General features: G+C 64.3%; 46 protein-coding genes (1 of these 46 running past the window's edge). 24 read left to right on the top strand and 22 right to left on the bottom strand.

What is annotated here, in order from left to right; genetic code table 11:
- On the bottom strand, positions 1-1321 hold the 5' portion of the coding sequence (lptD, locus tag BLT40_RS08555; RefSeq protein ID WP_090352665.1) for an LPS-assembly protein LptD. The gene continues 1223 nt to the left of window position 1, outside the view; 1321 of the gene's 2544 nt are visible here — the first part of the coding sequence; the start codon lies at positions 1319-1321; the stop codon falls past the left edge of the window.
- Positions 1322-1481: 160 nt separating this feature from the next.
- Positions 1482-2042 (bottom strand): cob(I)yrinic acid a,c-diamide adenosyltransferase, encoded by a 561-nt coding sequence (locus BLT40_RS08550; protein ID WP_090352664.1) that lies wholly within the window; start codon positions 2040-2042, stop codon positions 1482-1484.
- Positions 2043-2151: 109 nt separating this feature from the next.
- Here BLT40_RS08550 and ubiH point away from each other — a divergent pair, with 109 nt between their 5' ends.
- From ubiH to BLT40_RS08535, 3 genes are all read left to right on the top strand, one after another.
- Entirely contained in the window at positions 2152-3339 is a 1188-nt protein-coding gene (gene ubiH, locus BLT40_RS08545) for a 2-octaprenyl-6-methoxyphenyl hydroxylase (RefSeq protein WP_343123896.1), read from the top strand.
- The gene (locus tag BLT40_RS08540; protein WP_255363978.1) at positions 3336-4547 is read left to right on the top strand and encodes a UbiH/UbiF/VisC/COQ6 family ubiquinone biosynthesis hydroxylase; all 1212 of its coding nucleotides are present in this window, start codon (positions 3336-3338) and stop codon (positions 4545-4547) included. Before ubiH ends, BLT40_RS08540 begins: the two co-directional genes overlap by 4 nt.
- A 62-nt stretch (positions 4548-4609) precedes the next feature.
- Positions 4610-5407, top strand: coding sequence for a dienelactone hydrolase family protein (locus tag BLT40_RS08535; RefSeq protein WP_090352662.1), 798 nt, complete (start codon positions 4610-4612; stop codon positions 5405-5407).
- A 4-nt stretch (positions 5408-5411) separates the two neighbouring features.
- On the opposite strand, the gene BLT40_RS08530 is transcribed toward BLT40_RS08535, so the two are convergent.
- Positions 5412-6410, bottom strand: a complete 999-nt coding sequence (locus BLT40_RS08530; RefSeq protein WP_090352661.1) for a polyprenyl synthetase family protein — start codon at positions 6408-6410, stop codon at positions 5412-5414.
- Between the two features lie 130 nt (positions 6411-6540).
- Here BLT40_RS08530 and BLT40_RS08525 point away from each other — a divergent pair, with 130 nt between their 5' ends.
- From BLT40_RS08525 to ssb, 6 genes are all read left to right on the top strand, one after another.
- Positions 6541-7737: an MFS transporter gene (locus tag BLT40_RS08525; RefSeq protein ID WP_090352660.1), complete on the top strand. Its 1197-nt coding sequence runs from the start codon at positions 6541-6543 to the stop codon at positions 7735-7737.
- 206 nt (positions 7738-7943) lie between these two features.
- On the top strand, positions 7944-8498 hold the full coding sequence (locus BLT40_RS08520) for a fimbrial protein (protein WP_090352659.1): 555 nt from the start codon (positions 7944-7946) through the stop codon (positions 8496-8498).
- A gap of 75 nt (positions 8499-8573) precedes the next feature.
- Entirely contained in the window at positions 8574-9311 is a 738-nt protein-coding gene (locus tag BLT40_RS08515; protein WP_090352658.1) for a fimbrial biogenesis chaperone, read from the top strand.
- 105 nt (positions 9312-9416) lie between these two features.
- The gene (locus BLT40_RS08510) at positions 9417-11774 is read left to right on the top strand and encodes a fimbria/pilus outer membrane usher protein (RefSeq protein WP_176809130.1); all 2358 of its coding nucleotides are present in this window, start codon (positions 9417-9419) and stop codon (positions 11772-11774) included.
- Complete coding sequence (locus BLT40_RS08505; RefSeq protein WP_090352656.1) at positions 11771-12286, top strand: fimbrial protein; 516 nt, start codon at positions 11771-11773, stop codon at positions 12284-12286. Before BLT40_RS08510 ends, BLT40_RS08505 begins: the two co-directional genes overlap by 4 nt.
- Positions 12287-12470: 184 nt before the next feature.
- Entirely contained in the window at positions 12471-13085 is a 615-nt protein-coding gene (gene ssb / locus BLT40_RS08500) for a single-stranded DNA-binding protein (protein WP_079520512.1), read from the top strand.
- Positions 13086-13956: 871 nt separating this feature from the next.
- On the opposite strand, the gene BLT40_RS08495 is transcribed toward ssb, so the two are convergent.
- The gene (locus tag BLT40_RS08495) at positions 13957-15390 is read right to left on the bottom strand and encodes a phospholipase D family protein (RefSeq protein ID WP_079520513.1); all 1434 of its coding nucleotides are present in this window, start codon (positions 15388-15390) and stop codon (positions 13957-13959) included.
- A 531-nt stretch (positions 15391-15921) separates the two neighbouring features.
- Here BLT40_RS08495 and BLT40_RS08490 point away from each other — a divergent pair.
- Entirely contained in the window at positions 15922-16923 is a 1002-nt protein-coding gene (locus tag BLT40_RS08490) for a helix-turn-helix transcriptional regulator (RefSeq protein WP_139382638.1), read from the top strand.
- Positions 16924-17005: 82 nt separating this feature from the next.
- On the opposite strand, the gene BLT40_RS08485 is transcribed toward BLT40_RS08490, so the two are convergent.
- The 6 genes from BLT40_RS08485 to BLT40_RS08460 all read right to left on the bottom strand — a co-directional run bounded on the left by BLT40_RS08485 (position 17006) and on the right by BLT40_RS08460 (position 23446).
- The gene (locus tag BLT40_RS08485; RefSeq protein ID WP_090352655.1) at positions 17006-18553 is read right to left on the bottom strand and encodes a GTPase; all 1548 of its coding nucleotides are present in this window, start codon (positions 18551-18553) and stop codon (positions 17006-17008) included.
- Positions 18550-20298 carry a GTPase gene (locus tag BLT40_RS08480; protein WP_079520516.1) on the bottom strand — a complete coding sequence of 583 codons (1749 nt, stop codon included), beginning with the start codon at positions 20296-20298 and terminating at the stop codon, positions 18550-18552. The genes BLT40_RS08485 and BLT40_RS08480 overlap by 4 nt, the downstream gene beginning before the upstream one ends.
- The gene (locus tag BLT40_RS08475; RefSeq protein ID WP_079520517.1) at positions 20295-20684 is read right to left on the bottom strand and encodes a hypothetical protein; all 390 of its coding nucleotides are present in this window, start codon (positions 20682-20684) and stop codon (positions 20295-20297) included. The genes BLT40_RS08480 and BLT40_RS08475 overlap by 4 nt, the downstream gene beginning before the upstream one ends.
- Before the next feature lie 3 nt (positions 20685-20687).
- Positions 20688-21506 (bottom strand): GTPase, encoded by an 819-nt coding sequence (locus BLT40_RS08470; protein WP_079520518.1) that lies wholly within the window; start codon positions 21504-21506, stop codon positions 20688-20690.
- Positions 21507-21514: 8 nt separating this feature from the next.
- Complete coding sequence (locus BLT40_RS08465; protein ID WP_079520519.1) at positions 21515-21706, bottom strand: hypothetical protein; 192 nt, start codon at positions 21704-21706, stop codon at positions 21515-21517.
- 606 nt (positions 21707-22312) lie between these two features.
- Complete coding sequence (locus tag BLT40_RS08460) at positions 22313-23446, bottom strand: aminotransferase class I/II-fold pyridoxal phosphate-dependent enzyme (RefSeq protein WP_079520521.1); 1134 nt, start codon at positions 23444-23446, stop codon at positions 22313-22315.
- 145 nt (positions 23447-23591) lie between these two features.
- Between BLT40_RS08460 and BLT40_RS08455 the strand changes: the two genes are divergently transcribed.
- On the top strand, positions 23592-24470 hold the full coding sequence (locus BLT40_RS08455) for an EamA family transporter (protein ID WP_079520553.1): 879 nt from the start codon (positions 23592-23594) through the stop codon (positions 24468-24470).
- 55 nt (positions 24471-24525) lie between these two features.
- Here BLT40_RS08455 and BLT40_RS08450 read toward each other — a convergent pair whose 3' ends face one another.
- The gene (locus BLT40_RS08450; protein ID WP_090352654.1) at positions 24526-27525 is read right to left on the bottom strand and encodes an autotransporter family protein; all 3000 of its coding nucleotides are present in this window, start codon (positions 27523-27525) and stop codon (positions 24526-24528) included.
- 314 nt (positions 27526-27839) lie between these two features.
- Between BLT40_RS08450 and BLT40_RS08445 the strand changes: the two genes are divergently transcribed.
- The 4 genes from BLT40_RS08445 (at position 27840) to ligD (ending at position 32086) form a co-directional block, all read left to right on the top strand.
- On the top strand, positions 27840-28073 hold the full coding sequence (locus BLT40_RS08445; RefSeq protein WP_043695729.1) for a hypothetical protein: 234 nt from the start codon (positions 27840-27842) through the stop codon (positions 28071-28073).
- 178 nt (positions 28074-28251) lie between these two features.
- Positions 28252-30162: a CocE/NonD family hydrolase gene (locus BLT40_RS08440; protein ID WP_090352653.1), complete on the top strand. Its 1911-nt coding sequence runs from the start codon at positions 28252-28254 to the stop codon at positions 30160-30162.
- Positions 30163-30246: 84 nt separating this feature from the next.
- Positions 30247-31200: a non-homologous end joining protein Ku gene (locus tag BLT40_RS08435; RefSeq protein ID WP_079520524.1), complete on the top strand. Its 954-nt coding sequence runs from the start codon at positions 30247-30249 to the stop codon at positions 31198-31200.
- Between the two features lie 4 nt (positions 31201-31204).
- The gene (gene ligD, locus BLT40_RS08430; RefSeq protein ID WP_254857209.1) at positions 31205-32086 is read left to right on the top strand and encodes a non-homologous end-joining DNA ligase; all 882 of its coding nucleotides are present in this window, start codon (positions 31205-31207) and stop codon (positions 32084-32086) included.
- A 48-nt stretch (positions 32087-32134) separates the two neighbouring features.
- Here the strand turns inward: ligD and BLT40_RS08425 are convergent, their stop codons facing one another.
- The 4 genes from BLT40_RS08425 to BLT40_RS08410 all read right to left on the bottom strand — a co-directional run bounded on the left by BLT40_RS08425 (position 32135) and on the right by BLT40_RS08410 (position 36807).
- Positions 32135-33352, bottom strand: a complete 1218-nt coding sequence (locus BLT40_RS08425) for an AGE family epimerase/isomerase (protein ID WP_090352652.1) — start codon at positions 33350-33352, stop codon at positions 32135-32137.
- The gene (locus BLT40_RS08420; protein ID WP_090352651.1) at positions 33349-34329 is read right to left on the bottom strand and encodes a carbohydrate kinase family protein; all 981 of its coding nucleotides are present in this window, start codon (positions 34327-34329) and stop codon (positions 33349-33351) included. The genes BLT40_RS08425 and BLT40_RS08420 overlap by 4 nt, the downstream gene beginning before the upstream one ends.
- A gap of 76 nt (positions 34330-34405) precedes the next feature.
- Complete coding sequence (gene fucP, locus BLT40_RS08415; RefSeq protein ID WP_239709178.1) at positions 34406-35641, bottom strand: L-fucose:H+ symporter permease; 1236 nt, start codon at positions 35639-35641, stop codon at positions 34406-34408.
- A 116-nt stretch (positions 35642-35757) separates the two neighbouring features.
- On the bottom strand, positions 35758-36807 hold the full coding sequence (locus tag BLT40_RS08410) for a LacI family DNA-binding transcriptional regulator (protein ID WP_036110551.1): 1050 nt from the start codon (positions 36805-36807) through the stop codon (positions 35758-35760).
- Positions 36808-36952: 145 nt separating this feature from the next.
- Between BLT40_RS08410 and BLT40_RS08405 the strand changes: the two genes are divergently transcribed.
- The 5 genes from BLT40_RS08405 (at position 36953) to BLT40_RS08385 (ending at position 43849) form a co-directional block, all read left to right on the top strand.
- Positions 36953-39301: a GH92 family glycosyl hydrolase gene (locus BLT40_RS08405; protein WP_079520529.1), complete on the top strand. Its 2349-nt coding sequence runs from the start codon at positions 36953-36955 to the stop codon at positions 39299-39301.
- Between the two features lie 234 nt (positions 39302-39535).
- Positions 39536-41332 carry an ATP-binding protein gene (locus BLT40_RS08400; RefSeq protein WP_090352650.1) on the top strand — a complete coding sequence of 599 codons (1797 nt, stop codon included), beginning with the start codon at positions 39536-39538 and terminating at the stop codon, positions 41330-41332.
- Positions 41329-41775: a response regulator gene (locus tag BLT40_RS08395; protein WP_036110558.1), complete on the top strand. Its 447-nt coding sequence runs from the start codon at positions 41329-41331 to the stop codon at positions 41773-41775. Before BLT40_RS08400 ends, BLT40_RS08395 begins: the two co-directional genes overlap by 4 nt.
- A gap of 27 nt (positions 41776-41802) precedes the next feature.
- Positions 41803-43365, top strand: a complete 1563-nt coding sequence (locus BLT40_RS08390) for an ATP-binding response regulator (protein ID WP_090352649.1) — start codon at positions 41803-41805, stop codon at positions 43363-43365.
- A 76-nt stretch (positions 43366-43441) separates the two neighbouring features.
- Complete coding sequence (locus tag BLT40_RS08385) at positions 43442-43849, top strand: hypothetical protein (protein ID WP_143025855.1); 408 nt, start codon at positions 43442-43444, stop codon at positions 43847-43849.
- 7 nt (positions 43850-43856) lie between these two features.
- Here BLT40_RS08385 and BLT40_RS08380 read toward each other — a convergent pair whose 3' ends face one another.
- The gene (locus BLT40_RS08380; RefSeq protein ID WP_090352647.1) at positions 43857-45263 is read right to left on the bottom strand and encodes a sigma-54-dependent transcriptional regulator; all 1407 of its coding nucleotides are present in this window, start codon (positions 45261-45263) and stop codon (positions 43857-43859) included.
- A 67-nt stretch (positions 45264-45330) separates the two neighbouring features.
- Complete coding sequence (locus tag BLT40_RS08375) at positions 45331-46953, bottom strand: sensor histidine kinase (RefSeq protein ID WP_090352646.1); 1623 nt, start codon at positions 46951-46953, stop codon at positions 45331-45333.
- A gap of 294 nt (positions 46954-47247) precedes the next feature.
- On the opposite strand from BLT40_RS08375, the gene sucC reads away from it, so the two are divergent.
- On the top strand, positions 47248-48408 hold the full coding sequence (sucC, locus tag BLT40_RS08370) for an ADP-forming succinate--CoA ligase subunit beta (protein ID WP_036110570.1): 1161 nt from the start codon (positions 47248-47250) through the stop codon (positions 48406-48408).
- 13 nt (positions 48409-48421) lie between these two features.
- Entirely contained in the window at positions 48422-49294 is an 873-nt protein-coding gene (sucD, locus tag BLT40_RS08365; RefSeq protein ID WP_036110573.1) for a succinate--CoA ligase subunit alpha, read from the top strand.
- A 177-nt stretch (positions 49295-49471) separates the two neighbouring features.
- Here the strand turns inward: sucD and BLT40_RS08360 are convergent, their stop codons facing one another.
- The 5 genes from BLT40_RS08360 to BLT40_RS08340 all read right to left on the bottom strand — a co-directional run bounded on the left by BLT40_RS08360 (position 49472) and on the right by BLT40_RS08340 (position 54973).
- Positions 49472-50170, bottom strand: a complete 699-nt coding sequence (locus BLT40_RS08360) for a zinc metalloprotease (protein ID WP_090352645.1) — start codon at positions 50168-50170, stop codon at positions 49472-49474.
- A 377-nt stretch (positions 50171-50547) separates the two neighbouring features.
- The gene (locus tag BLT40_RS08355; protein WP_090353825.1) at positions 50548-51303 is read right to left on the bottom strand and encodes a L,D-transpeptidase family protein; all 756 of its coding nucleotides are present in this window, start codon (positions 51301-51303) and stop codon (positions 50548-50550) included.
- Between the two features lie 12 nt (positions 51304-51315).
- Positions 51316-52407 (bottom strand): dipeptide epimerase, encoded by a 1092-nt coding sequence (locus tag BLT40_RS08350; RefSeq protein WP_090352644.1) that lies wholly within the window; start codon positions 52405-52407, stop codon positions 51316-51318.
- 9 nt (positions 52408-52416) lie between these two features.
- Complete coding sequence (locus BLT40_RS08345; protein WP_090352643.1) at positions 52417-53811, bottom strand: SH3 domain-containing protein; 1395 nt, start codon at positions 53809-53811, stop codon at positions 52417-52419.
- A gap of 13 nt (positions 53812-53824) precedes the next feature.
- On the bottom strand, positions 53825-54973 hold the full coding sequence (locus BLT40_RS08340; protein WP_090352642.1) for a DUF819 family protein: 1149 nt from the start codon (positions 54971-54973) through the stop codon (positions 53825-53827).
- Between the two features lie 69 nt (positions 54974-55042).
- Here BLT40_RS08340 and BLT40_RS08335 point away from each other — a divergent pair, with 69 nt between their 5' ends.
- Positions 55043-55756, top strand: coding sequence for a M15 family metallopeptidase (locus BLT40_RS08335; RefSeq protein WP_090352641.1), 714 nt, complete (start codon positions 55043-55045; stop codon positions 55754-55756).
- Positions 55757-55816: 60 nt separating this feature from the next.
- On the top strand, positions 55817-57433 hold the full coding sequence (locus BLT40_RS08330; RefSeq protein WP_090352640.1) for an NAD+ synthase: 1617 nt from the start codon (positions 55817-55819) through the stop codon (positions 57431-57433).
- The last annotated feature ends 238 nt before the right edge of the window (positions 57434-57671 follow it).

The following is a 57671-nucleotide window of genomic DNA, read 5'->3' as shown; positions in this document are numbered from 1 at the left end:
AGGGCACCACGTAGTTGGGCAGCCCGGCGTCCACGTTCTGGTAGTCGTCCGCGCCGATGGACGCGCTCCAGTATTTGCCGCCCTTGGATACATAGGCGCTCGAACTCAGGATGCCGACCGCCGACTGGTACAGGTCGTTGCTGAAGTCGCGGAAATACTGGTTATCCGACGCACGGTTGATGTTGACGCCGAGATTGAACCCGTCGCCCAGATTGGTCGAGTTCACGATCTTGACGAGGTAGCGCTGCTTCGAACCGTCACGGTCGCTGGTGCCGCTCTCGTCCTGATCCGGACCCTTGTCGTGGGCCATGTACTGGATGTCGAACGTGCCGTTCGAGCGCGGGAGCAGATAGCGGAACTCGGTGCCCAGCATGAAGCCGCGGTCGCTGTAGTAGCCCGGCGTGATGGTCGCATCGTAGTTCGGTGCGATGTTCCAGTAGTAAGGCGTGTTCAGGAACAGGCCCGAACGGCTCGACGAACCGAACGTCGGGTAAAGGAAGCCGCTCTTCCGGCGGTCGTCCAGCGGGAAGGTGAAGTACGGCAGGTACATGAACGGGACGTTCTTGAAGCGCATGGTCGCGCTCCGTGCCTCGCCGACGCCGGTTTCCTTGTTGAGATTGATCGTCTTGGCGCGGAATTCCCACATGCGGGCGCCCACGTCGCAGGTGGAATAGGACGCCATGTGGAAGCGGCCGTGCTGCGGATCGAGAATCTTCGCGTGGTCGGCCACGCCGTTGCCGCGCGACTGCAGCAGCTGATAACGGACATTGTAGGCGTCGCCGTCGTTCGGCGTAGTGGTGCCGGTCATGCGGTCGGCGGAGACCAGCATGCCGGCCTCCTGGTACTTCACGTTGCCCTTGGCGTCGTATGCCGTCGAGTCGGCGTTGTACGTGACGTCGTTGGCGCGCAGCACCTGATCGGCGCGCTCGAGGCGCACGCCGCCGGTCATGTGGTACTGGTCCGGTTCCGGGCTCTCGACCTTGACGCCGCTGGTGTTGCCGTCGTCGATGCCCGAGTGGACGTCGGTCACGGCGGTGTCGCGCAGCGAGCTGTCCTTCGTTATGCCGGGCTCGTAGAAGTCGAGCATCGCGTTCGGCCGACACAGCGCGTAGCTGATGGGGCGCGGCGGGCAGATGAAGGAGCCGAGGGGACAGGTTTCCGCCGGGACGGGCGCGGCGGTAGCGGCCGTGGTGACCGGCGCGACGACGGCCTGGGTTTCACCCTGGACCGGCGCACTCTGCGCCTGCGCTTGCCAGGCGGGGGCCGAGACGATCAGGGCGACAGCGGTCGCCAGCAGGCGGCGTTTAGGCAGGATGCTCATGCGTGACGTCACGGGCTCGGTCTTATCCGGTTTGCGAAAGGCCGCCAACTTAGCAGAATCCCCAACCCCGCGGCACGATGGCACGTCACCCATGAGCATGAACCCCTCGGGAGGCGCGACGTGAATCGCCGCACCGGCACCGCGAGCTTACACCGCGGACTCAGCCGCGCGGGCGGCGTTCGTGCTGCCAGAGTACTTCGCCGTGCCCGCTGCGCCTCGCCAGGACACGTGCCAGCACGAAGAGCAGGTCGGACAGGCGGTTCAGGTAGCGCTGCGCCTCGGGACGGATGGCTTCTTCGCGGGCGAGGGCGACCACCTCGCGCTCGGCACGCCGGCAGACGGTCCGGGCCACGTGGCAGGTCGCCGCCGCCATCCCTCCGCCGGGCAGGATGAAGTCCTTCAGCGCCGGCAGGTCGGCGTTGAAGCCGTCCAGAACGGCCTCGAGCCGGTCGATGTCCGTGGCCTGGATCATGGCCATGCCGGGGATGCACAGCTCACCGCCCAGGTCGAAGAGCTCGTGCTGGATCTGGACCAGTGCCTCGCGAACGTCATCATCGACGCCCTCGGATGCCAGCGTGACGCCCAGTGCGCTGTTGAGTTCGTCCACGGTGCCGTAGGCGGCTACCCGCAGTGAGTCCTTGCCGGTACGGCTGCCATCGCCGAGGCCGGTGCTGCCGTCGTCGCCGGTGCGGGTGTAGATCTTGGAGAGTCGATTGCCCATCCGGTCATTCTAGCGAGGGCCGTCGTCACTGTGGCAGGCGGCCGCAACGGCGGCGCATTCACGTGGCGGCGTTATGATTCCGCCCATGAGTCCCTCTCCCGAACCTATCGTGATCGTCGGCGGCGGCCTGGTCGGCGCCAGTCTTGCCATTGCCCTTGATGCCGCCGGGCTGCCCGCCGTCCTCATCGAGGCGGCCGCACCGACGGTCGGGCAGCAGCCGAGTTACGACGAGCGCAATCTTGCCTTGGCCAGAGCCACCGTCAACGGCCTCCGGGCGATCGGCGTGTGGGATTTTGCCGAGGACCGGGCCACACCCATCACGCATATTCATACGAGCCGCGCCGGCGACTTCGGCAGTGTCCGCATGAACGCGTCCGAGGAAGGCGTGGACGCGCTGGGCTGGACGCTTCCGGCCCGTGAACTGGGCGCGGCGCTCCTGCGTCGCCTCGATCGATGCCAGCACCTTACCCGCCTGGCGCCCGCGCGGGTCGAGGGCATCCACGCGGATGACCGGGGCTGGGCGGTCGACGTGGTCACGGACGCTGGCGTGCGATCGCTGCACACGTCGCTGCTGGTCGGCGCCGACGGCACGCACTCGGGAGTCCGGCGCCAGCTCGGCATCGGAACCCGCGAGCACGACTACGCGCAGGCGCTCTTCGTGACCACCATGACGCCGGAGCGCGATCCGCGTGGCCGCGCCTTCGAGCGCTTTACCGACGATGGTCCCGTCGCGGTGCTGCCGCTCACGGACCGCCGGGTCGGCGTCGTGCTGACCGTTGCCGCGGACCGGGTCGACGAAGTGGCCGCCATGGACGATCGGGCGTTTGCAGCCCTGGCGCAGGAGCGCTTCGGCTGGCGGCTTGGCCGGTTGACCCGACCGGGTAAACGTTCGCCGTATCCGATTCGCCGCGTCGCGGCCGAAGCGCTCACCTCGAACCGCGCCGTGCTGGTGGGCAATGCCGCCCAGACGGTGCATCCGATCGGCGCGCAGGGCTTCAACCTTGGTTTACGCGATGCGCTGACGCTTGCCGAACTCGCAGCGGGTGCTACCGATCCTGGCGCTCCGTCACTGCTTGCCGAATACGCCGCGCGGCGCGCCACCGACCGTGAGGGAACCATGGCGATGAGCCACGGCCTCGTCCGCCTCGCGTGCCTCGACCAGCCGTTTCTCGGCCCGTTGCGCTCACTGGCGATGCTGGCGCTCGACCGCGTGCCGCCCCTCCGCCACGCCCTCAGCCGCCGAGGCATGGGTTTTCGCGCCAACGCGCCGTTCGCGGTCCGGGAGAAAACCCCGTGAGCGATAGCTGGAGCGCAACCTCCTCCCGTCGTCGCGGCGGTCCGCTGGACGTCGCCGTGGTCGGCGGCGGCATGGTGGGTGCCGCCGCCGCATTGAGTCTGGCGAAGGCGGGCTTCTCGGTGGCTCTCGTCGACGCACGGGAGCCCGCCGCCTGGAACGCATCGGACGAAGTCGACCTGCGCGTTGTCGGTCTTGCGCCGTCTTCGGTCGTCCTGCTGGACCGCCTCGGGGTGTGGGGCGCCATCCGCGACGCACGCGCCTGCGGCTACGAGCGCATGCTGGTCTGGGACGCAGAGAACGGTGCCACGGTGGATTTCGACGCCGCCGACGAAGGTCGCGATGTACTCGGCTACATCGTCGAAAACAATCTCGTGCAAGCCATGCTCTGGGATGCGCTGGACGACGCGGGTGTTCGTCGCATCGTTCCCGCGCAGGTCGTGGGTTATGGCGAACGCGACGATCGCGCCCAGCTGGAACTCGCCGACGGTCAGTTCATCTCGGCGCGCATCGTCGTGGCCGCCGACGGTGCGGATTCCCCGTTGCGTGCCATGGTTGGTATCGGTACGCATGGTCGCGACTACGCGCAGCGCGGCGTCGTGGCGCATGTCCAGACCGCGCGCCCGCACGAACGTACGGCCTGGCAGCGTTTCCTCCCGTCCGGGCCGTTGGCGTTCCTGCCGCTGGCCGACGGCCGCTGTTCGATCGTATGGACCCTGCCCGAACCGGAAGCCGCGCGCATCATGGCGCTGGACGACGACGCTTTCCGCGACGCGCTGGGCGTGGCCAGCGACTTCCGTCTCGGACCCGTGCTTTCCGTCAGCCGTCGCGCCGCATTTCCCTTGCGGCTGAAGCTGGCCGATCGTTACGCGTCCGGGCGGTTGGTGTTACTGGGCGATGCGGCCCATGCGGTTCATCCCCTGGCCGGGCAGGGCGTAAACCTGGGCTTGCGCGATGTGGCCGAGTTGCGCGACACGCTGGTCGCCGCACGGGACGCGGGCCGCGATATCGCGGCTCCGCATGTGCTTCGCCGCTACGCAAGGCGACGCAACAGCGCCGACGGGCTGGACGCGTGGTCGTTCGACGCGCTCGGGCGTATCTATGCGTGGCAGGCGGGGCCGCTGGTCGCGGCGCGCGGCCTGGGCGTCCGGCTCGTGAACGGACTGGTGCCGCTCAAACGTAAACTCGCCAGGCACGCCGCGGGACTTTGACCGGTCTGGCGGCGCGCCCGTCGCGAGGCCTATCCTTGGGCACTTTCCAGGGAGTCACGCCGATGCGCCGTTCACTGCTTGCCTTGTCCTTGCTGGTCCTCGGTCACGTGGGAGCCGCCTCCGCGGCGATGGTGGCCAAGCCGGTCCAGTGGACCGACCACGGTGTGACCTATAAAAGCTTTCTGGTCTACGACGATGCGGTGACCTCAAGACGGCCGGGCCTGGTCATGGTGCCGAACTGGTATGGGGTCAACGATATGGCGGTGGCCAAGGCCAAGGACATCGCCGGCAAGGACTACGTCATCCTCCTCACCGATATGTACGGTGGCGACACGCGTCCGACGTCCGAAGCGGAAGCTGGCGCGGCGGTGAAGCCGCTTTACGCCGATCGCAAGATCATGCGGCAGCGCGTGGTGCGCGCACTGGACGAACTGAAGGCGCAGGAGAAGAACGCGCCCATCGATCCGTCACGGCTGGCCGCCATCGGCTTCTGTTTCGGTGGATCGGCGGTGCTGGACCTGGCTCGCACGGGCGCCGATGTCGCCGCTGTCGTGAGCTTCCACGGCCTGTTGTCCACGGACGATCCGAAGCTCGGTGCGCAGATCCATGCTCACGTGCTGGCTCTCAATGGCGCGGATGACGCCAACGTGCCTCCGGAGCAGCGCGCGGCGTTCGAGGCCGAAATGCGCGATGGCAAGGTCGACTGGGCTTCCACGGATTTCGGTGGCGCCGTGCACTGCTTCACCGAGAAGGAAGCCACCACGCCGACCGGCAATTGCCGGTATGACGACAAGGTGGCCAAGCGCGCCTACGCCGCGATGCGGGCGTGGCTCAGCGAGTCGTTCGCCGCGAAGAAGTAACGCCTCAGAAGCGGCGTTCGACCGAGTAATCGGCGAGCGCCGCGAGGGCGTCACGGTACGGCGAAGCGGGAAGTGCCGACAGCGCGTCGCGTGCTGCCGTCGCGTGCCCCACGGCTTTCTCATGCGTGCGCTCGATCGCTCCGGAGTCGCGAATCGCCGCGATGATCAGGTCGAGCGAATCCAGGCCGCCACGCTCGATGACATGCCGCAGGGATTTCAGCTGGTCTTCGTCGGCCACCTGCATCGCGTAGATCAGCGGGAGGGTGGGCTTGCCTTCGGCAAGATCGTCGCCGATGTTTTTACCCAGCGTCTCCGCATCGGACACGTAGTCGAGCAGGTCATCGGCGATCTGGAAGGCATAACCCAGCTCCATACCGTAGCGACGGAGCGCCGCGACCTGCGTATCGGGCAACCCGCCCAGCACGCCACCCAGTTCGGTCGCCGCGGCGAAAAGAACGGCCGTCTTCCGCTCGATCACGGCGAGATAGGCGGCTTCATCCACGTCCGCATTGCCGATGTTGAGCAGTTGCAGCACTTCGCCTTCGGCGATCGTGTTGGTCGTGTCGGCGAGGATGCGCATGATCCGCATATCGTCGAGCTCGACCATCAGCTGAAAGGAGCGCGAGTAAAGAAAATCGCCCACGAGTACGCTGGCCGCGTTGCCCCACAGTGCGTTGGCCGTCTTGCGGCCGCGACGCATGTCGGACTCGTCCACCACATCGTCGTGCAGCAGTGTCGACGTATGGATGAACTCCACGATGGCCGCCAGCTTGGCGTGATCCTGTCCGTCATAACCGGCCGTGCGAGCCGCGAGCACGTGCAGCATCGGACGGAGCCGCTTGCCGCCACCCGCGATGATGTGATCGGCGATCGCATTGATCAACACGACATCCGACGAGAGCCGGTGCCGGATCAGCGAATCGACTTCTTTCATGTCGGCGGCGGCGAGCGTACGGACGCCAGCGAAGTCGAGGGAGGTCGGGCGGGCGGCTATGGAGTCCATCTCTACAGGTCGTGTGCGGCAAAACAGCCCACAGTATAGGGGCTCACCCGTGGTTACGCCGTGGATTTGGCCGGTGTCCGTATAATCCGCTTCCGATGACATCAATCGGCCTCGCGCCCGGAAACCCTTGGTGAGCAAACTCAGTTCCCTGGAACGGCGCACCGCGCTGACCCTGGCAGCGGTGATCAGCCTGCGTCTGTTCGGGCTGTTCCTCATCCTTCCCGTATTTTCCGTCTACGCGCGAGCCATGCCGGGTGCCACGCCCTGGCTGATCGGCCTGGCCCTGGGTGTCTACGGGATCGGCCAGATGTGCCTGCAGATTCCCCTGGGACTGCTGTCCGACCGGATCGGCCGCAAGCCGGTCATCACGCTGGGGTTGCTCGTCTTCGCTCTGGGCGGAGTGGTCGCCGCGTTTTCCCACACCCTGACCGGCATCGTCGCCGGACGTGCGTTGCAGGGTATGGGTGCCGTTGCTGGCGCTGGCACCGCGCTGGCCGCGGATCTGACGAGCGAGGCCCATCGAAGCAAGGTCATGGGCATCATCGGCGTATCGATAGGGGGTTCGTTTCTTCTGGCGCTCATTCTGGGGCCGCCGCTCGAAGCCGTGGCGGGTCTTCCCGGCCTGTTCGGTTTCACCTCCCTGCTTGCGGTCGCGGCTATCGCCATGCTCTGGTGGCGCGTGCCCACGCCGACCCGTCATGGTGCCCCGGCCGCCGCGTCGTGGCGCGAGCTGGCCTCGATGTTTCTCGACCGTCGCATGCTCGTGTTGAATGGGTCGGTGTTTTTTCTGCACGCGTTGCTGACCGCCTCATTCGTCGGCCTGCCCATTCTTCTTACCGACGTCATGCGTATTCCGGTGGCGCGCCACTGGATGCTGTATCTGCCGGTGATGACGATCGCCGCACTCGGCATGGGCGCGATGCTACCCCGGATGAAGGACATGCGGCACGCGTCTCACGTCGTGGTCGGATGTGTCTGCGTGCTCGGGCTGGCGCTGGCGGGCATGGCGCTCGCCGAAACGCACGTCATCGTCCTCGGTGCGGCCGCCGCGCTCTTTTTCGGCGCCTTCAACCTGCTTGAGGCCGCCCTGCCGAGTCTCGTCTCCCGTCTGGCGCCAGCCACCCTCCGCGGCGCGGCGATGGGGGCCTATTCCAGCTCGCAATTCTTCGGCGCCTTTGTCGGCGGTGCCATGGGTGGGCTCGCGCTGGGTCACCTTGGCCTTCGCGGTGTATTTGGCTGCGCGGCCGCCATGACCCTGCCGTGGCTGCCGCTGGTCGTTCGCGGGACGCGGCGTATGGCTGCCGGCGGCGTAGCCTCGGCGGCTTGAATGCGGCGGGGTTGAAGGACTCGCCGACACGGATGTCGGCGTAGCTCGTCGCTCGTGTCATGGGTGCCTGCATGTATCGCGGCGTCTGTAGTCGTTATTTCAGAATTTGCGTATCGATCGCCTCCAGGTCCTCGACCAGACTTCGTGTGCGCGCCGTCCCGCACGTTTTCCGGTGCGCGTCCTTTCCCATTGAAGAGGCCGTCGCCATGTATAAGAAAGTTCTCTCACCAGTGTTCATCGCGTCGGCTCTCGCCGTCTCGTCGTCCGCTGCACTCGCGGCAAACGACGGTTCCATCGAGATCACCGGTCGTATCGTCGCCACCACATGCAACGTCGAAGGACAGGCGCCGGGTGGCGGGGCCGTCAAGAAATCCGTCGGACTCGACGGCATCTCCGTGGCAAAACTGGCGGCACCGGGAGACGTGGCGGGCGACAAGGGCTTCCTGATCGTCGTAGGCGGCAACGACGACTGCGCCGACGGACTGAAAGCGAAAATCCGTTTCGATCCATCCAGTCCCGCGATGGATCGCACGGCGGGTCGATTGAACATCGACACGGCGGCCGATGCCGCGAAGAACGTTCAGATCGAAATCGCCAACGGTGACGGAACGCCGATTCATTTGTTTACGGGCGAGTCCAGGCCGGTGGTCATCGAGGGACACCGCGCAACGATCGAATTGCTTGCGCGCTACTACAGCCTTGGCGGTGCGACGCAGGGCACGGCGAATTCTCGTGTCGGATTTCAGGTCGTCTACGACTGACCCGAACCCCGCGTGGCGAATCACGACGACCGGCCCCGTCTGTCCGGTCGTATCTCTCATGCAAAAGGAACGAGCATGCTGAAGCAAATGGCATGGACCGCGGGCGTCGTCATGGCTTTGATGGCGAGCCCGGCCAAGCCGGCAATCGTCATCGGCGCGACGCGTGTCGTCTTTCCCGCCGCGCAGCGGGACGTCGCTGTCCGCCTGCAGAATAAGGGGGAAGAGCCGGCGCTGGTGCAGGTGTGGATCGACGACGGCGATGAAGCTTCGTCGCCGCAGACCGCGCGTGGCCCCTTTGTCATCACGCCGCCGGTCTTTCGGATCGACCCGGGTCACGGGCATGCCGTGCGTATTGTTCATGTGGGCGATACGACGCCTGTCGACAAAGAAAAGCTCTATTGGTTGAACGTGCTCGAGATTCCTCCGAAAGTGGACAAGACGGAGAGTTCGAACGTTCTCCAGTTCGCTTTTCGACATCGCCTCAAACTGTTCCATCGACCGGAAGGACTGCCGTCGACGGTCGATCAGGCGCCCGCGAAGCTCGTCTGGTCGCTGGTTCGTGGCGATGGCCCCGCGTCGTTGCGTGTTGCCAATCCTTCGCCTTATGTCGTGTCGTTCAACGCCATCGGGCTGGGTCCGTCGGATGCACCGGGCGCGCCGACGGTGCCTCTCGGGGGTGGCATGGTCATGCCGGGTGGATCGTTGATCATCCCTGTTCCATCGCCCACGGGTTCTGAACTCACGCACGTCTCTTACGCCGTCATCAACGATTATGGCGCCGTCGTCCCCGGGACGGCGAAGCTGGCCCCATGATCCGGGAGAGGATTCATGGACGGATCCAGCGCGATAGGGCTCCGGTGTGGCGCTCTCCCCGCTCGGTGGGTGAGCGCGTGCATGGTGGGCGTGGCCGGGATGTTCATGAGTTGCATGGTGTGTGCGCAGGACGCACGATCCGTTCAGTTCGACGCGGGTTTTCTTCCGGATGGTCTCGCCATGGGACTTGACCTCTCCCGTTATGCCCATGGAAATCCCGTCCTGCCCGGCGTCTACGACGTCGACATCTGGATGAACGACGAGTGGCAGGTACGCCGCGCCGTACGCTTTGTCGAGCGTTACACGGGCAACGATGCTTCGCCATGCCTGAGTCGGGCAGAGCTCGAAAGTTTCGGCCTCGTCAGGAAAGAACGGTCGTTTGCGGAGGACGACTGCGCGCCTCTGAGCGAACGTATTCCGCAAAGCTCCTCGCGGCTCGACGTCGCCGAGCAGCGCCTCGACATTGAAGTTCCGCAGGCGTGGCTGGTACGTCGTCCCCGCGGCGTCGCGCCTCGCGAGCAATGGAAGGACGGCGTGACAGCCGCGCTGCTGGCGTGGCGCGCCAATTTTCATCAAAGCGCGTTACGGCATCGGTCCTCGCGCTCCCTGTTCCTCACCGGCGATGCGGGGTTGAATCTGGGCCGCTACCGGTTTCGGCACGCCGGATCATGGTCGCAGGGCGAATACCGGCAGGGACACACGTTCGTCGAACGAGCTGTCGACCGACTCCAGGCACGCTGGAGAGCGGGGGACGTCATCCTGGGGGACGATCTGCTGGAGCCGGTCCTCGTTCGCGGCGTGAGGCTTGCCAGTGACGTGCGTATGCGTCCCGACGCGGGTGATGGCTATGCGCCTCAGGTACGCGGCGTCGCGGCGACCCATGCGAGGGTGACGGTTAGCCAGGGAGGTCGTTTGCTCAGGGAGCTGTCCGTTCCGCCGGGTGCCTTCGTCATCGACGATCTCGGCGTGGCGGGCCGGGGAGGGGATCTCTCCGTCGAGATCGCCGAAGCCGACGGTCGCCGCATTCGTTACAGGGTGCCTTACTTTTCGCTCCCGCTTTTGATGCGTGAAGGCGCTACCCGCTACTCGATGGGCGTGGGCCGATGGCGTGGCGGTTCGTTCCGCCAGCCGTGGCTGCTCGAAGCCGCCTGGCGTCGCGGTGTGCGTCACGGCTGGACCGTACAGGCAGCACAGCGTGTGATCGGAAGCGACACGTGGCTGGTGGGTGGCGCGGCGGTCGACACGCTGGTCGGCGCGTTCTCGGCCGATGTGACTCACGCGCTGGCCCGGGGTGCGGGACCGGTTGGAACGCTCTGGCGGCTGCGTTACGGACATCGGTCGGACCGTGGCGGCGTGCTCTCAGCCACCGTGTCAGGTGGGGCGCAGCGAATGGCAGCGGGAGCGATGAACGCCGATCGCTCACGCGCGCGACAGCGAAGAGCGGATATCTCATATCAACACATGTTAGACGAAGCCGGCGGCTCATTCGGCCTCGCGTTCGGCTACACGCACCTGCCGGACAGCGGAGGCGGGGAGTGGGATCAGGCCTTGTCATGGAGCCACGTCAAGGGCGCGGCCGTTGTGGACGTTTCTTTACGTCGTTCGTTAAGAACGGCATCGCGTTCGTCTGACCGCGCCTCGGAAAACACCGCACAGGTAACGATCTCCCTTCCCCTAGATGGTGAGCGTTCGCGCGTGGCGTCGCAGGCGGCATTGCGCATGGGGCCGGACGGCAAGCAACTGCGAGCCGGCCTGCTCGGCAGCGCGGGTAGCGAGGGTGCGTGGGGATATGCCGCATCGGCTGCGACACATGCCGGTGGTCCACGGCTGGACGCATCGGTTTCCCGTTCCTCCGGTGGTGGCGATCTCAGCGTCGCGGTGGAGCGGTCCCGTGTGGGAAGGGCGGCGTCAATGTCCGCCTCGGGCGGTATCGTGGCTCATGCGGGCGGGATCACGCTTGCACCGTTTCTGGGTAACGCCTCCGGACTGGTTCAGGCGCGCCACGCGCGCGGCGCCCGCCTGGCATCCGCCACATCCGTTCACGTCGACAGGCGCGGATACGCCATCGTGCCGAGCCTCGCCCCTTACCGGTGGAACAGTGTGGACATCGATCCCACGGGTCTGCCGCTCGGGGTCTCACTGGCGTCGACTCACGCGCGCGTGGTGCCCACGGCAGGCGCGGTGGTCGTTATCCCATTCGAGACGGATGAGCACGCGACGATTCTTCTCACCGGCCGTCGCAGCGATGGGGCACCGTTGCCGTTCGGTGCGGAGGTGGTCGACGACCAAGGGCGCTCGATCGGGGTGATCGGGCAGGGCGGTCGGTCGTTCCTTCGCTCGGACGGCGGTACGCCCACCTTGAGAGTGCGGTGGTCCGATCAGGCGGGAGGCGTCTGCGAGTTGCGGCCGACGCTGGCAGGCGAACGGGCCGGACTGAAACATTACGAAGGAGTATGCAGATGACGATCAGGATCGCCTCCCTGACAAAGGGCGGTATGGCCGCGTTGCTCATGGCCTTGACCCCGGAAGGGACGCGGGCGGACGACCGTCTCGATTTCGAGGTCACCGGAGCCGTGGTGGCTTCTTGCGGTCTTGCGGATCAACGGATCCGGATCGACCTCGGAAGCGTCGCCTACGGAGACCTGGGACGGGTCGGTGCGGCTAGCCCATGGCGTCGCGCAGCATTTTCAGGCGTCGACTGCGTCGGTGCGACGCGCGCCGCCGTGACGCTGCGCGCTCGTCCGTATCCGCCCGACCCCCGGCTGCTCCAGCCTGACGGTACGGCGCGTGGTGTTGCGATCGAGATGCGGACCGGATCGGGGGAGCCCATCGTTCCCGATGGAAAGACGCCTGTCGGCTTCTCCTGGCCGGGTGGCGCCCCGCAGCTCGCTTTCGAGGCAAGGTACGTGAGAACAGGCAATCTTGGCGCCGGGGATGCGACGGCCACCGCGGTGGTCGAGATCACCTGGGAATGAGACTGGGACGACAGCGCGCTCCGGCGGCGGCCGGCGCATCGGGGTTTGCGGTGATGGCGGCCATCGCCCAAACTACACGGTCCGACCCCGCCAGCCCGCGCTTGCCGCAGGCTCGCTATGATGGGCGGGAGCGACGACGATCCGCCGGATCGGGCGTCCAACGACACGAATACGAGGGAAATCCATGGCACGCGGTATCAACAAGGTCATCATTGTCGGCAACCTCGGCGCGGATCCCGAGACCCGTTACACCGGTAGCGGTACGGCGATCACCAGCCTGCGTCTCGCCACGTCGGAAGCCTGGACCGACAAGCAGTCGGGCGAAAAGCAGGAGCGCACCGAATGGCACCGTGTGAAGTTGTTCGGCAAGCTGGCCGAAATCGCCGGTGAGTACCTGAAGAAGGGGCGTCAGGTATATATCGAGGGTTCGCTTCGCACCGACAAGTACACCGATAAGGACGGCATCGAGCGCTACTCCACGGACATCATTGCCAACGAGATGCAGATGCTCGGCGGCCAGGGTGGCGGTGAAGGCGGTGGCGGTTTCAGCGGCGGCCAGGGCGGCGGCGCACGTCAGCAGGCGCCTCGCAGCGGCGGTGGCGGCCAGAGCGGCGGTGGCAACTGGGGTGGCGGTAGCGGTGGTGGCGGTCAGCAGCGTGGGGGCGGCAACTACGGTGGCGGTCAATCGCAGCGTGGTGGCGGCGACGACTACGGCCAGCCCCGTGGTGGCAACGCGCCTCCGCAGCGTTCCGCACCGCCGGTCAACGAAGGCTTCGACGACGACGACATCCCGTTCTAGGACATGCCTTAGACCGTTTTTGTACGGTTTTGACTTACAAGCCCCCGATTCGTCGGGGGTTTTTCTTTTTTAAGACCGGACAATTTCGCACTGAACTCATCTCCGAGTCTTCGCCTAAGCTGCATCTTGAGAAGTGTTGCGAGCCATTGATTGGAGTACGGAGATGCTACTGAGATACCGAACTCGAGGTTTCATCATGGAAGATGGTGAAAGGTACCGAGTCCTTGTTGATCCCCGCTCGGATATCCCCCTCTTCTACCCGAACCTGCTTGTAACGGCACAGGTGCGTAATCGATCATTGTCAGTGGCGACCATGGACGCTGTGTGTGCTGCCCTAAATGTACTCCTCACCCACTGCAGCACGTGTGGTATCGATTTGGAGGACCGAATCAGGGGTCGGCGCTTCCTGAGCCCCGCCGAGTTGGATGCGATCAGAGACATATGCCAGAAACGGTTTGGTAAGCATGACAGCGCGGTGGTAGTGCCTCTTCGGCATAGCAGAGCAAACCAGCGGGTCAGACGGGAAGCGAGTACGTCCGCCTGACTCATATGGCCAACTATCTACGCTGGCTGTCCCACACCCTGCTGGGTTCAGCATTGGATGAGTCCGCCGCATGCCGCCTACGCAAAACAGTTACAGTAATTCTGGACTCAAGATCGGACCGCTACTGAAGGCGGGGGGACGTCGAAAGTGCCACCGGAGAGACTTGGGATCGTTGCGTTGGAACGTGCGTTTCGACATGGACCTGATGCCCGACGTCACCCTGGCCGTGCGGCTCAGCGAAGACAACACGGGTGCTCGCGACTACTACCTGGTACCGCGTCGACATGGCAACACGGCCGCGGCATCTTGGATTCGAGAATTCACCGTTCATCGACGGATATCAGAGTACTTCGGCGATCGCTTTAGAAACGCACGCGTAGCACGATCGTGAATCTCAGGAAGATCACGCATAAGATCCGCAAGGGGCAGGGTGAGTAACGTTCGGTCAGGATTTTTGGGGGTGGGCTCCGACTTGCCGAACCGACGAGATTCCCGGGCGCTCATGTAGGTCAGGACCTGGCATTCCCGTCCCGGCTTGTCTGCCAGAATCCGGAAGAGACAAACGACGGCGCTAAGCCGCTTATCCGCGGCGGTCTCATAACCGGTACGTATCTCCGGGCGCTGCATGCGAATCCATCGGGCGGATTGACCATCCGGGGTCACCAGATGCCGGCATGCCTCGAGCAGGGTGGCATTTGCGGGGTCGAGTTCGTCGTCGCCCTCATGCACATTGCTCTTGCCAGCGTCGGGTGTGCCGAAGCGCGCCTCCAGTACGTCATCAAGCGAAATCACGAACGACGAATCATTTTTTTTTAACTGCTTGTCACCCCAGACCTTCGGCATGGTATTCATGAATTCCGTGAACGCCTTCGCCTCGACGCCCGAGAAACGCATGTCCCCTAGGTGGCGCACGATCTCCAGCACATCCATGGCCTCGCCGCCTTGAACGGAATGCCCGTCCTTGATCCACGTGCGCGCGCCGCGACAATCGAATCGCTTTGCCTTGCTCATCCAATGCACGTCGATGAACTGAGCGTGCTTGTGACGATGAATATCGTTACCCCAGTTGTGGTAATAATCCAGCCCGCTTCTTACCTTTGCCTTGTCAGAGCTATCCGCCGATTCATCGGCACGTTCTTTTCGATCTTGTTGGGCGCGAGCGTTCTCGGCTTTCGTAGGGAATCGCCCCCACACGATGACGTGAATCTGCCGGTCCCGGAATCCGAGCCAATTATCTTTGGTGATGACAAAGGCATCGTTAGCCGCCCGAAGCTTTGGGCGCATTTTGCGGCGTAGAGCCCAGGCTTCCCGGGCGTTCTTGATGTCCAAGGGCGTGATGGTGCTCGCCTCGCTGTCCCATAGACTGGTGAACCAGGTCCGCAGGCGCTTCAGCTCAGCTTTGTCAGTGACGATGTAACCCGCCTCCTGCCAATAGGCGAGCTCGCCATCCTCAAGGCCAAGGCCGTTCGCAGAAAAATTGGCCGATCCGACGATGGCAACGTCCTTGCCGATAACGACCTTGGCGTGGAGGTTGTCCAGCTTCTTGACTGAGACCCTTGGGCTCTCCCCGAGCTTCTCGATCACGTCGGGGTTTGTGCCGCCGCTACCCAGGTTGCAGATAATCCGACGTGCGGAGCCAGCCTTGCTTACGGCTTTTGCCTCGGCACCCGTTCCCCAGAAAGCGATGGCAACGTCAAGCGGCTGCTCGGTTGCGAATAGTTCCTTTACGCGCGTGGAATATGCGTCCCCCGACACGAACATAATGATCTCCCTGTTTGGCGGAATGAAATCACACTCGTCAGGTCACGACAATCCCCTGCTGAGCAGGCCTAACGACCTACCCGGCGGCGTGGCATGAGTAGTTCCACAAGGCGTTCAATCTCCGTCGCTTCGCGGCGGAACAGGTTCTCGCTGGTGCAGGCGGGGCAGTGGGCGAATGACGTAATGCCATGGATCAAGGCATCCCCTGCAGGTGGCGTTGTCTTTCGCCAGTCGCAGTTCAGGTATTCGAATGTCCAACTAGGTGGCTTACCCCACATGGTTGCAGACCAGGCCGGCGAGGAAGGAGCCGTGATACCGAGAGGAGTCAGAAATGCTGGCTAACGCTCGCGGCACGCGCGAATAATTGATCACGGCAATACTCCGATATGCAAGTAAATTGAGGCATCCGGCCAGGTTGCTGCATGCCTCAGGATTCGGAAGCCTCCTATCCCATTCTCGGTAGCGGTGCGACATACTACGTCGCACATCGATGCATCATGGAGAGCGTCGATAGCTGCAGGGGGCGGAAACGTGAGTGCTTCAACCAATGAAACGATCTGGCGGCAATGGACGCTGTTGCGTGCCATGCCGCGCGCGCCACGACAGAAGACCGTTGCTGAGCTGAGTGCGGATCTGGCCAAGGAGGGTATCGAGGTCAGCCGGCGTACGGTCGAGCGCGATTTGCAGAATCTCTCAGCCAGGTTTCCTCTCGTTGCTGATGACTCCAGCAAGCCGTTCGGCTGGTCGTGGATGCGAGACGCGAATATCGAATTCACGCCGCGCCTGAGTATTCCGCAAGGGATTGCGCTGCTGCTTGCGCAGGTACATCTGCGGCCGCTGCTCCCCGATAGCCTGATGCGTGAGCTGATGCCGATTTTTTACCTGGCTCGGCAAGAGATGGCCCATGGTGCCTGGAATGACTGGCATCGGCGTACCGCCGTTGTCCCGACGGCCATGGCGCTCCTGCCGCCGGTGATTGACCGCCACGTCCTGAATGATGTTCACGAGGCTCTGGCGATGCGTCGCCAGCTGGTTGCTGAGTATCGGTCCAAGGGTGCGAGGGAGTCGCGCGAAGTCACGATTCATCCTCTCGGCCTCGTCGTTCGCGGATCGGTCCAGTACCTGGTGTGTACGTTGTTCGACTACGACAATATCCGCCAGCTGGCATTGCACCGCCTGTCCCGTACACGCAGGTCTCACGAGCAGGCCTCCGTGCCCGAGGGATTCGACTTCCAGGCCTATGCCAAGTCAGCCGCCAAGTACGAATCGCAGGGCTTAATCAAGCTCGTTGCGCGCTTCTCGGCGGGCGCGGCTGAGCATCTGCGGGAGACGCCCCTGTCGTCGGACCAGCAGGTTGTTGCTGCCGAAGGAGGGGAGCACGTCGATGTTTCTGCCACGGTCGAGCTGGATCAAACGCTCCGCTGGTGGCTCAAGGCGTTCGGCAGCAACGTGGCGGTGATTGAGCCGCAGGCGCTGCGTGACGAAATGCGGCGGGATGCTATGGCGTCCGTGGAACACTATGGCGGCGCGTGAGCCCTCAGTCCCCTGGCCCCGGTGTTCGGACGAATCGTGCGAGGAGGGAGCGACTAGGCTCCCTCCCCGACACGAGCGAACGTCAGATTGCCAGGTCCTGCACGCGTGCCGTAAGGGCCGCCCAGGCCAGTCTGTCGGTGTTGAGCGAACTTTCGCCTTCCCGCAGCGCGTCCAGCCTGGCGTCCACGGGCTCCACAAGCTGGTTGAAGTAATCCTTCAGCTGGGAATCGATGCCCTCGACGATGTCTGTCTGAATCTGCGTGCAGATGGAGGTGACGCGTTGCTCGTGCGCGAGCGCCTGTCCAAGCAGCACCTTGTTCTCATTGGCCTCGTCATAATGGGCCACGCCGGCCTCCGCCGCGGCAAGGCCCAACTGGAGCCACGGAGCCGCCTTCCCGGCGAGCTTTTCAAGGGTCTTCTCGTGGCGCCCCTTCAAACCGAAGAGCTTCAGCTTCCGCGCGAGAAGCAGGAGTTTGGTGATGTTCTCGGCATTGGCACCGCTTTTGGCGGTGTTGATGGCAGCGTCACGACCGGCACGACCCAGCTTCGAGTCATCGACTTGAGCGCTTTCACCGATGTCGATCTCTCCGACGCCAAGCCGCGCTGAGAGACCAGCGAGTACGCCGTGCTCTGCCTCGTCCTGAAGCCACTTCTCGACGGACTGGATAACCTCGCCTGAGACGACGGTCACCTGCGCAATCGCGGCCTGGGAGTCGCCGAGGGCGAGCGCCTTGCTCAGGGCGGCCCTGCGCAAATTGATCTCATGCCGGGTCTTGCTCATCGCGGTCTGCCGGAGGTACCTAGTAGCCCGGACCAGATCCGCCCTGGCCTGAACAGCGTCATCAGTCTCGGCATCGGGTAGCTCGACGTGGTCTATGGCCGCCTTGACGGGCTGCATCAATGCCCTGGTCACGTTCGCCTTGAGCGACGCCAGACGTTCCTGCACTCCCTCGTGGCGCTTTAGCCAGGCGTTGAACTGTTCGATGAACTGATCAAATCCTGCGCGCTCCTGAAGAAGCGCTTTGCCGTCCAGCCGGGCCCGGAGTGCGCTCCGGGCATTGAGGATGGCTACGGGAATCTGGGCAAGGGCCTCGACGCCGTACGCCGGCGTGCGCGCCGCCGCATACGTGAGCAGGGTGGCACCGAGCCGCTCCCGGGTGTGTTCGACGTAATCAGGGTCGCTGTCAGGGACATTGAGCACGATAAACACGGGATGCCCGGCATCGAGAAGCTCGAAGATACGCCGAAGCACGTCGTCAGCGTCTTGATCCTCCTGGCGGAGCACGAAAAGAACCAGGTCGGTCTCCTTGAGCCTGGCCAGGCTCACTTCCTCGTGCTCGATCGGGGCGTTCACCCCTGGCGTATCCAGAAGAACGTTGCCTTCCCAATCGTAGGCGTGCACGTTGTCCGTGGTAGGGATGTCACCGACCGTGGCGGCTTCTTCCGCCAGAAGGGTATTGATGAGGGTGCTCTTGCCGGCGTTGTACGCGCCGTAGAGCATGACCTTGACCCGGTCGTCCCGGACCTGCTGCTCGAGCGTGGAAAGGGTGGCATCAATCCCTGGGACGTAACGGGACGCCAGTGGTGCAGCATCGCTAAGCAGCTGCTCGCAGGCAACAAACGGGGTCATGCTTGCAATCCTTCCTTCATGGCGATCAGTTTGGCTTCGTATGTTGCGACGACCGCATTGAACTGGTCAGCGCCGTCGGTGATGAGCTTGATCGACGCCTTGAGGCGGTCGATTGCCCCGCGGGCGCCGATCTCGATAGATGACTTGAGTCGCGCCTGCAGTTGCACCTGAAGGTTGGAATAGCTCACGCCAACGCTTTGCTTGATGACTTCGCTGTCAGGGATGAATTCGGCACCCTTGGTGCCGATCATGCCACCCACGATACCGCCTGCTACGCCAGCCAGGATCGCGAGGCCGCCGGTAGCGATGGTGAGCCCAGCAAGTGCAGCACCACCGGCTGCTGTCGCCGCTCCAACCAAGGCTTTGTATGCAGCATTCTTCTTTCGATTTACGTCAATGGTGTCGTCTTCGAACCGAAGGTCCTCATCGGCCACAATGCGCCCCAAAGAATCATCGATGGTGACGAGAAATTCCTTTGCTACACGCTGCACTTCCACCTGTAATGAGGCGTTGAGCGCGTCGGAAAGTTCGCTACATACAGCGGTCACGTTTTGCCGGCCCTTATGCTTCTCAAGAAGCTGGGATAGTGTGGCCTCGCACTCCGTCTGCACCGCCTGCACGATGTGGGTTAAGCGTTCGTCGCAGCGTGATGCGGCGTTCTTCCCCATGGCATGCATGCGCTGGAAATGCTCGCCAAGATCGCCGCGCAGGGAGCGCAATATCTTCTCTTCCAGATGGCGGATCATGAGCTGTGGCACGCGCTTGCGCTTTTTGCTGACCGATTGGCTCACGATGTCATTCAGCTTGTCGAACAGCCGGTCAAGCCCGGCTTCTTCCATTGTGTGGGAGTTTCCGTTCCCTTTCCTGGCCATATAAACTGATACCGAGACCGGACGATCGGCGACTCGCGCGCAGGTGCTGATCGCCTCAAGCTTTTGCGCCGTACGAGCTTGGACATCGGTCTCTTGCAGGTCGCGGTTCGATTTTGACTTATTAATCAATACATTAACGATCTTGCCGTCCTCCTCGTCTTCCTCGTAGACATCGCTCTTGCTGATGACGGGGAGGAGCAGCGTTCCAGCCGAAAGCTCTGCAGCGAGGTCGTCCAGCTCCTGAACCTGGCCCGGCGACGTCGAGCTGGTGAGCCAGATGACCGCATCCGCGCTGTTGGTGAAGCGCCGGGTGAGGTCGCCATTTTCCTTCGTTACCGACAGCAAGCCAGGCGTGTCCAGGATCACCAGGCGGTTGCCCAGATAAGCGCCCTGGATGCGCGCCGTCGTTTCAGTCGCGCCCTCGGCGAAGAACTCGTCCATGTCGACGGGCCGCCCCTGGTCTACGTGGAAGCGCTCGGCTCGGTGACCGCGCGCCTCAAAGCGCTCCGCAAGGAAGTTGCAGAACGAGCTCTTTCCGGCGTTGACCTTACCGAACACGAGGACGACGCACCGGTCGCCAAACTGGCGTGCGAGCTCCTCCGCGGGGCCATTGTCATCCCACTGGTCGGCCCATGCAGTCAGGCAAGCCGAGGTGGCCTGGTGCATGGAGGTGACCAGTTTGCCGAACGCTCCGCGCTGCTTGAGGTTCTCCACCGGCGGCCGTATGGCATCGAGATCGCGGCAGAGCCCCAGGCGCCATGCTTGCAGCTTGTCGACATAGCCTGCCATGTTGTCCGTGATGAACTGGTAGCGATCGAGGGCATCGAAGAAGCGGCCTTCGCTTGAATCGTTGACGTAAGGGAGGGCCTTCATGGCGCGTCCGGATGGGTTGATTGGGTTTCAAGCATCTTGGCAAGGTCACCGCGGAGCCGGTTGACCGATGCAATGGCGCGACGCTTCTTATCAATGGCCGCGCGGCGCTTCTTCATGGCCTGCGTCTCGCCGAAGAAGTAAGCGCACCGGCCTATCAGCTGGTGTCGATTCACCGGATCACTCAGGCTGCTGTGGGTGACCAGTGAGAGGACGGTTGTCTTCACATGGTCGTCGTAGGGTATGCCGTTGGTATCCAGGCATTTCCGGACAACATCGCACGCCTGATTCTGCAGTTGAAAGGTACGTGCCCGGTGCGCCTTGTCGGTATCCACCGAGGCCGGCGTCGAACCAAAGACCGTGTCGTAGAGATCCGAGAGAAGGCCCATCGCTCAGTTGCTCCGCATCATGGAGATGGCCGTATCGACGGCGCGTTGCATGTTCTGCAGGAAGGACGTCTCGACGTCGCCGGCATCAGCGACCATCTCATCCCGCTTCTTGCGAAGGGCGCGCCCTTTCTTCTTGAGCGCTTGATCCAGGCGGTCCGCCAGCGTTGCTGCCTCGACCCGTCGTGCCGACTTCACGCCCTCTACAGCTCTCTCGATGACGCGCTGAAGCGCCGGAATGCCGCTGTGATCAACGAGGAGGTTCTTCTGCTCCATACGACCTTTCTGATGGCGCGTGGATGAGACCAGCGTGTGGGGGTATCCCTCGACCTGCCCCGTAATCGTGTCGCAAACCTTGGTCAGCACCGCGCCGTCGGGTACCTGATCGGCCTGGGACAGCACCAGGAGGGTTTTCCGTCCGGTTGCCTTGTCGTCAGCCCAGTATTCCCTGAACAGGCGCAGCTCCTCGGCGTCGAGTTCGCCTTCCTTCACCGAATGCACGAAGAGACGAATGTCGCCGCGGAAGTCAGCGGCAAGGGCCGCCTTCTGGTCATCGCTGCCAGTCACGTCGGCGTCGAGCCCTGGTGCGTCCAGCCACTGGGCCGTTTCGGTGCCATGGGGCTGGAGCTCGACAGTTGTCCGGACGTCGGCCACCGCGAAGATTTCACTTCCAATCAGCTCGTTGAGTAGCGAGCTCTTCCCATGGTTGTATTTGCCGACCACGGTCACTACCGGCGGTGCGCCAGACTGAAGCAAAGCCATGAGGCGATCAATCTCATGTGCATGCTTGGGCAGATGTTTCCGAAGGCGGCTCTCGACGCTCATGCCAATCCTTAGAAGTGCGTATCTGCAGATGGGACGGCGGCGTGGGCCGGGATAGTCACCACGAAGGTACCCGCGTTACCCGCGATATATTCGTCGGCAAGTTCTTGCGCCCTAACCACGCCAGCGACGCCGTCGACGGACTGCTCATTGGTCCATTCGAAAGCGCTACCCATCTCACTTTTGGTGACTTCGGATTCCATTGCAAAGCCCCTGTGATTTGTCTGGACGTTGAATCTGCCGGGCCATTTGGCTGGCAGGTAAATAAAAAGGGTTGGAGAGCTTCAGATGGCCGGCATCGTGCACGCTACCGCGAGCCTGTAGCGGCGACGAACATTCGTCGCGCGACGCTTTTACGTCACGCAAGGCGAGTGTGTTAGGCGTTGGTACTGGGTTGATTGATCGGCAAGCGTAAGATTCCCTTCATCATGTTCACCATGGCCCGATGCGATCGCGCGTTGCGCGCGGAGAGCGGGCCGCCCCTGTGGCTAAGTATTCGTCAAGCCGCGGAGCTTTGGCAATATGGCATTTGTCAAAGTACCGCTTCGTCTTTGGCGAGGTACTTGGCGAGGCCGAACAGTGCGAAGCCGTATACGACCGTGGTGCCGATGATCTTGAACATGTGTCAGTTCCTCAAAGGTTAAAGACGCCGCAACGCATGGGTATACGGCCAGGCCATATAGTCGGTGAGAGTGCGACAAGCTGTGTCGCACGAAGGGCAGATAGCGGCAGGCTTTCCGCGCCAGGTGGCACGACGTCAAGACGACCAGGACGGATCCGGTCATCGACCAGCTCCTGAAATAGATCTGTCAGCTCGTTCGCCGGAGGTATTTGGATAGCTCCGTCAGGGCATCGCCTGTTTCGTTGCGACCAAATCCGATACGGAAACGGTCGGCAGGCGTCGCGGTCAGCGTGGACTGGTAGTTGGAGGCGGGAAGCAACAGGATTCCCGCTTCTTCGACCAGGCGCCTCGCAAAGACTTCGACGCCTTCCGGACCGAGGTAGCGCGGAAAGGCGATGCAACCTCCGTCCGGGCGGCGCCATTCGAATCGCTCGCTCCACTCGCCGAAGAAGGCGTCGACACGTTCGAGATTACGGTCGAGAAGCTGTCGCTGCCGATCTAGGATGGTGTCGCGGGCTTTCAGGGCGATCAACGCAAGTTGTTCCGAAGGCCCCGAGTTGCAGATCGATGTGTAGTGCTTGTATCGCTCCATGCGTTGCAGGAGTTCGTGGTCGGCACAGGCGATCCAGCCAATGCGCAACCCCGGCAGTCCGTATGCCTTGGACATGACGCCGATCGAGATCGCACGCTCGTAGACATCGGTGGCCTGCGGCAAGTGCACGGTGCCTGTCGCTCCCAAAGGCCGGTTGACCTCGTCGCTGAGCAGCCAGATGCCGTGCTTGCGGCAGAGTCCGATCAGTGCGTCGAAACGATCCCGCTCGAGAATCTTGCCCGTGGGGTTGTGCGGGAAATTGATGGCGATCAGCCGCGTGTTCGGTCGTACGGCCGCTCTTATCTCATCGATGTCGAGCGACCAGTGATCGTCGGGACGGAGCGCGACGCCGGTGACGTCGCAGATCGCCGCAGGGATGGTTTCCGCCGACTGGTAATTGGGCGTGACCACGATGGCGTGATCGGTGGGCTCGAGCAGTACGCGCATGGCGATGTAGAGCGCTTCCTCACCTCCGGCAAAGCAGAGAATGTCTGCCGCGTGCCTGCCCTCGTAAGTCGACGCGATAGCTTCACGAAGTTCAGGGGCGCCGTACGTCTGCGTGTAGCTCAGCGGCAGGGAATCGAACGCGGCACGATCACGGTCATCGGCCAGGTCGAGTAGTGCCGATACGGTGAGGCTTTGCGCATCGGAAGCCGCGAGGTTGTAGCGCACCGAGAACTCCCAGCGGGAAAAGTAGGTCTCCAGCTGGAAATCGGGAAGGGTGGTCATCAGTCGGTCCTGGAAGCGTGGCGGATACGAGCGGGTCTGAGTGGACTATATGTCCATACGAGATTATCAGTCTAGTGTCCGCCTGTTCATCGCCGTCCGGACGGCGCCCATGGAATGCGCGCCAATGCCTCGCTACAGTGGCGCCATGACTCCCCGCCAAACCTCTCTCTGGCTGCCGGCCCTGGCCGTGCTCGGCTCGGTGACCTCGTTGTGCATCGGCACGTCGTTCGCGAAACGATTGTTCCCTCTCATCGGCGCCGAGGGCACGTCGGCGCTCCGGGTCGGTTTTTCCGCGATCGTTCTCGTGCTGTTCTGGCGACCCTGGCGCTGGCCGCTCAGTCGGCGTGACGCCGGCTTTGTGATCCGCTACGGGTTGACGCTGGGCGTCATGAATCTGCTCTTCTATCTGGCGTTACGAACCATTCCGTTCGGCATCGCCGTTGCCATCGAGTTCAGCGGGCCCCTGGCCGTGGCGATGCTCGCTTCGCGAAGGGCGATCGACTTCGTCTGGCTCGCCTTCGCCGTCATTGGGCTGGGCATGCTGTTACCGCTGGCCGGTCAGCATACGGTCGATCCCACGGGCGTAGCGCTCGCGCTCGGTGCGGCCGTTTGCTGGGCGCTCTATATCCTTTTCGGTAAGCAGGCCGGCCATTTGCATGCGGGTCATTCGGTCTCGCTGGGTCTGGTGGCGGCCAGTCTGGTCGTGGTGCCTTACGGTGTCGCCCATGCGGGATCCACCCTGCTGCACCCCGCGATTCTGCTCGCGGGACTGGGTGTGGCCATCGTGTCGAGCGCGATCCCGATGTCGCTGGAGATGATGGCTCTGAAGCGGCTTCCCAGTGAGACGTTCGGCATCATGGTCAGCCTTGAGCCAGCGGTAGCTTCGCTATGGGCCATGTTGCTGCTCGGCGAACTGCTTACCGTTTCGCAGTGGAGCGCGATCGGTTTTATCGTCGTGGCCTCCATAGGAAGCACGGTAACGGCAAAGCGCGGCGTTGCTTCATCGCCTGAGGTCGTCGGCTGACAGCGGACGCCGCACCGGTCATCCCGGGTCGCCGACGGCGACCCGGGATCTGCGTTTACCAGGCGCGACGAATGCCCAGGCTGCCGGTGACACGGCGGTACCCATGCGTGCCGAAGCGCGTTTCGACGTCGGACCACGCGCGCCACCCGTTGGCGCGCAGCAAGGTCAGACCCAGCTTCAGCGCGTAGGCATTGCGCGGCACGCCTGCGTTGAAGGTATCCGTCCCGATTTGCGTCGCATCCAGGCGGCCGAGGCGACGCAGCCAGCTGGCCGAGAAGTAGGGCGATGCCGTATGGCCGCCGGGCGTATGCCAGCGTGCAGCACCGCGCAGGCCGAGGCGCCCCGTGGCACCACTCGCGTGCAGCGGAGTGACGCGTGTCCCATTGGCTTCGGTGAGCGAGCCGCCACGAAGCCTTGTCGCGAGGACCTGCGCCTGCGGTTCGAGATAGACGTCCGTGTCGCGGTTGAGTGCCAGGCGCCAGCGACGACCGGCCTCGAGGCTGGCGCTAAGGGCGCCACTCCCGTAGCGCTCATCCGCCAGGGCATCGCCTTCAAGACGCTGGTTGAAATGAGCGTACTGGGCCCACCCGCGCACGTACGTACCATCGTCCAGACGTACGCCGCCGTAAAGACCGGCGGCCGTCCCGCGTACGCGCCCCTTCGCCGAGTAATGTGTCAGCGCGGACGTGGCACGCGTGTCCGCGCTCCCGGCCGCGGTCATGACGCCCAGGTAGCCTTCGGAAGAGGAATCGCTGCGAAGCAGATCGGCACCGAGGGTCAGCTCGCTGGTCGACGCGGTCGTCGTGAGTTCGTCGCCGATGTCGAACGCGGTATGGCGCCGGTCGAATCGTGCCCACACGCTTTGCCTGACGCCTTCGCGCTCGTCGTCCTCGCCGCCGCCGGGTCCGCCCTGGAACATTTCCAGCGCCGCCGTCTGGTTGGCGCGGTAGGTACCGACCTCGGGGCGCAACACCGGGGGTGGCGGGACCGGCGGATCGACAACGGCCGGGACGTCCGGATTGTCCGTCACGGGATCGGTGTCCGGGTCGCCCGGGTCGACGACCGGGTCGACAACCGGATCGACGACGGGATCGGTGATCGACGATCGCAGATACCAGCCGCCGTCGGCTGGATTACTCAACGAGCCCTTGTGGAGAAAATATTCGTAAGGACCGGCCACCGCGCGCCCCAGTAACGCGAAGACGCCTTCCGAGCGACCGTCGACGCGGACGAGCTGGATACCGTCGTGCGTCACATCGCCCTGGCTGCCCAGGGTGTCGACGGCGATGCCGCTGGTGCCGGATGTGTTGCCCAGCACATGGATGCGATCGGCGGGCGACGAGTCATCGCCGAGGCGCGCGCGCATGCGAAAGACGCCGTCCTTTCCGTCGTAGTCCCCCGAAATGGTCAGGGTGGCGAATGCATCGGGGCGCTCAGGCGCGAAGGTCACGATGCCCGCCTGGTTGCTCAGGCGGTCGACCCGGCTGTCTGCGGTCACGTTCCATGCGCCGCCCGACTGGAGGGAGAGATCGCGCACGATGGAAGTCGCACCCGTCCAGCGAGCGCCGGAGGTGATGTCCAGCGAGAGCTTGGTGTTATCGGGAACGGCGTCACCGTCGGCGGGGATGCGGCGGATAACGCCGTCCGCGGTTGCCGCGTTCTGAAGCGTGACAGTGATGGGCTGCTCCGAGTCGGGACTCAGGTCGACGAACACGCCATTGCCACCCCTGATGACCGTACCGTCGAAACGAAGACGCCTGGAGTCGCTCAGGCTGAGTGCCGAGGCCTTGTCGCTGATGAGCGAGCCTCCCTTCATATCGAGTGCGCCCCCACTCACGACCCGGGCGCCGAAGGCACCTGCGCCGTGAGTGACGATGTTCGTGTTCCGGGCCCGTATGTCCGCATCGTTAACGACGAGGCCGTAGGCGCCGTCTCCCTGGGTTTCGATGGATGAGCCCGTGACGTCGATACGGCCATCCTTTCGTGCGACCGCACCATGTGCCTTCGTTCCTGTCGTAACGATCTTCGTATCTACGGCATCGAGACCTGGCGACGCGTTGAAGTCGCCACCCTGAACGTTGAGACCGAACGCGGACTCGCCTGCCGTCGTGATGGAAACGCTGTCGAGGCCCACGGACGATGCGCGGTTATCGACGCCGATCGCGTTTTTTCCGGTGGTCGTCACGTTCGTCCGCGCGGCTACGATACGCTGGCCGTCGAGAACGTAGAGGCCATCCGCGTCGTCGCCCTGGGTATGCCATTCGCCGCCCTGGATCGTAATCTGGCCATGCAGTGTGTTTGCATCGAGCGCATGCGCCCACTTGCCGCCTGTGCTGATGTTAACGTCGGTCAGCGATGCCGTCGCGCCCAGCATCACGTGCACGCCCGTGCTGTCGTCTCCGTCGGTGCGGAGCGTCGTTGCAGTCGCCTGGAGCGCGGATGCCGTCGCTCCGTCGGGCGTCGAGCCGTCTACATACAGGGCATGAGCGGTCTTACCCCGGGTCGTGATGGTCGTCCCTTTGACCGACACGTTGCCTCCTTCGATGCCGCGGATGCCGATCGCCGTGTCACCGCCGGTCGTGATGCTGCCTCCGGTCAGGACGCCGCCGGCGTTTCCCTCGAAGGCCGCGCCCAGGGCGCCGGCTCCCTCGGTGACGATCGTCGTGCCCGTGAGCGTGACGTTCGCGGCGATGCCGGTATCTCTCGCACGGATGCCGTATGCCAGGTTTCCCCGCGTATGCAGGGTGCCGCCTTCGATCGTCACCTCGCTCCGGTTATCGGTGACGAAGACGGCGTGCGACTGAAAGCCGAACGTGTCGAACGTGGCATGGCCGACATGGGCGGCGCCCTTTTTTTCCACCTGCAGCACGTAGGAAGAGGCAGTGCGCGTTTCATACGTGCCGTCGGGGACGTCCAGGTTCTTGTCGGCTCCGGCAAGAAACAGCGGCGTTTCGGCGCCCGCCACGGGGGGCAGGAAGGCGGCTACGAGGGCGGTAAGGTAGCGGCGTCGCAAGGGGGAGCGACGGCGCGGTTGGGGGATGTGGGGGGTACTCATGAAGCGTCTCTCCTTGTCTGGCCGTCGGCAGGGCGCCGACGGCAACTTCCGAATGACAGAGTAGGGACTGGCTTCCGAGGGGGGAACGCGATTATTCTGAAAATGTCTGCGAGCACGTCTAGCGCTGCGCCGCCGGACATCCACGCTTCACTATCGTCGTTGCATTCTAGCCGAGCCTGTTTTCGGACCGGTTCGTCGAGGACGCGAGTGTTATCCGCCTGCTGGTGCGGCAAAATTCGTGGGGTACTGCCGCTTCGTGGCGGAATTCCATCGTCGTATCTGCCTATGTATTACAAAATGAGGAGCAAAGAATCATGAAGGTCATTTCCCTTACCGCCCTGGCGTTTGTCGCCGTCGCCGCCCTGTCGGGCTGCAACAAGTCGGAAGACGCTGCTGCCCCGGCTGACGCCCCGGCTGCCGCTGCCACCGCCCCGGCTGCCGCTCCGGCTGCTACCCCGGCTGAGGCTCCGGCCGCCGCCACCACGGCTGCTCCGGCTGCCGCCGGCACCGCTGCTCCCGCTCCGGCTTCGACCGCTCCGGCTCAGTAAGTCGCCGCGCCGCTCCTGCCCTGTTGGGCGGGACGGGAAGAACGCCGCTCTCCGGAGCGGCGTTTTTTTTGCGCAAAGGCCGTGCCACGCGGGCGGGAGCTGAGAAAGGTCGTAGCCCTTCCATTCAGGATGCGGCACGCTAGGGCGGTTCCTCCGTCCCACAGCCACAGGAATCCCGATGACGTCCCGTTCCGTTCTGCTTCCCATGCTGGCGCTTTCCTTCGCCGTCGCCTCGTCCCTCGCCACGGCGCAGACCGCGCCCATGACGCCGGATATCCCGGCTAAGTTCGATAGCCCCCTGGCGGCCAACGACTACATCAAGCGTGTCGTCGAGATTCCGATGCGCGACGGCGTGAAGCTTCACACCGTCATCGTGATTCCCAGGAACGCGAAGCACGCGCCGATCCTGCTGACCCGTACCCCCTACAACGCCGACGGGCGCGCCCAGCGCACGGACGCCCATACGATGCGCGACCTGCTGCCCGAGGGCGACGAGGTCTTCGTCGACGCCGGATATATCCGCGTTTTCCAGGACATCCGTGGCAAGTATGGCTCCGAGGGCGACTACGTCATGACGCGTCCGCTTCGTGGGCCGCTCAATTCGTCCGAGGTCGATCACTCGACCGATGCTTACGATACGATCGACTGGCTGACGAAAAATTTGCCCGAGTCCAACGGCAAGGTCGGCATGATCGGTTCGTCGTACGAGGGCTTTACGGTAGTCATGGCCCTGGTCAATCCGCATCCGGCACTCAAGGTGGCGGCGCCTGAAAGTCCGATGGTGGACGGCTGGATGGGCGACGACTGGTTCCATTACGGTGCTTTCCGCCAGACCAATTTCGACTACATCGCCGGCCAGAATTCGAAGCGCGGCAAGGGTGACGCCGTGACGCATGCAGGCTACGACGACTACACGAATTTCCTCACGGCCGGCTCGGCAGGTGATTACGCCCGGGCCGCCGGCCTCGATCAGCTGCCCTACTGGCGCAAGCTGAGCGAGCACCCCGCCTATGACGCCTACTGGCAGGGTCAGGCGCTGGACAAGGAAATGGCCCGTCAGCCGCTCAAGGTACCCGTCATGTGGCTGCAGGGCCTGTGGGACCAGGAAGACATGTGGGGCGCCATCCACAGTTACGAAGCCGTGGAGCCGAAGGACAAGGGCAACGACAAGAACTTCCTCGTCATGGGTCCGTGGCGGCACAGTCAGGTGAACTACAACGCCTCGTCGCTGGGCGCGCTCAACTGGGACGGCGACACCGCGCTGCAGTTCCGCCGCGACGTGCTCCTGCCGTTCTTCAACCAGTACCTGGTCGACGGCGCGCCCAGGGCGAAGACGCCCCCGGTGCTGATCTACAACACCGGCGAAAACCACTGGGACCGCTTCCCGTCATGGCCGCAGGGTAAAACGACGCGCCCCCTGTATCTTGGCGCCAACGGAAAGTTGTCGTTTACGGCCCCCGTGGACGGCGCGCCGAAGTATGACGAGTACGTTTCCGATCCCGCCAAGCCGGTGCCCTACGTACCGCGCCCGGTGCATTTTGCCGATCGCCAGTCATGGACGACCTGGCTGGTCCAGGATCAGCGGTTTGCCGATGGACGCCCGGATGTCGTGACCTACATGACCGAGCCGCTGACGGCTCCCCTGCGCGTTGCGGGCGCTCCGCAGGTGAATCTCTACGCCTCGACGAGCGGCACGGACAGCGACTGGGTGGTCAAGCTGATCGACGTCTATCCCGAAACGAACGCCTCGACGCCCGCCATGGGGGGCTACGAGCTCTCGGTGTCGATGGACATCCTGCGCGGACGGTATCGCGAGGGGTTCAGCGAGGCGAAGCCGCTGACGCCTGACACACCGCTCGAATACCGCTTCGGACTGCCGACGGTGAACCACACATTCCTGCCGGGGCACCGCGTCATGGTTCAGGTGCAGTCCTCCTGGTTCCCGCTGTACGACCGCAACCCGCAGACCTTCGTGCCGAACATCTTCTTTGCCAGGCCGTCCGACTACCGGAAGGCGACGCAGCAGATCTGGCACGCGCCGGGTACGGCCAGTGCGATCGAACTGCCGGTGATCGACGCCGGCAAGTAAAAGCGGGGTGCAGGGGCGCCTTTGGCGTTCCCTGCACGTCGGCGGCGCGATGCTCGGGCCTCCCGTTGCCCGAGGATCGCCCGTATGGCCCGCCCCATCTGGACCGGTACATTGTCGTTCGGTCTGCTCAACGTGCCGATCCGCCTGATGTCGGGCGAGCGCCGCAACGACATCCACTTCCGTATGCTCGATCAGCGCAGCAACACACCGGTTCGCTACGAGCGCGTCAACGCCGATACCGGCGAAGAGGTGCCCTGGAAGGACATCGTCAAGGCGTTCGAATACCAGAAGGGCAGTTATGTCGTGCTCGAAGAGGACGACATCAAGAATGCGGCCAGCGACGCGCATGAGACGGTGGAAATCGACGCATTTGTCGACGCCGCCTCCATCGCGCCTTCGTACTTCGAAAAGCCGTACATCCTGCTTCCGGCCAAAAAGGCTGAAAAAGGTTATGTCCTGCTCCGCGAAACCCTGAAGAAGACCGGCAAGATCGGTATCGCGCGCGTCGTCATCCGCACGAAGGAGTACCTCGCGGCGGTGATGCCGCAGGGCGATGGTCTGGTTCTCAACATCCTCCGTTATCAGTCCGAAATCGTCGATATGAACGATTACGAGCTGCCCGACAAGGGCGCGTCGTCATACCGCATATCGCCACGCGAAATCGAGATGGCGTCGGATCTCATCCAGTCGATGTCGGCCGAATGGTCGCCGGGCGACTACCGGGACGAGTTCCGCGACAAGTTGCGCAAGACGATCGAGAAGCGTCTGAAAACCAAGGGCGTCACGACCACGGTGGACGATGAAGACGACCGGACACCGGAGAACGCCACCACCAACGTCGTCGACTTCATGGCCCTGCTCAAGAAAAGCCTGGGCGCAAAGACGCGCACGCCTGCGAAGAAAGAGGCGGTCGGCTCGGCTCCCGTGAAAAAAACAGCCATGAAGAAAACCGCCGCGAAAAAAACGGCAGCGAAAAAAGCACCGGCGAAGAAGACCGCGGCGCGCAAGACGCCTGCCAAGCGCCGCCGGGCGGGCTGACGTCGTGGACCCGCTCATCGTCGACGGCGTCGCCATCACGCACCCCGACCGCGAGGTGTTCGGCAAAGGCGGACCCACCAAGGGTGATGTGGCCGCTTACTACGAAGCGGTGGCGGAACACATGCTCCCCGAGTTGCATGGACGGCCGTTGTCGGTCGTGCGGTGTCCCCGCGGAACGACGGGCGCGTGCTTCTTTCAGAAGCACCACGCGGATGCGCTGGGTAAGCATGTCAAAGCGGTAAAGCTGAAAGAGAAGGACGGAGGCGCCGCGGAATATCTGTACGTTGAGGACGTCGAAGGCGTTCTCGAACTCATCCAGATGAACACACTGGAGTTTCACCCGTGGGGTGCACGCGTCGACGATCCGGATCGGCCCGATCGTCTCATCTTCGATATCGATCCTGCCGCGGGCGTCGAGTGGAAGGCCGTGGTCGCATGCGCCCGGGCCATCCGTGAGCGACTGGCGGCCGCGGGCCTCGAATCGTTTGTGCGCACATCGGGAGGCAAGGGTCTGCACGTGGTCGCGCCGTTCGATCGCGGCCCGTCGTGGGAGGTGTTGAAGGTCTTCTGCGAAGGCGTTGCGCGCGACATGGTGGACGCTGCCCCGACACGGTATATCGCGGAAGCGAGCAAGGCGAAGCGAGAAGGGCTGATCTTTATCGACTGGCTCCGCAACACGCGGGGTGCGACCAGCGTCACCGGATGGTCGCTGCGTGCACGTGCGGGGGCGCCGGTCGCCATGCCGGTGCGCTGGGAGGAGATAGCGCGGTTGAAGACGGGCGCTGCATTCGACCTGACGAAAGCGTCGAAACGGGCGAGGTCACTGGCGGCGGACCCGTGGGATGGGATCGGGACGCTGAAGCAGTCGCTGCCGTCGAAGCGTTGAAGGGATGCGGGCGGGGCTCGCCCGCATCCGTGGTTCGCACAGGCCCTGTTACCTCTGCATACGACGCAGGGAGGCCATGATTTCGTAGCACGCGCCCATCGTGTGGTAGTCGGTCTTGCCGGCGGGGCTCTTTTCGTCGTCGTACTTCTCGTTGTTGCGCTTGAGAATGCGATACCACGCGCCATACGTGTGATCGACGAAGTGCTCCCAGCTGTAAGCCCAGATCTTTTCGTAAGCCTCGTCGTACTTCTTCTCACCCGTGGTCTCGAACAGGAGCTGCGCGGCACCGAGCGATTCGGCCTGCACCCAGAAATACTTGTCGTCGTCGCAGACGTCGCCCTCGGGCGAGAACCCGTAAGCGATGCCGCCGTACTCACCGTCCCAGGCCTTGGCCAGCGCCTCGTCGAACAGATGCTTCGCGGTCGGCACCAGCCACGGCTTATGCTTCGGCGTGCCCTTGGTGTAACGCTCGAGCATGAGCAGCAGCTTGGCCCATTCGGTCTGGTGACCCGGCTGGAAACCCCAGGGGCGGAACAGATGCTTGGGATTGTCGAGGTTGTATTCCCAGTGGATCGTCCAGTCGCTGTGGTAGTGCTCCCAGACCAGCTTCTGCGGCGTGAGGCCTGCCTGGCGCTGGGTCATGTTCTCGGCCAGCAGCAGCGCGCGGTCGAGGTAGCGGTCGTCCTTCGTGGCTTCCCACGCGGCGATCATGGCCTCGGTCATGTGCATGTTCGCGTTCTGGCCGCGGTAGCCGGTGAAGTTCCAGTCCTTGTCGGCCTCGTCGCGGTACAGACCGTACGTCGGCTCGAAGTAACGCTTCTCGAGCAGATCCCAGATCTCGCCCTGCCACGCCTTCGCTTCGTCGAAACCGACTTTGACGCCGCAGGAATAGGCCAGCAGCATGAAGGCCAGGCCGTAGCAGTGGTTCATCTGGTCGTCGCGCTTGCCGTCGGCGATGGTCCAGGCGTAACCGCCGGTTCCCGGATTCAGATGCACCTCGCGCAGGTACTTCAACCCGTGCATGGTGAGTTCCTTGTCCTCGGGCTTGCTGAACTCGAGGTAGGCCATCGCGTGGTTGAACACGAAGCGCGTGCTGGAGACGAGGTGGCGGTGAGTCTTATCGTAAACCGAGCCATCGTCCTTGAAGTACTGGAAGAAGCCGCCCGCGGGGTCGACTTCGTTCGGCTTATAGAACGCCATGGTCTTTGCGACATGGTCGCGGAGGACATCGACGTTGTGAAAATCGGGGAGGGGGACAGTCGTCATGCGTGCTTCTCCATGAAGGCCTTCACTTCGGCCTGGTCGGGAATGGCGGTGAACGAGCCCTTGCGGGTGGCGGTAATCGCGCCGCAGGCGGCGGCGAAACGGACGAGGTCGACCAGGCGTGCTTCGTCCGCGATCAGTGCGTCGAAGCTTGCCGGTGTGACCTTTTCGTGGTCGAGACGCGCGAGGAGGCCGCCGACAAACGCATCGCCGGCGGCGGTCGTGTCCACGGCTTCGACCGCGTAGCCCTTCAGTTCGCCCTTTGCCTCACGGGTGAACCAGCGCATCGGTTCGCCGCCGTCGGTGACGAGCAGCAGGCGTGCCTTGCCGAGCCAGAGTCGCTCGAGCACGGCGTCGTCGGAGCCGGCGCCCGCGTGGATGAACGCGAACTCTTCCGCACTGAGCTTGATCACGTCGGCTTCGTTCAGCGTTTCCCAGAGGCGCGGCAGCGGCGCTTCGTCCTTTGGCCACAGGGCGGGTCGCAGATTCATGTCGAAGCTGACCAGCGCGCCGGCCGTCCGGGCGCGACGCATGCCTTCGACCGTGGTCGCGGCGATCGCGGCCTCGGTCAGGGAATTCGAGCAGACGTGGAAGATCGACACATCGTCGAACGCGCCGGCACGGAAGTGCTCGGGACGGAACAGCAGGTCCGCGGCGGGCGGACGGTAGAAACTGAAGCTGCGATCGCCCTTGTCGTCGTGCGCGACGAAGGCGAGTGCGGTGCGTGCGTCGTCGGTGCGGGCCACGTCGTCCGTGCCGACACCGAGATCCTTGAGACTCTTGAGCAGGAAGTCGCCGAACATGTCGCGCGCGAGCATGCCGGCAAAGCGTGCCGTGGCACCGAGGAGGGCGGCGGCGACAGCGACGTTGGCGGGCGCACCGCCAGCAAAAGGAACGAAGGCGGGAGGCTGACCGGCGCCGCCCTGGGGCTGTGCGTGGAAATCGATCAGCGCCTCGCCGAAGCAGAGGATGGAAGACATGCGTACGGCCTGTCCTTTTCGGGGCGAGGGATTGGAAAGACGACGGCCGGCATCGCGCCGGCCGTCGTCAGGAGCGTCAACCGGCCTTGGCGGCGACCGGGACGTTGCGGATCTTCGAGCCACTCAGGCCGTAGAACACGATGTACGCGTAGCAGATCAGCGGGACGAAGAAGGCGTGCTGGAGACCGATGTGATCGGCGATCGCGCCCTGGATGACCGGGATCAGCGCGCCACCGACGATGGCCATGATCAGCAGGCTCGACGCCTTGCTGGTGAGCGGCCCCATGCGCTCGATACCCAGCGAGAAGATCGTCGGGAACATGATCGAGTTGAACAGACCGATGGCGACGATGCTGTACACGGCCACGGTGCCCGTGGTCACCATCGTGGTGATGACGAGCAGGACGTTGATCGCGGCGAACACGGCCAGCAGGACGCGCGGCGAGAACTTCGCGAGCAGGGCGGAACCGATGAAGCGGCCGACCATCGCGCCGCCCCAGTAGAACGCCACGTGGGAGGCGGCGACTTCACCCGTCATGTTGCCGATTTCCGGCAGCTGCAGGTAGTTGATCATGAAGCTGCCGATCGACACTTCGCCGCCGACGTAGAAGAAGATGCCGAGCACGCCGAAGAACACGTGCGGGGTCTTCAGGGCGTCCATCAGCGAGTGGTGGCTTTCGTCGGCCTTCTCGGTGGTTTCTTCCAGCTTGGGCAGGTTGAACAGGTAGACGCCGATGGCGATCACCACCAGAACCACGGCCAGGCCGATGTACGGCACCTGCACGGCACTGGCTTCGGTCGCGCGGTAGCTCACCTGCTCGGCGGCGCTGAGCTTGGCGATGTCGTCGCTGCTCTTCACGGCGTTGGACAGGATCAGCACACCGCCGAAGAACGGCGCGAGGAAGGTGCCAAACGAGTTCAGCGCCTGGGCGAGCGTAAGGCGGCTGGAGGCCGTCTTCTCCGGACCGAGCAGTGCGACGTAGGGGTTGGCGGCGACCTGCAGCACGGTGATGCCGGTGGCCAGGATGAACAGCGCGCCGAGGAAGATCGGATACACGCGCATGCCAGCGGCCGGCCAGAACAGCGCCGCGCCGATGCCGGCGATGATCAGGCCGGCGACGATACCCTTCTTGTAACCGAGGGCCGCCACCAGCTTGCCCGCAGGCAGGCCCATGATGAAGTACGCACCGAAGAACGTGAACTGGATGAGCATCGCCTGGAAGTAGTTCAGCTCGAACACACCCTTCAGGTGCGGGATCAGGATGTCGTTCAGGCAGGTCAGGAAACCCCACATGAAGAAGATCGTGGTCATCACGCCGAGAGCGAGCGGGAAATAGGTGTAGCGGGTGTCGCCCGAATTCGCCGACGAGGGCGAAGAGGTGGGCAATGGCGTGGATCCGGTGGCCATGGGGCGCTCCAGTTGGTGGGTCAGGGAGAAGACGGCGGGCAGCTGCTTTCGCGTACGACCAGCCGCACTGGCGCGATCGTATAAGCGGTGTCCGTCTCGGGGTTGGTTAGTCTTTCAAGAATGAGCTCGGCGCTGCGCCGTCCCAGGCCACGCGGATCGACCGCGATGGTGGTCAGGGGCGGCACGCATACCGAGGCCTCGGCGACGTCATCGAAACCGGTCAGAGCGAAGTCCTCGCCTGGGCGCCGGCCGCGTTTGGTCAGGCCAAGGATAAGCCCGAGCGCGACAGCGTCGTTGTAGCAAACCGCCGCCGTAGGCGCGGGATCGCGCGCGAACAGGGCGCCGGTCTGCCGGGCGGCTTCGAGGCGTGTGGGCGCGCTCTCCACCAGCCAGCTGGGATCGACCTTCAGTCCCGCGTCCTGCATGGCGCCCGCGTAGCCGCGGCGGCGCTGGGCGACCGAGCTCGAATCGCGGTGGCCGCCGAAAAAAGCGATGCGCTCGTGGCCGAGCGCGATGAGGTGTTCGGTCGCCAGTCGGGCGCCGTGCTCGTTGTCCATCTCGAGCGTGTCCCAGCGATGGGCACCCTCGTCGTCCGGGAGTTCGCGGTTGAAGACCAGCAGGGGCGTGTGCATGCCGACCGCGGCCAGCACCTGTTCGCCCTCGCTGCCTTCGGCGGGCGAGAGGATGATGCCTGCCGGACCATGCTCCACCAGCGAGTTGAGTACCGCCTGCTGGCGATCGGGGGATTCCCCCGTATTGCCGAGCAGGGTGACGTAACCCGCGCTGGCGAGGGCCTCATCGGCGCCGGCAGCGAATTCGGCGAAGAACGGGTTGCCCAGATCGTTGATGACCAGGCCGATACTGGACGACGTCCGGCGACGCAGATTGGCGGCGGCGCGGTTGTAAACGTAGCCCTGTCGCTTGAGCTCCGCCTCGACGCGGGCCCGGGTGGCGGAGTTCACCAGAGGGCTGCCGCGCAGCACCAGGGACACCGTGGCTCGCGACACGTCGCAGCCCAGCGCGATATCGGCGAGCGTGACCTTGCGGCGTTGCGGGGTGATCCTGGGCATTGTGGCTCCTTCAAACGATCTAAACCGGGCGATCATCGCGCGGTAGGGTTCGGGATGCATCACGCACTGCAACATGCGCCGCCGCGCTATCTTTGCTACGTTCGACCTGTTTGTCACGATCCAAACGATCTGAGGGGAACCATCGATGCCGAGCTCCACCTGTCTGCGCCGCGGCCTGCTGTCCGCCGCCCTCGCCCTGGCCCTGCCGGCCCTCGCCTTCGCGGCCACCGCGGACAAGCCGTCCGCCGCCTTCGAGGCCGTCGACCCCACGATCGGCACGGGTGGCGACGGTCATACGTTCCCCGGCGCGACCGTGCCGTTCGGCATGATCCAGCTCTCGCCGGACACGGCGATGCCCGATTTCAAGCACGCCTACAAATGGGCGGCCGGCTATCAGTACGGCGACTCGAGCATTCTGGGTTTTTCCCATACGCACTTCTCCGGCAGCGGCCATTCCGATCTGGGCGACGTGCTCGTCATGCCCATCGCCGGCGACGTCAAGCTGGATCCGGGTTCCCCCGACCAGCCCGGCAGCGGCTATCGCTCGCGTTTCGACCACAAGAGCGAGAAAGCCGAGGCAGGTTACTACGCCGTCACGCTGGCCGACTATGGCGTTCGTGCCGAGCTGACCGCCGGCTCACGGGTGGGCTGGCATCGGTACACGTTCCCTAAGGGCAAGCCGGCCCATCTGCTGCTCGACCTGCGTCCCAGCATCTACGACTACGACGGCAAGGTGCTGTGGTCGTCGGTTCGCGTGCGTAAGGACGGCACCGTCACCGGCGGCCGGACCACGCGGGGCTGGGCTCCCGGTCGTCAGCTGTATTTCGCGATGCGTTTCAACCAGCCGATGACGTCGCGCAGCCTGAAGAACCGCGAAGAGAACGTGCCGTACCGGGGCTTCGGCGGTCCGGGAAACCGGGCGGAAGACGCGGACGCCATGACCGGGCGTGCGCTCGAGGGCGTGTTCGACTTCGGTGACCTCGGCAAGCCGCTGATCGTCAAGGTGGCCGTATCTTCGGTCAGCGAAGACAACGCCGTGGCCAACCTCGACAAGGACGGTGAAGGCTTCGACTTCGATGCCCGCCGTGCGGAGGCCCGCCAGTCGTGGGAGAAGGTGCTGTCCACGGTGGACGTCAAGGCGTCGGCCGAGAGCCGCCGGATGTTCTACACCGCGCTGTACCACTCGATGATCTCGCCCAGCCTGTCGATGGACGTCAACGGCGAGTACCGCGGCCCGGACAACCAGGTTCACACGGCCAGGGGCTTCGATTTCTATTCGACCTGGTCGCTATGGGACGTCTATCGCGCCCAGCAGCCGCTGATCACGCTTCTGCGCCCCGACATGAGCAGCCAGTTCGTCAGTTCACTGATCGCCTCGCGCGAGTCCAGTCCCTTCGGCATCCTGCCGATCTGGGCTTACCAGGGCATGGAAACCTGGTGCATGGTCGGCTATCACGCCGTGCCGGTCATCGCCGATGCCTATATGAAGGGCATCCGTGGCTACGACCCGGACAAGGCGCTCGAGGCCATGGTGGCCAGCGCGACGTACGGCCCGTATGGCGGCATCGACGACTACATGAAGCTCGGTTACGTGCCCATCGATCGGCAACCGGAGGCGGCGTCCAAGACGGTCGAATACGCGTTCGACGACTGGTCGCTGGCACGGATGGCCAAGGCCATGGGTAAGGACGATGTCGCCGCGACCTTCATGAAGCGTGCCGGCAACTGGAAGAACAGCTTCGATACGAAGACCGGCTTCCTTCGCGCCCGCAAGAGCGACGGCGGTTTCCGCGAGCCGTTCGACCCGTCGTCGGCCGCCTATGGCAGCGATTACACCGAAGGCAACGCGTGGCAGTATTCGTGGTACGTGCCGCAGGACGTCAAGGGCCTGATCGACGCGCTGGGCGGCAAGGACGCCTTCGTCAGGAAGCTGGACTCGGTTTTCGACGCCAAGGTCGACCCCAAATCGTTCGCGCACGTGGAAGACATCACCGGCCTGATCGGCTGGTACGCTCACGGCAACGAACCGAGCCATCAGGTCGCTTACCTCTACGACTACGCGGGCCAGCCCTGGAAGACCCAGGAGCGCCTCGTCCAGATCATGAAGACCCAGTACTCGCCGACGCCGACCGGTCTGGTCGGCAACGACGACCTGGGGCAGATGTCGGCCTGGTACATCTTCAGCTCGCTGGGGTTCTATCCGGTGGCGCCAGGCAGCAACCAGTACGTCATCGGTCGTCCGTTCGTCGAGAAGGCCACGCTGAACCTGCCGGGTGGCAAGCACTTCACGGTCTCGGCCGACCACCTGGACGCGAAGCATCCGTACGTGGGCAAGGTCACGCTGGACGGCAAGCCGCTGGACCGGACGTTCATCCGCCACGAAGAGATCGTCGCCGGTGGCGAACTGCACTTCAGCATGCAGGCCGAGCCGGCGAAGGATTGGGGGCAGGGTCCGGGCTCGGCGCCTTATTCCATGAGCGACGCGGCGCCGTAAGGTCGCAAGGGCTGCGCTCACGAGGTCTTCACGGCTTTTTGGGCAAAAAGCAGGCCTCCATAAGGACGGGCGCGCCATCCCTCATCGCTCCTGCCGGTTCCGGCAGGCAGCGGGGATGGCGTGCCCGTACTCGTGTTTCAGGGGTCATGCCGTGTTCCGTCAGCGAATCAAGACATCCCGCGTCTATAATCGTGCCCTTAACAGGGCAGGTATCGTTGTGGGGATGACGGCAGCATGATGGTAAGGATCGGAGCGCGCTGGCGGATCGCGGGCTTGCTCGCGGCCGTGCTGGTCATCGTCGCGCTGCCCTACGCCGTCAACCGGTCGAGTTCGGACGCGGCGCTGACCACGCGCGACTGGGTCACCCATACCGCTGAGATCAAGGCCAACGTCTACCGCGCCGATGCGATCCTGCGCGGCAGCGAAGCGGCGGCTTACAGCCTCGTCGCCGGGGCGCCGCCCGATCAGGCGCTGGAAGACCGCGTCGCGGCCACTCGCAAGCTGGTGCCCGGCCTCATCGCCGAGCTGCGCACCATGATGGCCGACAACCCCGAGCAGCTCACCCGCCTGGGTGGGCTGGAGGCGACGGCCAACAGTCGCGCCTCGCTCAGTGAAAAAGCATTACAGCAGGTGAAGGCGGGCGATCACGATGGCGCCTTCAGGACGATGGAAGACCTCAGGGTTCTCTTTCCCATCCGGCAGACGGTGATCGATCTGCTTTCGGAGGAGTCGGCCCTGCTGGAGCAGCGTCGAGGCCAGGCGGTCGATTCGGCCACTGATAACCGTACGGTGCTGCTGATCGCGTCGCTGGCGCAGATCGCCCTGCTGGCAATCGTCGTGGTCGTCTCCGAGCGCCAGATCGCGATCCGCCTGAAAGCGGAATCCAAGGCCTCGGGCGCCGTGCATCGCTCGCAGCTGATCGTCCAGGCGGTGCGCGAGCCGATCGCCATGCTGGACGCGTCGCTGCGCACGCTGCTGGTAAACAACGCGTTTGCCGAGCTTTACGGCTTCGATACCGAGAGCGACAAGAATCCGCCCCTCAACGAGATCGGTGAAGGCGCGTGGAGCGACACGTCTCTGCTGCAGCGCCTGAACGACGTGGTGGCGCGCGATCGGGAACTCTGGGATTACGAGCTGACCCAGCGCACGGTCGACGGCATCGATCGCTTCGTCGTCATCAATGCACGCCGCATCGAAGAGTCCGACGGCGACGCTCCGGCGGTGCTTCTGACCGTCAGCGATATCACGGCGCGCGCGCTGGTCGAGCAGAAGGTGAGCGAGCTCAATCGCCAGCTCGAAGGCAAGGTCGAGCAGGTCTCCGACGTCAACCGCGAACTGGAGGCCTTCAGCTACTCGGTATCGCACGATCTGCGCGCGCCTTTGCGTCACATCGCCGGCTTCGCCGGAAAGCTCGAGGCTCACCTGGCCGATCGGTCGGACGATCGCGTCAAGCATTACATCGACGTGATCAGCAGCTCGTCACGGCGCATGGCACAGCTGATCGACGACCTGCTGGTGTTCTCCCGCCTCGGCCGTGGCGCGTTGCGCCTGCAACCGGTCGACATGCAGTCGCTGGTGGAAGAAGCACGCGCACTGGTCGAAACCGAAGCGCGTGACCGTCAGATCGAATGGCGCATCGCACCGATGCCGATCGTCGTCGGTGACGAGAACATGCTGCGGACGGTCTGGCAGAACCTGCTGGGTAACGCCGTCAAATACACGGGCAACCGCGAGCGCGCGATCATCGAGGTCATGCTGGAGCGGACGTCCGCGGGCGATTACGAATTCACCGTGCGCGACAACGGCGCCGGTTTCGACATGCAGTATGCGACCAAGCTGTTCGGCGTTTTCCAGCGCCTGCATCGTGCCTCGGAGTTCCCGGGCAACGGTATCGGCCTGGCCAATGTGCGACGCATCATCGCGCGCCATGGTGGGCGGACGTGGGCCGAGGGGGAAACCGATCGCGGCGCCACTTTCCATTTTTCATTGCCGGTATCCGACGTTCCGGGTGCCCAGACAGGTGACTCATGAATCAGCGCGACCTGCGCACGATCCTCATCGTCGAAGACTCGATGGCCGATGCCGAGATGGCCATCGATGCGCTGCGTGAGGCCAAGCTCGCCAATCCCGTGGTGCACGTCGAGGATGGCGTCGACTGCCTCGACTGGCTGCACCGCCGCGGTCCGTACGCGAATCGCCCGGAGGGCGATCCGTCGGTGATCCTGCTCGACATCAAGATGCCGCGCAAAGATGGCCTCGAAGTGTTGAAGGAGCTCCGTGCCGAGGAAAAGTGGAAGCGCCTGCCGGTGGTGATCCTCTCGTCGTCGCGCGAAGAGAGCGATCTTGCCCGCAGCTGGGATCTCGGCGTCAACGCCTACGTGCTCAAGCCCGTGGACGTGCAGCAATTCTTCACGGCCGTGCAGACCCTCGGCCACTTCTGGGCGGTGCTGAACCAGCGCCCGGAAGGCGAGTGATTCCCACCAACGAGCCGAGCGACTGACATGGGCGGGCAGGGCAAGAACAACAAGGTGCGCATCCTTCAGGTCGAGGACAATGAGTTCGATGCCGAGCTCATCCTGTCCGAACTGGAGCAGGACGGACTCGATTACGAGGTGCTCCTTGTCGACGAGGAGGCCGCGTTCATCGCCGGGCTGGATGACTTCCATCCGGACATCGTCCTTTCCGACCTGAGCCTGCCCGTTTTCAGCGGCGAGCGTGCGCTACAGCTGTTGCGCGAGCGCGACGTCGCGACTCCCTTCATCTTCATCTCGGCGACGCTGGGTGAAGAGGCGGCTATTGAGGCACTGCGCAACGGCGCGACTGACTACATCCTCAAACACAATACGGCGCGCCTCGCGTCGGCGGTGCGCCGCGCGCTGCGCGAAGGCGAAGAGAAGCGTGCACGTGCCCGTGCCGAACAGGAACTGATTCGCGCCCAGCGCTTCGAAAGCCTCGCGTTGCTCGCGGGTGGCCTGAGTCACGATCTTCGCAATCTTCTGCAGCCGCTGCTGCTTGCGGGCGACACGCTCGAGGATTACGCCGACGATCCGCGCCTCGGGCGCCTGGGTACGCTGGTTCGCGATTGCGGCCGGCGCGGGCTCGAGATGGTGTCGTCGATGTTGTCGTTCGCGCGCGGCGCGCGCCGTGCGGAGCAGGTTCGCCTGGGCGCCTTACTCGATGCGCTGAAGCTGCTGCTTCAGGGTAGCGTGCCGCGCACGGTGCAGATGAGCGTGGAGGTCTTCGATCCGGATGTGACCTTCGAGGGCAATCACACCGAGTTGCAGCAGTGTCTGCTCAATCTCAGCCTCAACGCCTTCCAGGCGATGCCCGCCGGCGGCACGCTGCGCATCGAGACGGCGCAAGCCAACCTCGCGGATGACTTCTTCCTCGAGGGTGAACAGCCGCTTCCAGGTCGTTACCTGCGCCTGTCGGTGATCGACACCGGTCTGGGCATGCCGCCGGAAGTGCTCGCGCGCCTGTTCGAGCCGTTCTTCACCACGAAGGAAAGCGGAACGGGTCTGGGCCTGCTGTCATGCAAGCGCATCGTCGCCAGTCACGGTGGCCTCATGCGTGTTCGCAGTGTTCTGGGTGAGGGCACACAGTTTCATCTTTACCTGCCGCTGAGCAGCGACGAGGAAGATTCGGCGCCGGCGTCGATCATGGACGCGTCGCTTCAGGGCGAAGCCGAGCGCGTGCTGGTCGTCGTCGAAGAGGCGGTGCAGTTGTCGCTGCTGGTCGACACGCTGGACGCTTATGGCTACCAGGCCGGCGCGAGCCAGAGTGGTACGGCGGCATTGCAGTGGATCGAAGCGCACGGTGTTCCCGACCTGGTCGTCATGGACGCGGACATGAACCTGTTCACCGGCGTGCGCACGCTGGCCGCCTTGCTCGAGCACGGTTACAGCCGCGCGGTACTGCTGCTCGCACGTCCGGATTCACCGCCGAACCTGGACGAACTGCCCCAGCTGGATCACCTGTACGTGCTGGATAAGCCGATCCAGTCCAGGGCGTTGCTGCGCAAGGTGCGCGAGGCGCTCGAGGCGAGCGAAGCGAAATCAGGCTGATTTTTCAGAATCCTTCCATATCGCGCGCTTCTGTCGCTGAGTAACGTGGGCACCCATTATCTCTCCGGGGTGCCTCATGTACTGGGACACACACAAGGAAGCGAAGGCCATTCAGCGAAGGATGGCTTGCCGCACGCGTATCGCTTGGTTCACCGCAGGATCCCTGCTGCACCTGGTGCTCGCGGTGCTGGTGCTTCTCTGGCAAACGTCGTGCGACTCTCCGCGGTGTGTCGAAGGGATCCACTTCGACATCGTGCGGGGAGCGATGCGCGTCCCGCTCTTCATCACCCCATGGCTTGGACTCCCGTCGCCGGAACTCGAATTCCACAGAGGCTGGCCACTTTTCGGGTGGCTCGTACTGAATGCCTTGATGGCGGTGGTGTTTTATTGGGGGCTGACGCTTGCCTGCCGCCGCGGCTACGTCGCCTGGCAGGTCTGGCTCCGCACGCGCGAAAGGCCGGGACGCGCTTCGCGTCCCGGCTGATCGTCGGTCAGTCGATGCCGAGCTTCTTGAGCTTGTAGCGCAGGGCGCGGAAGGTGATGCCGAGCTTCTTCGCCGTCGCGGTCTTGTTGTAACGCGACTCTTCGAGTGCCTTGATGATGGTGTCGCGCTCGATGTTCGAGATGAAGTCTTCGAGCGACCCGTCGGCACCGCTGGAGGCCCGTGGCGCCACGGCAGCGGCCGTGACATGGGTCGCGCCACCCGGATCGGGAGTCGCCGTCGTCTGCACTGCCACACGCTGCGGCAACATCAGATCATCCGCTTCGATGATATCGCCTTCGCACATCGCCATCGCGCGCTCGAGGATGTTCTCCAGTTCGCGGACGTTACCGGGAAACTGATACGCCTCCAGCGCGGCAAGCGCATCGGGCTGCAGGCGGCCCGGGGCGCCGCCGCCGGATTCTACGGCGAGCTGCTTCAACACGAACTCGGCCAGCTTCGGCACGTCGCCGCGACGCTCGCGCAGAGGCGGCACGCGCAGTTCGATGACGTTGATGCGATAGAACAGGTCCTGTCGGAACAGACCCTGCTCGACCAGCCCCGCCAGATTTTTGTGCGTGGCGGACAGAATGCGCACGTCGACCGGGATCTCGTCGCGTCCGCCGATGGGGCGTACCGCTTTTTCCTGGATGGCGCGCAGCAGCTTCACCTGCATGTGCAGGGGCAGCTCGGCGACTTCGTCGAGGAACAGCGTGCCGCCCTGGGCGGCCTGGAACAGGCCTTCCTTGTCGGCGTGAGCACCCGTGAAACTGCCCTTGCGGTGACCGAAAAACTCGCTTTCCATCAGCTCGGAAGGAATGGCGCCGCAGTTCACCGGCACGAAGGCGCCGGCGGCACGCGGGCCCAGTTCGTGGATCAGGCGCGCGACCAGTTCCTTACCGACGCCCGATTCGCCACCAATGTAGACCGGCGCCTGATTACGGGCCAGCTTGGCGATCTTGCCGCGGACCTCGACCATCACCGGCGAATCGCCGATCAGACGATCGGCGCCGGGAACGCCCCTCGCGCCGGCTTCCGACTTGCGCTCCTCGGAGAGACGCAGCGCGGTTCGCACCAGGCGACGCAACAGGTGGATGTCGACCGGCTTGGAGACGAAATCGAACGCGCCCGCCTTCAGCGCGTTCACCGCCGCGTCGACGTTGCCGTAGGCGGTGATCATCGCCACCGGCATGTCCGGGTGGCTGGCGGCGATCAGTTCGATGATCTCCTGGCCGCTGCCGTCGGGCAGGCGCATGTCCGTGAAGCAGAGGTCGTAGCGACGGGAGGCCAGCGCATTCCGCGCTTCGGTGACGCTGCCCACAGCGTCCACGTCGAGTTCCATTCGACCAAGGGTGATGGTCAGCAACTCGCGGATATCCCGCTCGTCGTCGATAACCAGTACGGACTGCTTGCTCATTGGATCCGAAAGGTTCGGTAATGGGGACAAATGTAACCGCCCGGGCGGCCTGCGCAAAGCGCGGCGTTCACGCGCGGGCCGCCAGGGGGACCGAGGCGGCGGTACGCGCCGGCGGCGTCAGGCTGATCCGGAAGCAGCTGCCACCCCCTGCGACCCGCACATATTCCAGCGCGGCCTGGTTGGCTTCGGTCATCTGGCGGGCCAGGTACAAACCGAGCCCGGTGCCGTATTCGTGGGTCGTGAAGAACGGCTCGAAGATCTGCGCCGCCACCTTCGGCGGGATGCCCGGGCCGCGATCGATTACCTCGAGGATGGGAATTCCGGCTTCGGAATGCCGCGCCACCAGCATCACTCGCGCCGGCTCGCCGGGCAGGCGGCCGTAGCGCAGCGCGTTCTGGACCAGGTTCCAGATGACCTGCTGCAGGTGCTGGGGGTCCGCGACGGCGGCGACCGGCTCACTGCCGGACACCGCGCGCAGGATGTCCGCGCCCAGATCGTTGCCCTGGCGGTACTCGGTCACGAAGTGATGCACCCACTGGCTCAGGTCGAGAGTTTCCGGCCGGGAGCGCTCGCGCCGGGACAGCTGGAGGATGTTCTCGATGATCTCGTTGAGGCGCGAGCAGTGGTTGTTGATGATCTCCACCATACGCAGGTCGGTGTCGTTCATGTCCGTGGATTCGGCCAGTAGCTGCGCCGAATAGTGGATCGCCGCCAACGGGTTACGGATCTCATGGGCGATCGAGGCCGACAGCCGGCCAAGCGAGCTGAGGGTGAGTTCCTCGGCGCGGCGCGACACCAGCGACGTATCGTCGAGGAAAATCAGGACGTGGGAGTCGTCATTGGGCGCCAGGCGGGAAAAGCGCGGAATCACCTCGGGGGTGCCATCGGCCAGCATGGTCGCGCTCTCGTCCAGCTTGCCGGACGTGCGCCAGTGGTACAGGCGTCGCGACAGCTCGGGCGCCAGACTCCCCAGGTCGCGCTGCTCCGCCGAAGGATTGCCCATCAGCATCCATGCCGACTCGTTGAGCTGATGGATCCGGTTGCCTTCGTCGACCAGCAGCACGCCGGTCTTCATGCGACGGATGATCAGTTCGTTGACCTGGGACAGGTTGGCCAGATCGATGCCACGCTGTTCGGCCAGGGCTTCCGACGCGCGGATGTTGCGCCCCAACACATAGCACAGCGATGCGCAGGCGAAATAGGCGGCACCGAACAGCGCGTACTCCACCAGCTCGCGGTCCGAGCTGGCGGCGGCTTCCAGGTCGAACAGGGAATGGCCGAGCATGCCCAGGGTGGCCAGCGCGGCGAAGAACATCGACAGCCGGAAGGGCAGCAGCAGCGCGCCCGTCGCGATGTTGACGGCCAGCATCATCGCCACGCCCATGCGGACATCGTGCATCAGCACCAGGGCGAGCAAGGCGGCTGCGATGTCCAGGGTCAGACCGATCGAGACGATGAGGACGGGACGATGCAACGTGCCCCGCGTCCGGGAAACCATGAGCAGGGCGGCGAAGAGGTAGGCCAGCGCAAGCACCCGGGCGAAGACAGGTTCCGGCAGCGCCGGCCAGTTCATATGCTCCGGACGGAACGCCAGGGCGGTGTAGACCGCCGCCTGGCCCAGCCGGAAGTAGTTGAAAAAGAACAGTTCGTGGCGTGCGGTGGTCTGCACCGCACGGGAGCGGGCGGCCATGGTCGGCGCGGGCGTGGACACGTGGGTGGTTCTCCGCCGGTGGCCCCCCAGGGCCTCGATGACCGCCAGTATAGGCGGCGGCGACCCCGGGGCAACACGCAGTTCCAGCAGTGAAAAAGGGCGAAAAGCGACGAAATGTCGCGGCGCCTCTTTCCATCCGGGGCGCCTTCCGGGAAAATACGCGGCCGTATTGCGTCATTTTGGCGCAATCGATCGATTCATCCCCCACTCCCGTGCAGGCCGCTCCCGGCCCGCATGCATTCACACGCTTCTCCCGTTCGCTCGAGGTATCGAATGAATTTCCACGAGTACCAGGCTAAAGAACTGTTCGCCAAGTACGGCATCGCCGTGCCGCCGGGCAAGGTTGCCAACTCTCCCGATGCCGCTGTCGACGCCGCCAAGCACCTTGGTGGTTCGCAGTGGATGGTCAAGGCCCAGATCCATGCCGGCGGTCGCGGCAAGGCCGGTGGCGTCAAGTTCTGCCGCAGTCTCGACGACGTGCGCGCCGCTGCCAAGGGCATGCTCGGCACGAACATGGAAACCTACCAGTCCGCCGGCCGCGCGCTGCCGGTGAACCTGGTTCTGGTCACCGACGCGACCGACATCGCGAAGGAACTGTACCTCTCGATCCTCACCGATCGTGACACCAAGTCGATCTCGTTCATCGCCTCCAAGCACGGCGGCGTGGACATCGAGCAGGTGGCCGCCGAAACCCCGGAAGACATCCACACCTTCCAGGTCGATTTCGTCGAAGGCCTGCAGCCGTACCAGTGCCGCGATCTCGGGTTCAAGATGGACCTGAATCCGAAGCAGGTCGGTCAGCTCGTCAAGATCATGCTTGGCCTGTACAAGCTGTTCAACGAGAAGGACCTGGCCCTGGTCGAGCTGAACCCGCTCGCCATTCTCGAAGACGGCAACCTCGCCGCCCTCGACGGCAAGGTGAACTCGGACGACAACGCCGAGTTCCGTCACGCCGACCTGGCCGCCATGCGCGACCTCACGCAGGAAGACGCCGCCGAAGCGGCCGCCGTCCAGCACAACCTCAACTACGTGACGATGGACGGCACGATCGGCTGCATGGTCAACGGTGCCGGCCTGGCCATGGCCACGATGGACGTGATCAAGCTGGCGGGCGGCGAGCCGGCCAACTTCCTCGACGTCGGCGGCGGCGCCACGAAGGAGCGCGTCTCCGAGGCGTTCAAGCTGATCCTGTCTTCCGACAAGGTGAAGGCCATCCTGGTCAACATCTTCGGCGGCATCGTCCGTTGCGACCTGATCGCCGAAGGCATCATCGCCGCGGTGAAGGAAGTGGGTCTGCAGATCCCGGTGATCGTGCGCCTGCAGGGCACGAACGTCGAAAAGGGTCGCGAACTCCTGGCCAACTCGGGTCTGGCGATCACGCCGGCCGACGATCTCAACGATGCGGCCCGCAAGGCCGTGGCCGCAGCGGCCTGAGGAGCGAATTCTAATGAGCGTCCTGATCAACAAGAACACCAAGGTCCTGGTCCAGGGTTTCACCGGACAGCAGGGTACCTTCCACGCCGAACAGGCGATCGACTACGGCACCAAGGTCGTCGGCGGTGTCACGCCGGGCAAGGGTGGCTCGGAGCACATCGGTCTGCCGGTCTTCAACACCGTGCGTGACGCGGTCGACCAGACCGGTGCCGACGCCTCGGTCATCTTCGTGCCGCCCCCGTTCGCGGCCGACTCGATCCTCGAAGCCATCGACGGCGGCATCAAGATCATCGTCACGATCACGGAAGGCATTCCGGTGCTCGACATGATGCGCGTGAAGAACGTGCTCAAGTCGCACCCGGACGTCGTGCTCGTCGGTCCGAACTGCCCGGGCGTCATCACCCCAGGTGAGTGCAAGATCGGCATCATGCCGGGCCACATCCACAAGCCGGGCAAGGTCGGTATCGTCTCGCGCTCGGGCACCCTCACGTACGAAGCGGTGTTCCAGACCACGAACGAAGGCCTCGGCCAGTCCACCTGCATCGGTATCGGTGGCGACCCGATCAACGGTCTGAACTTCATCGACTGCCTGAAGCTGTTCCAGGACGATCCGCAGACCGAAGGCATCATCATGGTCGGCGAAATCGGTGGCAGCGCCGAAGAAGACGCGGCTGAGTTCATCAGCCAGTACGTCAAGAAGCCGGTCGTCTCGTTCATCGCGGGCGCCTCGGCACCTCCGGGCAAGCGCATGGGCCACGCCGGTGCGATCATCTCGGGCGGCAAGGGCACGGCGGAAGCCAAGTTCGCCGCGCTCGAGAAGGCAGGCGTGACCACGGTCAAGTCGCCGGCCGACCTCGGCAAGACCCTCGCGGGTCTGATGAAGTAATACCCCGTTCGCTTCGGCGAGCCTAAAGAGCCGCGGCCTTCGGGTCGCGGTTTTTTTATGCGCGCATGTCATCCACAGCCTGTGTGGATACCGCCTGCATAACGCTGTGCATAAGTCGGGGATGCCCAACGCGGGCAAGCGGTTAGCTCATGTTGGTCATTTCCTGACCAGCGGGCGTCAGTCGGCGACCAGCGGGCCTCGTCGGCTCCCGACGTCCGCTCCGGGGTTTTCGATGATGTACTTCCGCATGCGCCGTTGGTTCTCCGGCGTATAGGTGTAGCAGTTGCCGCGCAGGCTCAGGGATGAGGCATACATGTTGCTCTCGCACCACCAGCCTCCCGTGTAGTTGACCGCACCATGCTCGTGGTCGGCGCCGAACAGGTGGCCCAGCTCGTGAGCCACCACCCGGTAACGCCCGTTGATCGATGCCATCGCCGTGCTGCCACCCTGCCACGCAATGCCTGACGCGCCTGGCTGCGGTACCTGGGGGGTGATCAGGAGGAACTTGCGCGTATGGGTGGGCGTCATCCCCTCGCGGTCGGCCCAGGCCATGACGGTGTGGGTCCATTCGCCCAGCGCGGCGTCGTGCATGTAAGGAATGTCGGTAACGCCGTTGACCGGCGGCAGGTAACGCACCTGGATGCGCGCGAACGGCACGACCTTGCTCATGTCGGCAAGCCACCACGCGACATAACCGGCGTGTATCCGTTCGTGCGACATGTAGTGCCGGACGTCATCGTGTACGAAGAGATGGATGTCGAGCCGAGGCGGTATCGGCGCGCTGGCGTCGCCTTCGGCAGCGAGCGCCGGCAGGGACATGGTCAGCAGGAGGGCGAAGGCCATGTTCGGGCGGGTGAGGCGGCGCGTATCAGTCATCACGGTTCCGTGTGCTGGAAAGACAGGCCAGGCAGCTTAGCCTTTCGTTACGGGCTCTTCTGTCGGCGAAACACGCCGCTGGCAAAGTGCTCACGTGGATCGCGTCATACGCTGACAGAGAGAGTCGGGGGCGATGGCGATTCATCCACAGCCTGTGTGGACAGTCGCTGCATAAGCATGTGCATAACTCCGGAAACCCGTCGCGTGACAGTCGGTTGCGTTGCGCTGCTTATTTTTTGCCCACCGCCCCGGCGACTAGAGCGCGCTTATCCACAGCGAATGTGGATACGATCTGCATAAGGGTGTGGATAACTGACGATTCGTCTTTCCCACCATCGACTTGCGTTTCGCTGGTCAATGAGTGACCACCTGGCGCCCTAGAGCACCGGCAGATTCCAGGCGCCACGAAGCCGCGCGTATTCGCCTCGCGGCAGCAGCACGAACACGGGTTTCTTCTTCGGGTCGAGCCACGCGAGCAGTCCTTCCATGGCTTCGTCGGTCATCGCCGTGCATCCGGCGGTCGGCGATGTCGGTGACTTCCACAGGTGCGCGAAGATGCAGCTGCCCGCGCCCTTGCGTCCCCCGGCGTTGTGTTCGATGACGAAACCGATGCGATAGGCGTGGTCGCCGTTGAAGTGCAGGTCGCGCCGCATCGCCTCCGTGGCTCCGTCGACCGCGCTATGGCCTACCTTGTTTTCATCGACCAGCTGGTTGTAATACGGCGAGCCGTCGACATCGACGCAATAGTCGGACGCCGTGAGCCCCCGGTAGGGGAGCGCCGTGCCGTTTCGTTCCGCGTAACCGAAAGCTTCGCCGATCCGGAATATCCCCGCCGGGCTGCGCCCGTCGCCCTCGACCTTCGTCGGGCCGTCGGTCTGCGGCGGATGCAGTCCCACGCCCCAAGCGCTGCCACCTTTGCCGATCGTGACCGGTACCGGCGACCCGACCGCCCGCCAGCCGCTTTCTTCGCGTTCGAAACGGCGAAGCGTGCCTTGCGTGGCGTCCCAGTTGTCCGTGGTGACGACGATCATCTGCCGCGATACCGACCAGGCCACGGGCGCCTCGAACGCGATGGCGAGCCCCGTGATCGAAAGAAGAAGCGATACAAGCAGAAAGCGAGGGAGGCGACGCATGCGGATCACCATTCAGAGAGGCTCGAGGCCGCGAACCGAGCGAATGCCCAGGCCCGGAAGAGGCGGTATGGAAAGGTGCGACTCATCGAAGTCGACGCCGCCGTCCACCGGATTGAACGTGCACAGCGAGGGTCCATCCAGGTCGATCTTCGTGATGACGTTGGATCTTGCGACGGCCACATGAACGGCCGCCGCCACGCTGATGCTGCTTTCGAGCATGCAGCCGATCATGCATTCCATGCCGTGCATAGCGGCGATATCCGCCATTCGCAGTGCGCCCGAGATGCCGCCCGTCTTCATCAGCTTGATGTTGACGATGTCCGCGGCGCGCAGGCGGATGAGTTCGAGCAGATCCTTCGGGCCGAAGGCACTCTCATCCGCCATGATCGGCGTATCGACGTGGCGCGTGACGTGTCGCAGGCCTTCCAGATCATGCGCATTCACCGGTTGCTCCACGAGTTCCATGCGCACGCCAGCGTCTTCAAGCTGGCGAATCGCGCGCACCGCTTCCGCGGCGGTCCAGCCCTGGTTGGCGTCGAGACGCAAGAGCGCCGATTCGCCGACGGCGGTATGAATGGCCCGCACCCGGACGATATCGTCGTCGATGTTCTTGCCGATCTTGATCTTGAGCGAGGTGTAGCCACGGGCGATGGCGTTCAGTGCATCGGCGACCATCGTGTCGACGTCGTTCACGCTGATGGTCAGGTCGGTGGACAGCCGTGGATGACCGCCACCGAGCAGCTGGTAGAGCGGTGCGCCGTGGTATTGCGCCCAGAGATCGTAAATGGCGATCTCCGCGGCTGCCTTGGCGCTCGTATTTTTTTCCAATGCGCTCTGAATGAGGCCGACGATGCGGTTGAGATCGGCGATGTCCTCGCCGATGAGACGCGGCGCGATATGCCGACGTACGGCTGCGATGATCGACGCATGCGTCTCGCCGGTGATCGCCGCCGTCGGAGGCGCCTCGCCGTAGCCAATGTGGCCATCGTCCGTATGGACCGTCACGACGATGTCCTCCACGCTGTCCACCTCGCGAAGCGCCGTACGGAACGGTGTGCGTAGCGGAACGCGAAGCATGAACAGACGGATCTCAACGATCTTCATGGCACGGCCTCAGCGGATGCGGACGATGCTGGTCATGCGATCGACGAAGCTGGTGTCCTTGTCGAACATCAGCGGCAGCAGTGGGGTGACCGATACTTCGTTGAGTTTGATGCGACGCAGGCTCGTGGTGCCATCACGGAGGCTGATGCCGCCGACGTCGTGAACCACGTAGGGCTGTCCATCCACCTTGCCGATCACCATCATTACGTGGCCCGGAATGTAGACGAGGTCACCGACCTCGAGCGCCATCGCCGCGGCGACGCGCGCGTCATGCCCGTCCTTCGGCGTGTATGCCGTGTGCGAAAGACCCGGACTCGACGCCTGGTCGCCTGTGTTGCGCGGCATCTGCACACCCATGCTGCGATAGACGTCGGAGACGAATCCGCTGCAGTCGCGGCCGTTGAAATCGTGCCCCCAGCCGTAGCGCTCGCCGAGGAATCGAAACGCCTGGCGAATCACATTGGCACGGGTGAGCGGAAGATAGCCGGCCTCGGACGGCTGATTGCGCTGGAGCAGCGCGGGCCGGAAGGACAGCGCGCCTCGTGCGTCGCGCACCGGCAAGCTGAGCACCCACGAGGTATACGGATGCTGTCCGTTGACCGGTTGGCCTGGCGATAGCGACGTGTCCAGCGGGACGCGCGTGCCCATATCCAGCTGCAGCTCCGAGAGCGCGGCTGCCTCGGGCGTGAACACGGTGTGCGGTGCGGCGCCGGTGATGACGCGGAAGGGCGTGGCGTCGGCATGGGCAAATACCTGCGCCGCCGTCCCATAGGCGATCGCCTCCGCCGGTGTCCATGCCGCGTAGCGTGCACTGACCGCGAACACCCAGCGACCATCGGCACTGCTGTGCACGACGACGACCGGATCGCCGGGGAAAAGCGCGCTCTCCTGGAAGCGATCGATGTCGGTATCGACGGGCTGCGTGAACACGCGCGCCTCGGTGGCATGGCTGCGCAGTGGTGCGCGACGCACGGCCATGCCATAGCGCGGTGTCACTTCTGAAGGAATGGCGTTCGTCGCATCGTTGGCAAGTATCGAATCGATGGCGCTCGCCGGCAGTGACTGGCCTTTCGCATCGAACAACGCACGGGCCGGGCGTTGAGAGACCTTGTCGATCCAGACCATGACCTGGTCGCGCGTCAGCGACGATGGCAGATGGCGGATGTCGTGCATCGAGGGATCGAGGCGCCGCAGCTTATCGTTCAGCGCCGCGATGGCTGGCGCGTCGAGGACGACACGATCCGCGTCCGGCACCCGTGCGATCCACCAGTCCGGCGATAGCTGGGCATCCGTTACGCCGGGGATCCCGGTATCGACGATCGGTGGTGGGCTCGCCAGCGACGCCATTCCCGGAAATCCGGTGAGGAGGGCAGCGAAGAGCAGGCGATGGCGAAACAGGGGCATGCGGGGATCCCGGTCAGATAGCGAGTCTGGACAGCACGGCCGCGACGACGAGGCCGAAGCCGGTACCAAGGATATAACCCAGCAGCGCCAGCAGGATGCCGACCGGTACCAGCGAGCGCGAATACGTGGCGGCCAGAACCGGTGTGGCCGCCACGCCGCCGATGTGTGCCAGTGAGGAGATGCCGCAAAGGTACAGGTCGAAGTGAAACACGCGCGCCGCCGCGCACAGGAGCACGGCATGCAACGCGATCACCGTGACCCCGCACAACAGGTAGATCGGCGCGGCGGCGATACCGGCGAAGCTGCTTTGGGAGGCGAGCACGGCGACGACGGAAATCAGCAGGGCGCTCGACACGGCTTGTGCGCCGGGCAAGCGTGCCAGTGGCGTATGCGCGACGATCAGACCGGCGACCGTCGCGACGAGAATGGTCCATGTGGTCGCGGAGACCATGCTGCCCACGGGGAGTAGCGCGGCCACGCCCGGGGCCAGTGCCGCCACCAGCAGCGCGAAGCCCAGCCAAAGCAGCACGCCGTCCATGGTCGCCGGCGCACGCGGTGCGGTTTCGGTCACGATGAGGTCGGCACTCGAGGTCGCACGTGTCCAGCGGTTGAACGCCGGTGCCAGGCGTGCAACGGAGAACAGCACCACCACCCACATCGAATAGCAGAGGGCATCGGTGAGCAGCGCGGTCGCCAGTGAGGTGTCCGACATGCCGATGGCCTGCTTCACCGCGATGAGGTTGGCCGTTCCGCCCACCCAGCTGCCCGAAAGAGACGCCAGCGGTTTCCAGCCATCGCCCGGCAGCCAGTGACGGAACATCAGGAAGGCCACGATAAAGGCGATAAACAGGCTGATCGAGGTGCAGACGAACACGCCGAGTACCCGCGGACCCAGGCGGAAGATCGCGCGCAGATCGCAGCCGATCATCAGAAGAAAGAGCAGGGCGGGAACCAGGTGCCCCACGATGACCGACTGGGCGGCGTGGATCCCGGGCGATGCCGACCAGAGTCCGGCGACCGACAGGGCGGTGACGCTGAGGTAGGTCAGCACGATGGGCGGGAGGATATCGAATACCCTCCAGCCAAACCGTCGCTCGATCGCCGGCCAGAAGCCCGCGACGAGCAGCATGACGGCCAGATAGGGCCAAACCGATTCGATCATGCGTTTCTCCGCGGGCGACGGGGCATGATGTCAGCAAATGCGGCACGATGGGCATGGCAGTATGGGCACATGACGATCCGGCTCTGGCCCCTCCTGCTGCTGTCGCTGGCGCTCACCTGCGGGCGCTCTCTTGCCGCCGACACGCCGCACCTGTCGACGGCGCGTACGCCCGCCGACGCGGGGCTGATGGATATCCGCAAGGTCGCGCCCGATATCGCGGAAGACATGAAGTACGCGGCCCCGGACAATTTCACCGGCGCCAGGGTGCCGGGCTATCTCGCGCCGGCTTGCCTGCTGCGCACCGGCGCAGCGCGGGCCCTTGCTCAGGTGGAGAGCGATCTGCGCCCTCACGGCTACCGGCTGCGCTTGTGGGACTGCTATCGCCCGGCGCGCGCCGTGGCTGCCTTCGTTCGCTGGGCGGGCGATCTGTCCGATACCCGCACCAGGGCATCCCATTATCCCGCCCTGCGCAAGGACCAGTTGTTGGGCGAGTACATCGCTCCGGTGTCAGGTCATAGCAAGGGCGCGACGGTCGATCTCACCCTGATGCGGTGCGAGGGCGTCCATTGCACGCCGCTCGACATGGGCACGGACTTCGACTTCTTCGATCCACTGGCGCATACGGACGATCCGCGCGTCACACCGCTTCAGCACGAGAACCGCCAGCGCCTGCTGAAGGCCATGGCGGCGCGCGGGTTCGTCAATTATCCGCAGGAGTGGTGGCATTTCAGCCTCCCCGGCGCGGCCGATGGCGACACGATCTACGACGTACCGGTGCAATGAGCCCGCGTCGGTGCGACGGTGGCTTATCATAGGCAGTCCCCGCGACCGCACGGATTCCCGATGTCCACCTTTCGCTTCGCCCTGGCCCAGTTCGATTTCCCCGTCGGTGCCACCGCCGACAACGCGCGACGGGTCAAGGCGCTGGCCGATGAAGCGCGCGATCGCCTCGGCGCGTCGCTGATAGCCTTCCCCGAGCTGACGCTGTCCGGCTACCCGCCCGAGGACCTGCTGCAGCGCCCCAGTTTCCTCGAAGCCTGCCATCGCGAACTGCATGCGCTGCTGCCGGCCATCACGGGTATTTCGGCGGTCGTCGGCTACCCGGATGCGCAGGGCGAGGTTTACAACGCGGCGTCGCTCATACGCGAAGGCGCCCTGGAGTGGACGTACCACAAGCAGGCGCTGCCCAATTACACCGTGTTCGACGAGAAGCGCTATTTCCAGCATGGCGACGCCACGCGGGTGTTCGCGATCGAGGGTGTGCAGGTCGGCATGCTGATCTGCGAGGACATCTGGGAATCGGACCCCGCCAGCCGTCTCGCCGACGCCGGCGCGGAGCTGATCCTGGTGATCAACGCGTCGCCGTGGGACAAGCGTCAGGCCGCGACCCGTGAGGCGCTGCTGCGCGACCGCGCCCGCGAGACCGGGCTGCCGATCGCCTACGTAAACCTCGTCGGTGGTCAGGACGACCTGCTGTTCGACGGCCATTCGCTGCTGGTGCAGGCCGATGGCGAGATCGCGGCGCGCGCTCCGTCCTTCGAGGAAATGCTGCTGACGGTGGAGTTCGATACGGTCACGCGTCGCCTCACGGCCGTGGACTGGCCGGCGCCGGGCACCCGCTCGCCGGAGGCGCTGATGTATGACGGCATCGTCCGCGGTATCCGCGACTACATTGGTAAGAACCACTTTTCCGGCGTGTTGCTGGGTCTGTCGGGCGGTATCGATTCCGCGCTGACGCTCGCGATGGCGGTCGATGCGCTGGGCAAGGACAAGGTCACGGCCATCATGATGCCGACCGAATACACATCGGACCTGTCCCTGCGGGAAGCCAAGGCCCAGGCCGAGCACATGGGCGTCGAGTACCACGTGCTACCCATCGAAGGCATCTACGAGGCCTTTACCGGCGCCCTGGCGCCGGTGTTCGAGGGTCGCAAACCCGACATCACGGAAGAAAACCTGCAATCGCGAACCCGCGGCGTGCTGCTGATGGCGATGTCCAACAAGACCGGCAAGCTCCTGCTGTCCACGGGCAACAAGAGCGAGATGGCGGTGGGCTACGCCACGCTGTACGGCGACATGTGCGGCGCCTATGCGCCGCTCAAGGACGTCTACAAGACCGTGGTCTACGCGCTTTCGCGGTGGCGCTCGGCGATCGACGGAGCCATTCCGGCGGCCGTGATCGAGCGTCCGCCGTCGGCGGAACTGCGCCACGAGCAGACCGATCAGGATTCCCTGCCGCCGTACGATGAACTCGATGCGATTCTCGAGCACTTCATCGAAGGCGAGGCCTCGGCGGAAGACATCATCGCCGCCGGCCACGACGATGCCACGGTGCGTCGCGTAATCCGCATGGTTTTCATCAACGAGTTCAAGCGCCGTCAGGCGGCTCCGGGGCCGCGCGTCACGACCAAGGCTTTCGGACGCGAGCGGCGGTATCCGATTACTTCGGGGTGGCGGTAAGTCACTTAGAGCGAAGAGCTGAAGGCTCGGCTTGCGCCATCGCGGTTGGTTTGTCGCGGCGTGTCGTGTCGCGTTGGAGAGCCGGCGGGGGTGACCCTCGAGGCCACGCCTGCGGCGACCCCTCAGGGAAAGGCGGCTACCGCCGCCGTATATCAATGGCCTTCGGCCGGGTCGGGCTCCGACTGGGGGTTTTCGAGTCGGCTGTCCCTGCCTCCCCGAAAACGGCCGGTCATCCCTG

The organism is Dyella sp. 333MFSha, from assembly GCF_900102405.1.
In the GTDB taxonomy this organism is placed as follows: domain Bacteria; phylum Pseudomonadota; class Gammaproteobacteria; order Xanthomonadales; family Rhodanobacteraceae; genus Luteibacter; species Luteibacter mycovicinus.
The sequence above is the reverse complement of the archived record's forward strand: the minus strand, read 5'-3'. Positions and strand labels throughout refer to the sequence as shown.

Excerpts from the sequence above, each read along its gene's own strand:
- BLT40_RS08510 (WP_176809130.1), top strand. The coding sequence starts at position 9,417 with ATGAGTTGCATGGTGTGTGCGCAGGACGCACGATCCGTTCAGTTCGAC.
- BLT40_RS08425 (WP_090352652.1), bottom strand. The coding sequence starts at position 33,352 with ATGACGACTGTCCCCCTCCCCGATTTTCACAACGTCGATGTCCTCCGC.
- BLT40_RS08475 (WP_079520517.1), bottom strand. The coding sequence starts at position 20,684 with ATGGGCCTTCTCTCGGATCTCTACGACACGGTCTTTGGTTCGACGCCG.
- BLT40_RS08345 (WP_090352643.1), bottom strand. The coding sequence starts at position 53,811 with ATGCCCCTGTTTCGCCATCGCCTGCTCTTCGCTGCCCTCCTCACCGGA.
- BLT40_RS08405 (WP_079520529.1), top strand. The coding sequence starts at position 36,953 with ATGCCGAGCTCCACCTGTCTGCGCCGCGGCCTGCTGTCCGCCGCCCTC.
- BLT40_RS08395 (WP_036110558.1), top strand. The coding sequence starts at position 41,329 with ATGAATCAGCGCGACCTGCGCACGATCCTCATCGTCGAAGACTCGATG.
- BLT40_RS08380 (WP_090352647.1), bottom strand. The coding sequence starts at position 45,263 with ATGAGCAAGCAGTCCGTACTGGTTATCGACGACGAGCGGGATATCCGC.
- BLT40_RS08445 (WP_043695729.1), top strand. The coding sequence starts at position 27,840 with ATGAAGGTCATTTCCCTTACCGCCCTGGCGTTTGTCGCCGTCGCCGCC.
- BLT40_RS08465 (WP_079520519.1), bottom strand. The coding sequence starts at position 21,706 with ATGGAATCCGAAGTCACCAAAAGTGAGATGGGTAGCGCTTTCGAATGG.
- sucD (WP_036110573.1), top strand. The coding sequence starts at position 48,422 with ATGAGCGTCCTGATCAACAAGAACACCAAGGTCCTGGTCCAGGGTTTC.
- BLT40_RS08515 (WP_090352658.1), top strand. The coding sequence starts at position 8,574 with ATGCTGAAGCAAATGGCATGGACCGCGGGCGTCGTCATGGCTTTGATG.
- BLT40_RS08495 (WP_079520513.1), bottom strand. The coding sequence starts at position 15,390 with ATGTTCGTGTCGGGGGACGCATATTCCACGCGCGTAAAGGAACTATTC.
- BLT40_RS08530 (WP_090352661.1), bottom strand. The coding sequence starts at position 6,410 with ATGGACTCCATAGCCGCCCGCCCGACCTCCCTCGACTTCGCTGGCGTC.
- BLT40_RS08520 (WP_090352659.1), top strand. The coding sequence starts at position 7,944 with ATGTATAAGAAAGTTCTCTCACCAGTGTTCATCGCGTCGGCTCTCGCC.
- sucC (WP_036110570.1), top strand. The coding sequence starts at position 47,248 with ATGAATTTCCACGAGTACCAGGCTAAAGAACTGTTCGCCAAGTACGGC.
- BLT40_RS08455 (WP_079520553.1), top strand. The coding sequence starts at position 23,592 with ATGACTCCCCGCCAAACCTCTCTCTGGCTGCCGGCCCTGGCCGTGCTC.
- BLT40_RS08330 (WP_090352640.1), top strand. The coding sequence starts at position 55,817 with ATGTCCACCTTTCGCTTCGCCCTGGCCCAGTTCGATTTCCCCGTCGGT.
- BLT40_RS08440 (WP_090352653.1), top strand. The coding sequence starts at position 28,252 with ATGACGTCCCGTTCCGTTCTGCTTCCCATGCTGGCGCTTTCCTTCGCC.
- BLT40_RS08375 (WP_090352646.1), bottom strand. The coding sequence starts at position 46,953 with ATGGCCGCCCGCTCCCGTGCGGTGCAGACCACCGCACGCCACGAACTG.
- BLT40_RS08485 (WP_090352655.1), bottom strand. The coding sequence starts at position 18,553 with ATGACCCCGTTTGTTGCCTGCGAGCAGCTGCTTAGCGATGCTGCACCA.
- BLT40_RS08335 (WP_090352641.1), top strand. The coding sequence starts at position 55,043 with ATGACGATCCGGCTCTGGCCCCTCCTGCTGCTGTCGCTGGCGCTCACC.
- BLT40_RS08350 (WP_090352644.1), bottom strand. The coding sequence starts at position 52,407 with ATGAAGATCGTTGAGATCCGTCTGTTCATGCTTCGCGTTCCGCTACGC.
- BLT40_RS08535 (WP_090352662.1), top strand. The coding sequence starts at position 4,610 with ATGCGCCGTTCACTGCTTGCCTTGTCCTTGCTGGTCCTCGGTCACGTG.
- BLT40_RS08480 (WP_079520516.1), bottom strand. The coding sequence starts at position 20,298 with ATGAAGGCCCTCCCTTACGTCAACGATTCAAGCGAAGGCCGCTTCTTC.
- BLT40_RS08385 (WP_143025855.1), top strand. The coding sequence starts at position 43,442 with ATGTACTGGGACACACACAAGGAAGCGAAGGCCATTCAGCGAAGGATG.
- BLT40_RS08360 (WP_090352645.1), bottom strand. The coding sequence starts at position 50,170 with ATGACTGATACGCGCCGCCTCACCCGCCCGAACATGGCCTTCGCCCTC.
- BLT40_RS08550 (WP_090352664.1), bottom strand. The coding sequence starts at position 2,042 with ATGGGCAATCGACTCTCCAAGATCTACACCCGCACCGGCGACGACGGC.
- BLT40_RS08340 (WP_090352642.1), bottom strand. The coding sequence starts at position 54,973 with ATGATCGAATCGGTTTGGCCCTATCTGGCCGTCATGCTGCTCGTCGCG.
- BLT40_RS08460 (WP_079520521.1), bottom strand. The coding sequence starts at position 23,446 with ATGACCACCCTTCCCGATTTCCAGCTGGAGACCTACTTTTCCCGCTGG.
- BLT40_RS08470 (WP_079520518.1), bottom strand. The coding sequence starts at position 21,506 with ATGAGCGTCGAGAGCCGCCTTCGGAAACATCTGCCCAAGCATGCACAT.
- ssb (WP_079520512.1), top strand. The coding sequence starts at position 12,471 with ATGGCACGCGGTATCAACAAGGTCATCATTGTCGGCAACCTCGGCGCG.
- BLT40_RS08400 (WP_090352650.1), top strand. The coding sequence starts at position 39,536 with ATGATGGTAAGGATCGGAGCGCGCTGGCGGATCGCGGGCTTGCTCGCG.
- BLT40_RS08450 (WP_090352654.1), bottom strand. The coding sequence starts at position 27,525 with ATGAGTACCCCCCACATCCCCCAACCGCGCCGTCGCTCCCCCTTGCGA.
- BLT40_RS08390 (WP_090352649.1), top strand. The coding sequence starts at position 41,803 with ATGGGCGGGCAGGGCAAGAACAACAAGGTGCGCATCCTTCAGGTCGAG.
- fucP (WP_239709178.1), bottom strand. The coding sequence starts at position 35,641 with ATGACCACGATCTTCTTCATGTGGGGTTTCCTGACCTGCCTGAACGAC.
- BLT40_RS08355 (WP_090353825.1), bottom strand. The coding sequence starts at position 51,303 with ATGCGTCGCCTCCCTCGCTTTCTGCTTGTATCGCTTCTTCTTTCGATC.
- BLT40_RS08505 (WP_090352656.1), top strand. The coding sequence starts at position 11,771 with ATGACGATCAGGATCGCCTCCCTGACAAAGGGCGGTATGGCCGCGTTG.
- BLT40_RS08410 (WP_036110551.1), bottom strand. The coding sequence starts at position 36,807 with ATGCCCAGGATCACCCCGCAACGCCGCAAGGTCACGCTCGCCGATATC.
- BLT40_RS08435 (WP_079520524.1), top strand. The coding sequence starts at position 30,247 with ATGGCCCGCCCCATCTGGACCGGTACATTGTCGTTCGGTCTGCTCAAC.
- BLT40_RS08420 (WP_090352651.1), bottom strand. The coding sequence starts at position 34,329 with ATGTCTTCCATCCTCTGCTTCGGCGAGGCGCTGATCGATTTCCACGCA.